Origin of the sequence: Saccharopolyspora mangrovi (genome assembly GCF_035320975.1) — a bacterium.
Classification (GTDB): domain Bacteria; phylum Actinomycetota; class Actinomycetes; order Mycobacteriales; family Pseudonocardiaceae; genus Saccharopolyspora; species Saccharopolyspora mangrovi.
Genome location: NZ_JAWLNX010000027.1, coordinates 1 through 57,671 on the forward strand (window position 1 = coordinate 1; position 57,671 = coordinate 57,671).

A 57,671-nucleotide genomic window follows, 5' to 3' on the forward strand; every position below is an offset into this window, starting at 1 on the left:
CCCCCGCGCGCCGAGTGCGTTAGCCCAAGGGGCTAACCACCACACAGTGGTGGCTCCGCCAAGACCACACCCGACAACCGCCCAGCGAGCACCAAGGCCCGTCAAAAGCCCATCCCGCCGGACGCGTGATCAGTGTAGCCACCCGGGACCGTCGGCCGAGCCGGTTGACGGAAACGCGGTCGTGCCCGGCCAACCCCTGGACGAGCGGTCAGGCTGCGATGCCGCGCCTTCGGTCTTCCGACTTCCGGGGGCAGCTGGTTGGTTTTCCCGGCGTTTCGACGGCCGGATTGTCTCGGCGTTTGGACCCACCGCGTCAAGGGCACCCCGAAATGCGCACACAATTATTCTCCGCAAGCTCCGAAGAATTGCGCACCCATCCCGGGGACCCCACCCTTGACCCGGCGACCCCAAACGGAGTGATGGCCTCTATCGAAACGACGGCGAAAACCAACCAGCTTCACGCGAGCAAGATCGATCAGTAATTAGCGCAGCTCAGGGCCTTCTTTCTAGTTTCGACAATAAATGCCATATCACCCGAAAGCACTATTGGAAGAATCACCTTCGGACTGCACTTATCACCCCATTTTGGATAGAATGGCAGTGCATCACCCGGGAACCGCCAATCCCGGATTGCATTCACCACAACCGTCAATAGAGGTTTTCCATGTCGTATTCTGTGACGATTTCCGAATCCGTGTCTTCTGTGGCCGCGTTGCTGCGCTCTGGGGACCTGCGCGCCGCCCGTGAGCAGTGGGACGTGACGCTGGCCAGCGCCGACGAGGTCGAAACCGCCGCCCTCCTGGAGTGCGGGCGCATCCTCACCTGCTACCCACGTACCGCCACCGCACACCTGCGCGCCGCCTGGCAGCGTGCCACCGACCCGCGCATCCGCGCCGTCATCGAAGCCTGCGTGCCCCGCCCCGACTACCAGGCCGCCCACTCACCCGGAAGCGAATCCGAGCAGGGCTCCCCGCGCTGGGATCGCCACGCCATCGAGCGCGCCCGCGCCACCCGACGCACCGCCGAGCCGGTCAGCACCGACAACGACGCGAAGCGCCGCCGCGACCGTCGCCAGCAGCAACAGGCCGCCCAATCCCTCACCGCGCACCTCGCTTACGCCACCGCCAACCCCGCCACCGACCACGAGCCGCACCGCACCGGCGCCCGGCCCGACGGCTACGCCGTCGACTACGAGCAGCTCGCCGTGAACCCCGTAATGCGTGACCGGGAACGCCGCGACCCGCGCCGAACCGCTGTCAGCGGTAATGGGCGTCCGTGCGTGGCGCTGGGGTGCCACGTCGAACCCAGTCGCGCCGACCGCCAGCAGCGCGACGGGTTGTGCCAGGAGTGCCGCGAGGCCGGACGGCCCGGCATCGAGGCACCCGAGGACGCCAACCCTGCGCAGATGATCGAGGCACTGTGTGCCTACATCTGGCAGAACTACCCGGCCGCGCTGGACCACCTCCGCCGCGAATGGACCCGCTGCAGCAGCGACGCAGACCGGGCCACGGTCGCCGCGTGGGTGAAGGCCAACGTCCCCGAGCTCCCGGCCGAGCCGGTCAGCGTTCCGGAGTTCGCGGCGTGTGCGACCTGTGCCGCCGCGCGCGGGCCGCGTGATCTGCGCCAGCAGCCCGCCGACGATGGGCAGTGCGCCAGCTGCCGCACCCTCGACGACACCGCGCCCGAAAAGATGATCACCCCGGCCGCCGTGGAATCCGCACCCGAGCCGGAGCTCATCGCCGCGTAGCATCCGCACCCACCCGATTCACGACCCCCCGGTTCCCACGTGACCGGGGGTCTTTTCATGCCTACGCTCCCCTGAGTTGTGTCTGCGACGCCCGCGCCTCCACCGCACCAGCCGTTCTCGCACGCCCGTTGCCGCCGGTTCGCGCCGTCACCGCCGGTCGCCTTCCAGCCGGCATCTCACCTCACGACGCCGCCGGCGCCGGTTAGCCGGCCACCTCGCCTGGCACACAGCACCTCTTGCATTCTGAATGCTCCCCGGATCTGTATCGATTGAGTCTGCGACGGGCGACCGCCCCGGCCTGCTTAGCGTGAGTGCATCGACCGGGGCAGGAGACCGCTGATGAAGGGGGCGCCTTGATCGGTGTTCGCAAAATCAGCCCTGGCGGCCATGAGTACCTGACCGGGTCGGTGGCATGCGGTGATCGCGAGCTTGAACCGGGCGAGGCGCTGTCGGATTACTACACCGCGCACGGCTACCCGCCGGGGCAGTGGTTCGGGCGCGGGGCGGCCGCGCTGGGTATGGACGGTGAGGTCACCGCTGCGCAGATGAACGCCCTCTATGGCGAGGGCAGACACCCGGACGCCGACCGCATCGAAGCGGAGAAGATCACCGCCGGTGCCTCGCCGGAGGCGGCGCTGGCCGCGACGAAACTCGGTTACCGGTTCCGCCAGCACGGCGGTGTCGACGGTCTGCGCAGCAAGGTCGTCGATGCCTACAAGGCGTACAACCTGGAGCACGACCGGCCGATCGGTGCGCCGATCGATGAGGCCACCCGCGCGGCGATCCGCCGGGAGGTGCAGGCCCAGGCGTACGCCGAACACCACGGCGGCACACCGCCCAGCGACGCCGAGTTGAAGAAGTGGTTGGCCGAGCAGAAGCGGGACCTGAAGTCGGCCACCAGCGGTTACGAGCTCGTCTTCGCCCCGCCGAAGTCGGTTTCGGTGGCGTGGGCGCTGTCCGATGAGGCCACCCGCGAGCAGATCGTTGGGCTGCACCGCCAGGCGGTGCGGGACACGTTGCAGTACTTCGAGGACAACGTTGCCTTCACTCGCAAAGGCGCCGGCGGCTACGCCCAGCACGACGTCAAAGGCATCACAGCGGCCATCTTCGAGCACTGGGACTCGCGCTCGGGCGATCCGCACCTGCACACCCACGTGCCGATCAGCGCCAAGGTGCAGGGTCCCGATGACCGCTGGACGAGCTTGGACGGCCGCAGTGTGCTCGCCGCCGCGGTGACCACGTCGGAGTACTACAACAGCAGGCTGCGGGACCTCTTCCGAGAGCAGGGAGCTCGCTGGAGCGAGAAGCCCAGCGGCGGCTTCGATCTCAAGCGCCCGGTCTGGGAACTCGACGGCGTGCCCGCCGAACTGCTGACCGGCTTCTCTCAACGCGCCTCAACAGTTGAGCAGGAGCGCGCCCGCGCGATCGTGGAATTCCGCCGGACCCACGGCCGCGAGCCCGGCCCGAAGGAAGTGCTGGAGATCGGCCGCCGGGCGCAGTACGGCACACGCGAGGCCAAGCAGGCCCCGCGCTCGTTGTCCGAGCACCTGCGGCGCTGGCGCTCTCAAGCCGTCGAGATGATCGACGAGTCGGTGCTGGGCGGCCTGGGCCAACGGCTCTTCGGCGGCACACCGGAACACCTCGTCGACGTCGATGTCGACGAACTCGCCGCCCGCACGCTGGCGACCGTCTCCGACCACTACAGCCACTTCAACGCCTGGAACCTCGAAGCAGAAGCGCACCGCCAGTCCGCGCACCTACGGGTGCCCGACGGCACCCGCGATCAGCTCGTGAGCCAGGTCGTCGAGGCAGTCATTCGCAACGCCGACACGGTCGAGCTTCAGGCCCCCTCCGTGGTCGAGGAGACCTCGGAGCTGCGCCGCGCCAGCGGCGAGAGCGTGTTCGTCGAGCACAACGCCCAGCGGTTCACCACCCACCGGACGCTGCGTGAAGAGTCCGCCCTGGCCACTTGGGGGCGTCGCCGTGATGGCGTGCGCATCAGCGACGCCACGGTCCGGCGAGCCGTCGGCGGCGCGAAACTCAACGCTGGTCAGAAGCGTGCGGTGGCCGGATTCGCGACGTCCGGGCGGCGGGTGCAGCTGCTCTATGCACCAGCCGGGGCGGGCAAGACCACCGCGATGCGGGTCTTCGCCGATGCCTGGCGCGCCGACGCCGGCGAGGTCTACGCGTTCGGCCCGAGCGCTCGCGCGGCCCAGGAGCTCGGTTCCTCGATCAACGCCCGCCCGCACACGCTGCACCAGGTCACCACGGCGATGCAGAAGGGCAACGCCGAGCGCGCGTTTCCCTTCACTCGCGGCGATGTGCTCATCATCGACGAAGCCGCGATGGCCGGCACTCACACGCTGCACGATGTCGTGCGCTACGCCCTCAACCGAGGCGCGGACGTGCGGATGGTCGGCGACGACAAGCAGCTGGCCGCCGTCGAAGCAGGCGGTGCGGTGCGCTGGTTCGCCCACCGCAACGGCGCGCTGCGGCTCGAAGAGGTCGTGCGATTCGCCGATCCGCAGCAGGCCGAGGCGTCACTGAAGCTGCACGCCGCCGACCCTTCGGGGCTCGACTACTACTTCGCCAAGGGCTGGGTGCACGAGGGAAGCCGGGAGACGATGCGCGACGCCGCGCACCATGCCTGGCGCACCGACCTCGATTCCGGTCGCCCGAGCCTGCTGATCGTGCCCGCCAACGACGACGTCGTCGCCCTCAACCTCCAGGCCCGCGAACTACGGCTGCACCGCGGCGACGTCGACAACGGCCGAGCTGTCCAGCTGCACGACGGCACCGCCGCTAGCAAAGGAGATTTGGTCGTCACCCGCCACAACGACCGACTGAAGACACTGTTCGGCGGCAAGGACTTCGTCAAGAACGGCGACACCTGGCAGGTACAGGGCGTCGGCCGGCACGGGGAGCTCAAGCTGCGTCACCAGGGCAGCAGCGGCACCGTGACGCTGCCGTCTCACTACGTCGCCGAGCACGTCGAGCTGGCCTACGCGGCGACGGTGAACCGCTCGCAGGGCATGTCGGTCAAGGGCGGCTCGTCGCACAGCGTCGTGCCGCAAGGACTGTCCCGCGAACAGCTCTACACCCAGATGACCCGCGCCGAGCACGACAACCAGGTCTACGTCGAAACCGTCCAGCACACCATCGACAGCCACCAGGAAACCCCGCTGGAACGCACCGGGCGGGGCGTCCTGGAAGCCGCACTCGAACGGTCCTCGGCCGAGACCTCGGCGACCGAGGAACTGCGCGCGTCCCTGGACAAGGCCGAGTCGCTGCGCACCCTGGTCGGCCACCACGACTACGTCGCGCACCTCGGCTCCGAAGAGCGCATCGAGGCGGTGCTGACCGAGCACGTGCCCCACCTGCTGGAACAGCCCGCCACCGGGGCGCTTCGCCAGACCGTGCGCAACGCCGACGACCTCGGCTGGCAGGCCGAGCACCTGGTACCCGCCGCCCTGGCCCAAGGCGCGCTGGCCGACGCCGACGATCCCGCTGCGGTGCTGCAATGGCGCATCGAGCAGCACCTGCTGCACGAACAACCACCACCGCGCACCGCCGCGCCCACGATGAACCAGATCAACCACTGGCGCGGAATCGTCGAACGCCACGACGCCACCGCCGACGTCGAAGAACCGGCCTGGACGCAGGTCTGGAGGTTGGCGGCACCAGCTCATGCTGAGGGCCTGGACGCCGATGCCGCGGTCACCATCGCCGCCACCCGGCTCGCCGATCGGCCCGCAGCCGACCCGATGGACGCCCACCGCTACACCGCCGGAGCGGTCTCCGACGCGCTGGCCGAGCAGCGCGAACGCGGTGCTGGCTGGTCGCCCGCGCTGCCGTGGATGGCCCGCCCCGACCACACCATCCTCAGCGACAAGTTGCGCGACTACCTCCAGCGCCTCAACGGCGCCATCCACGATCGCCACACCGAACTACGCACCCAGGTCACCGCAGAGCAGCCACACTGGACAGCCGGATTGGGGCCACGCCCCGAGGATCCCGCACTGGCCGAACGCTGGGACACCGTGGCCGGTCTGGCCGCCGCCTACCGCGACACCTACGGCATCACCAGCAACGACCCGGCTCACCCACTGGGTGAACAGCCCGACAGCCAGGGCCTGCGTGCCCGCGCCTGGCACGACCTCATCGACCAGTGGGACCCTCCCACCGACACCGCCAGCACCGACCAGGCCACGGGCACGAGCCACGACGAGCTGGAGCGGCTACGCGAGAGCATCGACGTCGACGATCTGCTGGAGACCTTCACCGACACCGTCAGCGAGCGGACCGAGGAACCGCTGTCGCTGCTGGCTGAGCGCCACCACAACACCAGCCGCGAACTGCTCAACCAGGTCGCGCACCAGGCCCTGGCCGAGCACGCCCCCCACACACTCGGTCAGCCCGCCGAGCCCCAGCTGCTGGACACGCTGCGCCGTGCCGAAAGGCTGGGCTGGCAGTCCGACCGGCTCGTCGCGCGCGCCGCTGACAGCAGCGGCCGCGAGCACAGCAACGACCCGGCCGCGGTGCTGCGATGGCGCATCGAGTCCCACATCGCCGACCACGAGCCACCCGCCCGCGTCGCCGAACCCAGCGCAGACCAGATCGCCCGGTGGCACATGATCACCACCGCAGTCATGCCGCACGAGGACATCACCGACGACTGGGCGCTGGTGTGGCGGCACGCCGCCGCCGGCGCCGCCGAGGGCCTGGACACCGACGCAGCCGTGGCCGACGCCGCACGACAGCTCGCCGAGTGGCCCACCGACCCGACAGAAGCTTACCGCTACGCCGCCCAGATCGTCGTCGACCACCTCACCCACCAACGCGACCAAGGCGCCGGCGAACAGCCCGTGCTGCCCTGGCTCACCGCCCCGCACCGCACGGTGCGAGACACCTCCCCCGAGCTCGCCGACCACCTCGACCAGATCACCACCGCCGTGGCAACACGGGTCGACGAGCTACGCGACCACGTCGCCCACGACCCCCCGGACTGGGCCGCGCGTCTCGGCCCGCGGCCGCAAGAGGCAACCGCCGCCGAGCACTGGGACGACGTCGCCGGTCTCGCCGCCGCCTACCGCGAGACCTACGGCATCCGCACGAACAACCCGGACGTGCCGCTGGGGCCCGAACCCGGCGGCCAAACCGCCAAGGCCGACGCCTGGCGGACGATCACCGACAAGTGGAGGCAGACCATGACCAGCCCAAACGAGAACTTCCAACGCGACGACACCACCGAACGAATCGAAGCCCTACGCGACCAGGTCCTGGAAACCCGCGAGGACTACCGCGACGAGGACGAGGCCCGCCGCGAGAGCGAGGGCTCCTACGAGCGCTACGGCTACGACGATGACGACGAGCTCGACCAGGGCAGCGGGTTCCACTCCGGCTCCGGTATGGGCTTCTGACCTCGAACCACCCTGGAAACCAGAGAACCCCGGAAACCCAGCGGTTTCCGGGGTTCTTCACTCGGCTGGGGGCGCGACCAGCTCCTCGAGACGCTGGTGGCTTCCGACCGAAACGGGTGACGCGCCACTGTCCGAAAATGTCGGCACCCGTCGATACGATCACCACATCTAGCGGTCAATATCCGGTCCTGCATCTATCGATTGTGCTTGAGGAGCTTGTTGTGGTCGTCGCCAACCCCGCCCGCCCGATGAGCGTCACCCCCGCTGTCGTACGGCAGCGTCTCCCCCGGACGCGGCCGGGCATGACCACGGACGTCTCGATCGGCGGTACGGACTTCACGGTGTTCGTCTCCGCCGATGCCGAGGGCCGACCTGTGGATGTCCACATCGCACACTCCAAGCACGGGAGCTTCGGACACGGGATGTTGGAGGCGTTTGGCGAGCTGCTCACCGAGGCGCTGCATTACGGGATGCCGCTCGAGGAAGTCGTGGCCCGATTCGTGAACACCCGGTTCGAGCCGCAGGGATGGACCGACGACAGCGACATCCAATTCGTGACCAGCCCGATCGACTACCTGGCAAGGTTCCTAGCCCTGGAGTTCCTGCCTCGCCACCGGTACGTGGCGCTTGGCGTGCTCACCACCGACGCGGCTCTTAACCACGAGATCGCAGGTCATCTGGGGTGAGGTCGTCCCGGATAGCTGGCGTAGTGCACGTATTCCGAAGCTGCCGTATTCACCGCAGAGATGTGGTCAAGGCAGCTCACGAATGGGAGCGAGGCAGGGTTGCTCAGTGCTCGGTGTTGTGGAAGACGTAGACGGTCACCAGCGAGCCAAAGCTCCTGGTGGGCATGGACGTCGTCGACACGTGTTCCAGTCGCCAGCCGATCTTCTCGATCTCCGACAGGATCGGGCCGAACTCGGCGCCGTTGCTGACCTTCATTTCCCTGTGAATCGGCGCTATCTCCGCCCACTCGGTCATCTGCACCTGCAGCAGGACGTCGCCGCGCTCCCGTGCGGCTTGCGCCAGCTCCACCGGCCCCAACTTCTCCTCCGCGACGCGTGGGTCCTTCTTGGCTCCGAACATGATCACTCCCGTGTTGGCGAGTTAGGTTTCAGCAGCGGGTTGTCGCTGCAGGTCAGGGCTTCATGGACTAGTCCAAGTCCACATCATTCCGTGCGGAAGAACTAGGGAACTTGTGCCCGCCAACCACCACCCCGGGGTTCGGTGCGCCTGGCAGTGATCCCCAGAGACTCAATGTTGCATTCATTGCAACCCGACGCCTGGCCCCGGAATCCGAAAACGCAGGTCATCTGGGGTGATGTCGTCCCGGATACGGACAATGGTCGGCCGGTGGCGCCAGCGCCCGTACTCAACCGCGGTATCTGCGACCACCTCGACCACGACGTCCGGATGCACCGGGAGATACACAACTGGCTCACCACCAGGGAGTCCGGCGACCACACCCGGCAGTCGTGCCGGCATAGGGGCCTCGTCATCGGGACGCAGCCGGGCGGCCAGCTCGGCGCGCAGTCGAGCCGAGACCGGCTGGGATACCCCGCTGGCCCGCCAACCTCCACGTGCAGACGGGTGGCCAAGCACGAGGGACGCGGCACCGACGACGCCGAGCACCACCACCTCGGTGGTCACCAGTTGGCGGATCTTGAGCCACCCGCTACGTGATCCCGGCATGTAGCGCGAGGCAACCGGTTTGGCCACTACTCCTTGTGCATAGCCGGTCATGACCAGAAGATCTCCGTTCATGATCACGAGCCGTTGGCATGTTCGTTCATCGAGGGAACCGCGCTGTGCCACACCAGCCTGCACCCGCACAACATCCTGGTCGGCGAGACCACCGTGCGTCTCGTCGGCTGGGCACGGTCCCGGCGGGCCGCGCCCTTCGTGGACGTGGCCATCCTGATCATCGAACTCATCGCGCCGGCCACACTCCCGAGCAAGCCGAACAGTGGGCGGCCGATCTGCGGATCTGGCAGGAAGCCAGGCCGGACGCGGTCACCGGGTGTGCGGTCATTCTGCTGGGCATCCGGCACTACCGGCACCACACCCATCCCGGCCCGCACCATGCGAGGCTGATCGACGCCGCCCGCGCCTGGGTCCGACACCGCATGAGCACTCCATAGCCCGGCCCTACGAGGCGGGTTTCGACACGAGCACCGCCCATCGCCATGTCCACCACGACCGAAGAGACACCATGACCGTGACCGCTTTCGACACATACGAAAAGTTCATTGGCTCCGGCGCACTGGGCTTGCCGTGGTACCGCATCGAGGAGCACCCGGCCGACAACATCGACGCCGACTCCTGGACGCTGGTGTTTTCCGAATGCGACTTCCGGGCCTCGGGCACCGCGATCTCTCAGCACGTGATCACCCACGCCGACCTGATGCGGGCCGTGCGCACACTCGCCGCCGCAGACGGCACCGGCCGCGACCACGACACCGTGGCGCACCAGTGCCGAACACTGGTGGTCCACGGCCCCGAATCCGTGCACTTCAAGCCCGAAATAGCCGACCAGGTGATCCAGGTCGCCGCGTTCGGGAAAGTTCGCTACCGCTAAGCCTCGCTACGGAACCGAGAGCACCGAGCCGGGACGGTAAGACCATGCCTGACGATTCCTGGGACGATCTCGTGGCCTAGGTCCGACACGCCGCCGACGGTCCGCCCGGACGGAATCCGGTGCTGACCTCGATGCGGTTCGACATGCTCGTCGCCGAGCACGGCTGCCTGGCGGTCGGCGCCGCCCTGAGCAACACCGCACAGATCACCCCAAGGGATCCCATGCACGGGCAGAGGCCCTAGCCTTCGGCTTCGCACCAGGGCCGTTGTCTCCGTGGACCCCGTCCGTGTGGTGGGTACGGTTGCGGTGTGGGGCATGGGATCGGTGGGTCCCGGCCAGGTTCGGAAGGGCGTACCTGGCGCGACAGCCGGAGCCCTCGGGAGACCTATGCTCCGCCTCCTTTGTGATGAGCTCCCGGGCCCCGGTTCACGCCGTTTCCGACACTGCGACCAGCCAGTCAGGCAACCGCGGATAGCGGCCAGCGTTGCGGAGCACCTCTTCCAACCCCGTCAGGTCGGTGTGCTCGCAGGAGGCGTTGGCGTGTCGTCGTCCGGGAACCCCTAGCCGGAAGACGTTTGGCACCGGTGCGTGCACGACGAGGGTTAGAGGAGGCGCGATGGGCCTGGTTCAGGAAACTCAACGGTCGCTGTATGCCACGGTGGGCGCGACAGCGTGGGTGGTGCAGGGGCTACGGGGTGCACCCGACTGGGTCGGGGATGCGTGGCGGGAACGCAACCAGGTGATACACCAGCTCAACAGCGCCGTCGACGAGCTCACCGAACGCGGGCAGGCCATCGTGAACGGAGCCCAGCAGGGGCTTGAGGCCGGGGCTCGCGAGCTCAACCAGGCCGCTTTCCGCATCCCGGGGGCTGCCGAGGCCGAGGGGGCACTCATCGGGGCGTTCACCAGCGAGGACGACCTGCCGATCTCAGACTACGACACACTTACGGCCGACGAGATCGTCCAGAAGCTGCCGGAGTTGTCCCAGTTCGAACTGCGACTGGTCCGCGGCTACGAAACGCGTCACCAGGCGCGTGCGACGGTCATCGGGCGCATCGACAAGCTGTGCGAGCAGCAGCCCTGGCCGGGCTACGACGAGAGGAATCTCGACGAGATCCTTCCGAAACGCCCGCGGATCAATGGTGGCCCCAGAAGAATTGTGAGCAGACACGTCACCACCAGCGACGGGGTGATCCGCCACGGGTCGTGCGGCAGCTTGAAGGCCAGGAACACGGCGAAACCGACGGCCGCGACGTCGATGATGATGAGCAACCAGGTCGGCATCGTGCTCCCTTGACGATCCTGTACGGGCGATCGCATGCCCACCCCACCGACGCCACTATCTCACTAGTTGCTGGAGCAGGAGTGCGTGGCGGGCAGCAGGTCTGACTCGCCTGACTGGTTGAGCAGCGTGCGCACACGATCGATGTCGTCCGGCGGGCGGTGCTTGGGCACGAGCCCGGCGTCGCGCCACCGTGCCAGCAGCCGCTCCCGCGCGCGTGGGGTGAGCCCGCCGCGGATTCCGTGTTGCTCGGATAGCGGCCGCACCAGCTCGGCGGACAGGCACTCAGTCCATACCGGGCATTTCGCGCAGAACTCGGTCGCGCGCCGTTGCCGCCAGCGGGTCTGGTCCACCGGTTCCTTGTAGTCCTCAGGGCCGAACCACAGATCGAGCATCGTGCCGTGGCAGGCGGCGTTGTCTTCCCAGTGTGCGCTCATCGCTGGTTCACCTCCTGTGTCGCGGGCCCGACTGCGGCTTCTTGGCGGGGCGCGGGGCACAGTGCGGGTAAGGCGGCCGCGTGGGAGCGCGGCGAGCACACACGCCATCCGCCGCTCTGCCGGGTGGATTTGGCTTCGTACATGGCCAGGTCGGCGGCGACCAGTGCGTCTGAGAGCGTGGCCTGGCGGTCGAGGGTGCTGATGCCGAGCGAGACCCCGACCTGGAGCAGGCCCGCATTGGTCGGGATCGGTGTGGTCAGCGCGGAGACCAGCATGTCGAGTTCGCCGGGGCGGAGTCCGCGGGTGACGAAGGCCAGCTCGTCCCCGCCGATCCGGCCGACGACGGCCAGGTGGCCGAGCTGGGTTTTCAGCCGGGTGGCCACGGCTCGCAGGACCTCGTCGCCGGCCTTGTGGCCGTGGGTGTCGTTGACGGCCTTGAATCCGTCGAGGTCGACCAGGCCGACCGTGCAGTCGCGGTGGCGCAGCGCCGCTTGGGCGGCCGGTTCGAAGGCCGCTCGGGTGAGCAGGCCGGTGACGGGGTCATGGTGGGCGCGGTGTAGCTGGCGCGTGCGGGCGTGCAGCCGGGTGGCGGTGAGCATCCACCCGGCTGCGGCGGTGGCGGCGGCCGCGCCGAGGGCGGTCGTCGAGCGGGACGAAAGCGGTGCAGCGGGGCGCCATTCGAGGAAGATCATGGTGGTGCTCCCTGTGCGTCGTTGTGCTGGTCACGTGCTGTTGTTCCTCACATCCGCGCGCGAAGCCGTCGGTAGAACCGCGCGCGGTTGGGCGTGGCCACCTCGTGGTGCAGGACGCCGGCCTGCTGGCCGGTATCGACGTTGACCGCACGTACGGTCCACAGCTGTTTTCCTCCGCCCTCGGGCACATAGGTGCGGTAGACCTCGATGCGCACCTGCTGGCCTGGCAGGGTCGGTGCGGTGTGCTCGTAGACGCCGCCGCAGCCGACCAGCGCGCGTTCGTCGGGCACGTGCGGAGCGATGACTTCCCAGGTCGCGTCCTCCAACATCGCGATCAGTGATCCGGTGGCCCACACCTGTTCTCCGCGGCTGGCGAGCAGGCTGCCGGGCAGGATCTCCGGGACGGTGTGCTCAACGCCGATGACGCGGTGTGCGGTGTGCAGGGGCGTCGTTTCGGCGGCGTGGATGGCGCGGCGAGCTGTGTAGGAGTGCGTGTCGTAGTCGGTCATGACGGGATCTCCACGAGTGCTGGTGCGAACGGATTGGCGGTGGCGCTGGGGTTTTCACGCAGTCCTGGTTGGCAGGGATTGCGCCAGGACACCTCGCACTCGGGGCAGAACCACCGCAGCAGCGGGTGCGGCAGCCAGCGGGTCGGTACCTGACATTCCGGGCAGCGTGGTCCTGGTGCTGGCCGAGGACTGGAGTGGCGCGGAGCGGTGGCGGTCATGACGGGACTTCCTTTCTGACGTGCACTTCTTCAGTGCTGGTGTGGCCGGATGTGGCTTGGGTGAAGCGGTCAGGGCGGGCGTTGGCCCCGGCGGGGCGGTGTCGTCCGTCCAGGCAGTGCGCGTGGGTCCACTCGGTGAGCCGGGCGGCGAAACCGGGCCGCCAGGTGTGATGCCAGTACTGGGCGTCGCGCACGTTGGCGGTGGCGCCGACGTTGGCCCGCCGCCAGCTGTAGGCGAGCGTGGCGACCTCCATCGCCAGACCGGGATGCTGGCGCCAGCACTCGGGAATCGGCGTGGCGGGACCACCGGCCAGTCCGACGTAGGTGGCGTTGTACCAGGCCACGAAGTTGTCCAGTGTCCAGTTCGGACTGTGGCCGTCCTTGCGGTGCTGGCGGTCCTCGGCCGCGGCCGGCGGGGTGAACACCACCCACGAGGCGGGCCGATCGTGGGTGTCGTCCTGCTCGTCCCCGTCGTCGCCGGTGTCGCCGTTTTCGGGAGCGTCGATGCGCTCGCGCAGCGAGTTGACCTTCTTGGCCAGCCCGCCGACGACCTCGGTGAGCGCGCCGAGCTGCTTGTCGAGCTCCTCGGTATCGGCCGGATCGTGCTCGCTGTGCCCGTCCGTTGCGGGTGCACGACGGCGGCGGTTCGGTGCGATGTCGTCCTCGCTCATAGCGGCTTCACCTCCTGGTAGGCGGGCGCGGTGGGCTGCGCGGAGGTGGTCAGGGCGTATCCATCCGGGGACACGGGGACCTCGCCGTTGCGCACCGCGTCGACGTCGGTCTTGAGCTGGCGCCAGTCGCGGCGGCGCTTGACGTCGACGGTGCGGGCCAAGATCGGCTTGAGGTGGCGGTGGAAGACCAGGACGCGTCCGCGGTCGACCGTGCGCACCGCGCCGGGTCGGTAGGTCGGCACGGACTCGGTGCCGACCGAGGTGCGGCCGATGCCGAACAGGCCGTCGGATTGCTGCTGGTAGCGGCGTCGGTCGTGGTGGTCGGCGATCGTGGAGATCCACTCCAGTGTCTTGGAGTCCTTGATCCCACCCCACAACGTCAAGGTCGTGGTGTTGTCCAGGAGCTGGCGACGCCCGTTTTCGCCGTAGAGCTCATCGAGGTGCGCCATTGACTGCACGGCCCAGTGGATGAGGACACCCCGACCGGCTGAGTCCGCCAGGATCTCGGGCAGTCGCGGAACCGGGGTGGCGTCGAAGAGCTCGTCGAGATCGTTGGTCGCGGGCGGGTCCAAGCGCCGGTTGGGGTAGCTCAACGCCATTTCCTGCTCGGTGGTGAGGATGTCCTCGACCAATGCGGTGAGCACCGGGCGTACCTGAGCGGACTGGTGTTCCGCAGCCACCAGGAACAAGCTGCCTTGCTGACCGATGAAGTTGCGGGCGTCGAACTCCTCCCCCGGCTTCGGGGAGCACAGCTCGCGCAGGTGCGGGTCGAGCCAGGGCTCGATGACCCGGCGGACGCTGAGCCACACCGCGTCGGAGGTCTCGGCGACCATGCCGATCTCGGAGCGCAGGTTGTCGGCCAGCTCCGGAAAGCCGTGCTGGCGCAGCAGCTCGACAGGCTCCTGATCTGGCGGTTTGGTGATCGCCCACTGGACGAGGTCGGCGACTCCGCGCCCGGCGTGCGCGGCTGCCATCAGATAGCACTGGATGACCATCTTCGCTCGCTCGCGGAACACCTTGTCGTTCCCGCCAACGTTCTCCAATCCCACGGCCGCGGCGTCGACAAGCGTCTCGGCGCGGCGGCGGGCGGTGTTGAAGTCCCGGCACCCGGTCACCGGCGAGGAGCGCACCTTGGCGGGCCAGTGCACGTCGCCGGTGGTGTCGAAGACCAGCACTGGTCCGGCTTCGGGGCGGCGGGTGCGGGCCAGCGCGGCGAACTCGACCAAGTCGGGTTTCGTGGTGCTGCACAGCAGCGCGCCCGGTGCGGCGAGCGCTTTGTGCACGAGGTCCCTACGCGACTTGCCGGATTGGGTGGGTGCGAAGGCGCCGGTGGGGTTTTCCAGTGGTGTGCACATGACCTGGTGGTTCGGGCCGCGGTGCAGTGGTGCGGCGACCTGTTCCAGCGGTGCGCGGCGCCGCTCGCGCGGGCTCAGGCTCGGCCGGGTCCACTCGGCGGTGCGCCGCGCCGCCTCCAAGGAGAGCTCGCGGCGGATGTCCTCCCGGCTGGCGTGACCGGGTTGCGACGGGCCGAACCGGCGCCAGGCCAGCCCGGCCACCGTGGCCAGGACAGCCACCGCGGTCGTGATGATCGCCAGCGTGACCGTCCAGTACAGGCCCGGCCGCCCGGCCAGCACCGGGGCCCACGGTGCTCCGAGGCCCGCGGCCGGATCGGAGGGGTTGCCGAGCACAGCGAACACCCCGGACACCCAGGTGTCGAAGCCGGGCATCTGCCAAGGGCCACCGGCGAGCACGGTGGCGGCTGCGGCGCCGGCCATGAGCCCGGCGGCCAGGGCCAGCAGTGCGCCGAGCACCGAGACCAGCACGCCCATCAGCGCGAGGTCGCGCTCGGCGGTGGGTGAAATGCGGTGGTTGCTGCTCATGCCTGCGGACTCCCGTGCGGTGGTGGCGGTGTGGTGAGTTCGGCGATTCGCCGGATGGACACGACCTGCGGGGCCCACGCGTCGAGGCGTTCGAGGATCACGCCGGTCGAGGAGTCGTAGGCGTTGACGATCACGCCGTGGCCGGCGTACATGCCCACGTGCCGCGGATCGGCCGGGGAGCCGAGCGAGCCGGGGATGAACACCAGGTCACCGGGCTGGATCTCGGCGAGTGATCCGACGGCGCGGCCGTCGTCTTTCTGGCCGTAGGTGCCCGCCGAGATCGGGACCCCGGCGCGGGCCCACGCGGCCTGCATCAGCCCGGAGCAGTCGAAGGCGTCCGGGCCCTTAGCACCCCACACGTACGGGGCGCCGAGCTTGCTCAGCGCGAACTCCACGGCCGCGCGCTGCTTCGGGCCACTCGGCAGCTGGAAGCCCGGCGGGAGCTTGGCCGGATCAAGCGGGATGTTCGATCCGCCCTGGTCCGGGCAGCCCAGCGCGGACTGGCTGGCCGATGCCTGCTGGGCCGTATCCCCGCCGCTCGGGGGCGGGACCGGGTTGTCCGGGCCGGTCCAGAACTTGTCCATCAGCTGGCTGGCGGGCTGTTCCTGCGGGGCGTAGCGGTCGGGGAACGCCGATGCCTGCACCTTCTGCTGGGCCACGCCCGGCGGCATGGTGTGCCAGCCCTCGAGCTCCACGAGGTGGTCGAGGAACTTCCCGGTGGCGTAGACGGGGTTGGTGACGTCCTCCGGCGAACCCCAGCCCATCGACGGGCGCTGCTGAAACAGCCCCAGCGAGTCGCGGTCGCCGTAGTGAACGTTGATCAGCCGGGACTCGACGATCGCGGTCGAAATCGCCAGCACCGCGGCCGGTTTGGGCAGGTGGCGCTGCTGGACCACCGAGGTGATGGTTTGGGCGTTGGTCATCTGCTCGCCGGACCACTGCTGGTCGCCGACCTGCTGCCCGCCCCCGCCGGGGCCGCCGTCGCCGTGGCAGCCGCCGAACGCGATACCCAGGCTTCCGGAGACCGCCAAGACCGCGATCCCGCCCATCGCCGCAGGCATGATCACGAGCGCCGTCAGCGCGACGGCGACCATCGACCACACGGTGCCCTTGCTCGACCCCGACATGGCCGCCTACCGGTCCCCACCGGCCCGAAGCTGGGCGTTGGTGTCGAAGGTGTGCTTCTCGGTGCGCGAGAGCACCGACTGGACCTTGTAGCCGGGGTTGTTCTCGATCTTCCACAGCGCTCGGCCGGTGCGCTCCATGCACCAGCCCGTGGTGACGTCGGATTCCTTGCCGGACAGGGCGAAGTCCTCGGCCAGCTCGTCGGCGACCCGCGTGGACTGGCCGAACAGGATCCGTGTGGAGCACAGCGCCAGGAGGTCCTTGGCGATCGCGACTTCCTGGGAGCCGGCGTTGCCCACGGACAGGAAGTCCGAGGGTTTGTGGCCCACGAGGATCTGGATCTTCTTCTCCGCGCGGGACAGGCGCAGGTCGGAGTCGACGGCCTGCACGGCCTTGGGGCCGAGGCGCATCTGCCGCCAGACCTCGTCGCGCACGACGATGCGGATCTCCCCGTCGTCCTGGAGGTCGGTGATCATCGACGACCAGGAGCCCAGGCAGGTCAGCGCTACGGCCACGGCCTGGTCCCCGCGGCTGCGCAGCAGGGACAGATCCATCGACTGGATCGGCGCGGCCCAGTCGAGCTCGAAGTTCGTCGGCGCGTCGAACAGCCCCGCCAGCGGGCCGCTGACCAGGTTGGCCAGCGCGTCGGTGATCGGGCGCAGCGTGTCGAGGAACTGCCGCCGGTCGGCGAAGCGGGTGTCCTCCCACAGCTCTGGCGCGGGGTCGGCGAGTTCGCGCTGGACGTCGGGGATGGTGACCGGCCGCAGGTGGGTGTAGCCGTCGGCGGCGCCGACCAGGCGCCGCAGCACCTGCGAGAGCACCGCCTCGTCGGTGACCGTCGGCGAGTAGCCCTGTGCTTCGGCGAGCGCGGTCAGCAGCTTGACCCACCGGCCGAGCACCCCGTCCAGCTCCTCGCGCTGCCGGTCGACCGACCAGGAATCCCACCGGCTGGCCAGCGGCCCCAGGTCCAGGGCGTTGAGCCGGGCGCTACTGCCGCGACCTAGGGCGATCGGGTTGATGTCCAGCGCCCGCAACAGGGGGCTGTACTCCCCTTTCACGTCTCCGGAGATCAGCGTGCGGACGCCGAAGAGCATCATGCGAAGCAGGAACGCGACGACGGTGGAGCTCTTGCCGCGTCCGGGCTCACCGAAGATCACCATGTTCGGGTTGGTCGCCAGCCCGCGCAGCACCCACTCGATGGGGTGGGCGTAGAATGCGCCGCCGGAGACGGTGTCGTAGCCGATGCGGGCTCCCACAGCGGGCACACCGTTGGACGCCAGCAGCGGAAACAGCCCGCCGATCTCGTGGGTGGCCGCCTCATACACCGCCAGCGGGGCCTCGACCGGAGCCCAGCCCTGACCCGGCCGGGCCAGGCCACGACGCGGGGCGATCGGCCGGTTGACTCGCTCCTTCTGCGCCGTAGGCCGGTTCGGTGTGCGCGGTTTGCTCGGTGGCGGAGCGCCGAAGTCGGCCAGCAGCTGCGCGGCGCTGCGCTCGTTCGTGCGGGTCTTCACAGCACACCTCCCCGTGCACGCGGCAGCCCGACGCCGACCGGCAAGCAGGCGGCGACGAACGCGGAATCCTGAGCGAGATCGAGCCGCAGAAGCCGGAACCGGCCGGCGGCGTCGTTTTCCAGGCGAGCGGCGTGGTCCTCGACGTTCCAGTGCGCGGGCACCGTCACCGCCGAGGCGGCGGCGTAGCGCACGATGGAATGGCCCGCGGCCACCGCCTTTTCCTGCGCACGGGCGCCGCTGGCCTCCCGCTCATCCGATGCGGAAGCCGAGAACCCCTTCGAGCTCTTGTAATCGCGCAGCACACCGGCCCGGAACCTGTAGTTCTGCACCGCCCGCGAGGCGCGACGGGCGTCCATGACCTCGTAATGAATTGCCAGGCACCGGCGTTCACCTGCGGTTTTGACCGCCAGCAGCGGCGAGAGGCTGCCGAACACCGTGCCCGCCTCGGGCATGAGCACGCTGTAGCTCACGGTGGAGTACGCGTCGTGGTCATAGCGCCGCCGAGGCGGCGAGGGCGCCTCGGTCGGCCCGGCTGCGGCCTTGGGCAGGCCCTGCTGGCCGTCGCCGGTGAGGTGCCCGGCCCGCAACACCGCCGAGCTGTCCGGGTTGAAGCCGGTGCGGATGGCCTCGGCCAGTCCACTGCCGGAGAGCCATTCGACGCTGTCGGCGCCGAGGGCCTTGAGCGGGTCCTCGAGCCCGTCGAGCACCCGGTAGAGCACCCGCGCCCGGCCCTCGGTCCCGCCGCCAGCGGCAGCCGCCGGCTTGCGCAGCGCGTCCTCGGTGCCGGAGATGGTCACGAAAATCTCGTGGCGCACCGAGACGGCGCCGATGGTGCGGTCCAGCTCGTCGGCGGCCTGACGGGCCAGCGGCGGCGCCTGGTCGACCTCGTGCTTCGAGCGCCACACGCTGTACTCGGTGCCGTCGTCGGGCACGGTGCGCACCAGCAGCGACATCCGGTCGATCACGTCGCGATGCCCGATGCTCAGCAGCAGGTTGCCCAGCCGGGAGGCCAGCCGTTCGCACTGCTCGTTGCTGAGCATCCCGACGCCGGTGTGGGTCAGGCGCGCGGTCGCGCCCCAGCGTCCGTCGCCGGTGTCGTGGATCAGCGCGATCCGGCCGCGGTCCTTGAACACCGGACCGTCAGGGAACGAGACCCGTTGCAGGACACCGGGCAGATCCGGCTCGTCGGGATCGACCGGCAGGCCCGAGGCGGCCTTGGACTGCCAGCGCGACCAGCCGAACAGCACGCCGAGCTGGTGCAGCACCAGGTGCGCGAGCCAGCGGAACGCCGGCCGCCCGCGCACGGGCACGACCACTAGGCAGGCGATGAACCCGCAGATCGTGGCCAGGATCAGGGCTTCAAAGAACCTGCCTGCGGAGACGGTCCACAGCACCGGAACTGCGAGCGCGATGCAGGTCAGTGCCTGCAACGGGGTCAGTCCCATGATCCAGCCCGCGTGTTCGCGTCGGGCCAGACCGCGATAGATCCGCACGTTGTTGGTACTCATACTGGGATCACCGCCGCTTCTGCTTCACTGGAGGCCGCGCCGCCGCCTCCGCCGCTGTTCTTGGGGCCGCCGCCCCCACCGCCGTGAGGACTTCCGCCCCCGCCGTCGTAGCCGCCGGGGTCATGTCCGTGGTCGGGAGGCTCGGGAGGAGGCGGTTCGGGGTAGCCACCACCTGCGCTGCCACCCCCGCTGCTGCCGTCGCCGTAGTCGCCGCCGACGCCTTGCGGGCCGATGCCGTCGGAGGAGGTCACACGGCCGCTATTGGCCGCAGCGGGCGAGGCCGCACCGCCGTCACCGCCGAGGACGTCGTCATCGCCGTCGCCACCGGGATCCGCTGCCGACGGCGAGGCGGAGCTCTGGCCCCCGCCGCCACCGGAACCGCCGCCACCGCTGGAACCGCCGGAGCTGTGGCCGACGCCGTGGTTGTCCATCTCGCCGTCGGCGTAGTCGGACATCGCCGAGTCGAAGCGGTCGGCGTTGGCCGACTCCTGCGCATCGCTGCCGCCGCCCCCGCCGCCGAAGCCGCCGCCGGCAAGGGCGTTCGCGGCCTGAATCGCCGGGTTGCCAGAGCCGTAGGAAGACACCCCGACACCGGCGAGGGCGTCGCGGAACGTCGAACCGGCATCGGAGTTCGGATCGACGAACGCGAACAGCCGGAACAGCACAAACGGGATCAGCAGGGAGATGATCAGGACCCCGACTCCGGCCAGAAGCCCGGACAGGCCCTTCGACCCGCCGGAGATGGCCACGCCCAGCACCAGCGTCATCGCCAGCACCGGCTTCATGGCGATGCAGGCCAAGATCCAGCGGATGGCCTTCCAGAACCACGCCTTGGTGACGTTGGCCAGCAGCCCCGCGGCGGTGATCGGGATCGTGGCCACGAGCACGTAGATCGCGACCTCGCGGAACAGCATCTCCAGCACGTAGCCGATGCCCGCCGGGATGACCCCGATGAACGCGCAGATCCCGAGCACGACCGCCTTGACGCCGTCCTGGGCGGCGTCGGCGAACGTCGTGTGCTGGAGCGCGTCCTGGAAGTTGGTCGACTGAAGGCCGTATTGGAGGATGCCGTGGGTGAGTCCGTCGGCCGCGGTGAGGAACCCCGCCACCATGCCGACGGTGATCGCCAGGGCGATCCCGTACTGGACCGGGCCGCCGACCAGCCGCATGAACCCGCGCCCGCCGCGGAGCGAGGTCATGGTCATCTGCCAGAAGAACAGCCCGAGCGCCAGCACGCCGGAGATCCACAGCATCATGGGCCAGAGCACGGAGATCGGGCCCTCGCGTGTGTCCACTGTGAACACCGAGAACTGGTCGGCGAGCCGGAACGCCTCCCGAAGGATCCACAGGCTGGCGTCCCACAACGCCTGCATCGCCGTCTCAAACGCCGAGCTGACCAGCTCTTTGAGCTTGCCGCCGATCGCGCTACCGATGTCGTCGAAGGGCCACATCTCAGCCACCCCTCTTCAGATCCCGGTAACCGGCATGGACCGCGTCCGCGCTGCCCGGCCATGCGCTCGGGGCGGGTGCGGGGAGCGGGCCGGGCGAGATCCGCCAGTCGCCACCGACGTGGCGCAGGGCTTGGCAGTCGCCGACACCGGCGGTGAGGGTCTGGCCCTGGTAGTCGACCGAGAACTGGCCGAGCACGCAGGCCACGACGTAGCGGCCGCCATCGGTCACGCCTTTGATCTGGCCGTGCGTGACCTGGTAGTTCACCGCCAGATCCGGGATCGACCCGGTCGGGTTGATCCCCGCGCTGCTGCGCATCGACCGCAGCAGTGAGTACAGCCCGGTGGTTTCCGGCTGCGGGGCCCCGGGCAGCGCCAGCCCGCGGAACCCGCGGGCATAGGTGGCCGGATCCCCGCCACGCATCGCGGCCTCATCCAGGGCGGTGAGTTGTCCCAGCGCACCCTCCGGAGTGGCGGGGAACCCGCTGGAGATCCAGCGCCCGGTGGTCTGGGTTGCCGTCGGAACGGTGATGGGTTCACCGGCCCGCTCAGTGGTCATCGGCTGCGGCTGCGCCGATTGCGCTGGCAGTGCCGCCATCGGGGCACTCGCCAAGGCGTGCTCGGCCGCCAGGTCCCAGCCGCCCGAATCCGGAACCGGCTTCGACGGGGGTGAGGCGGGAGCCGGTGGCGGCCGGTCGGTGACGTAGTGCGAAACCACCAGCGCGCCAGCCAGCGCGACGACGGCTAGGACCACCACGACGAGGGCCGCCAGGCTCAGACCGGCTCGGCGCCTGCGCTGCTGCTGGTTGGTGACGGGAGGGGCCATGACTCAGGCCCCCGCCGCGAAGTGGCTGATCAGCTGATAGCCGACCCCGTACAAGATGCCGCCGCCGAGGGCGCACAGCATCATGATCACGCCGATCTTGCCCGCGCGGTGGTGGTCGACCCACCGGCCACCGGCCCACACCAGCAGGCCGATGAAGAAGCCGACCATCAACGCCACGCCGGCGCCCCACTTGACGTTGCCGACGGCTTCGATGACCTTTTCGGAGCCGGGCGGGGCCACTGGTCCTGGGTTGGGGATCTGGGCCAGGACGGGCAGGGCCGTGTCTGCGAGCTGCTGGATCACCATGATGTGGCTCCCTTCGAGCGGCGGGACAGGCCAGGCAGCCGCCCGGCCGACGACGCCGTCTGGGGCAGCAGCTCCCAGCGGCGCAGCAATGGGGTGATGGCGGCGCGCAGCCGCGTCGGGGTGACCTCGGCGCGGATCCCGGAGGTGGCGATGTCCGGGTCGTGCGGCAGGAACAGCGCGTCGTCGAGCAGGGCCGACACGCGGCGTCCGGCGCTGCCGCGCACACCGGTGGGCCAGCGCTTCGCGCTGACAACCACCAGCTGGGTCGGCGGGGTCGTGGCACCGGAGCCGTTCCAGGCATCCAGGCGAGCCAGGACCTGTTCGGCGTGCAGCAGTGAGGGGCGGGTGGCCCGGCAGACCAGCACCGGCTTCGGCATCGGAGTCCCGGCACGCAGCCAGGCCCCGGCCCCGGCCAGTGGATGCGCGGCCACGCGCCAGGCGTCGTGACCGAGGTCGACTACGGTGGCCTGCACCGACTGGGCCTTCGGTTTGAAGAAGCGTGGGGGCGGCACCATGCCCGGGGTGATCACCGGGAGCTCGGTCTCAACCCGTGCGAGCAGCGCTTGGGCCCGCCAAGAGAACCGGATGCGCACCGAGGGATGCGGGCCGTCCAGGGCCGGGCCTTCCGAGCGGGCCGCGGCGGCCAGGCCGGAGCGCGCGGGATCGGCGGTATCGACCAGGAGCACGCGTTGCTCGGCGAGCTGCAACGCGTCGGCGAGCACGGCGGCGACCAGGGACGCTCCGGCGCCGGGTGAGGCGGCCAGCACCGGAATGAGCTCGCCGAATCCGGCCCAGTCCGCGTGGGTGTCGCTGATCGGCGAAAGGCCCTGTCGCTGCACGGCGGCCGCCGCCTGACCGGTCTGTGCGGCCGTGCGCAGGTCCGTCTGGTCGCCAGCGTCGTTGCCGGAGGATGTCGTCGTGGCAGCCGCAGCCCACTGCCCGGCTTCGACCGCGCCGACGATGTCTGCCGTGGGCAGCTCCGGCCACGCCGGGCTCGCGGCTCGGGCGAGGCAGCGGTCGCGGTTCTCGAGGCCGCCGGGTTCGGCGGGTGCCGGACTGGGCTGGTCAGCGAGGCCGTGGGGCTGCGTTTGCTCGGTATCGGCCGGGGAGGGAGCGCACGGCCACTGGGTGGCGGTGGCCGTGCGCTCCGGCTCCGGCAGCGACGGCGGTGTGGTGCCCGCCGCCGGTGGTTCCGAAGGCTCGCCCTGCTCGGTGCGGGCGAGTGAGGCGGTCGCGGCGTTGCGGAAACCGTTGTGCCCTAGCGAGTTCTGCCCTGAAGCAACCATGATTTCGTCTCCTTTCCCGGCCGGTGTGCGCAGGGCCGGGCGGTGATGAAGGCGCGTTGGTCCACGGCCTCGGGGTGCGTGCACCGGTCCGAGGCGCGATGTGGCGCGCGATCAGCGGCAGGGCAGGCCGGGCGATTCGAGGACGCGTTGTCCCTCACTCAGCACCCAAAGGGCTGCTGAGCTGCAAAAATCACGACAGTGATCGCTCCGGCGGGTGCGCCGGAAAAGGGATGCGTCACGGTGTGGCGGAATCACCAAAACCGCTTCCACCGCGGTCTGCCCGTATGGGACTTGCGTGGGTAGCGCTCGTTGAAGAGGGCGGTTCCAGCGCCGCCAGGAGCGCTACGTCAGGCGCAGATGCCCGAGTGGTTATTCATGCGGTACCTCCCGCGAAAGAGCTGGATCGGCTCCCACGCTGTTCGGCCGGCCCGCGGCCGGCGCACTCCCCTATTGGCGAAGGGCGGCCCCCACAGCCGTCCTTCACGCGACGGGCTCGTGTCCCGTCACTGCTCCGTCCGGGGCGATCAACTCTCCCCTGAGTGGCCGATGCCCCGGCGGATCCTGTCAGGTATTCTGGACAAGGTACTTCGAACGTAAGGTGACCCGGATTAGCTGTCAACTTTTCCGGACAGTTGACTTTGAAGTCCGCGATACAAGACACCATGTGGGTGAGAAGGTGGACACAGTGGCCGAGGCAGAGCGAGGCGAGGACTTCGCGGTCAAGCTCAGCCGGCTGTTTGAGAGCGTGAAACGCGAAGACGGCTCGAATTACAAGAAGCCGGAGGTCGCTGAGGCTGTCGGCGTGTCCCGCGCGTACCTCTATGACCTGATCAACGGCAAGAACAGGCCGAGCCACGACGTGGTCGTGGCGCTCGCAGAGTTTTTCCAGGTGCCGATCGAATACTTCTCCAACACCGAGCGAGGGCGCGAACTCAACCGCCAGTACGAGCTCCTGGCCCGCCTCGGTGAGCAGAACGTCCGGCAGCTGGCCACCCGCGCCAGCGAGCTCTCGCCGGACAAGCTGCGCAGCGTGATGGAGTTCATCGACTTCCAGGCGGGGCGGGACGACAACCCGTCCGAGTGAAGTGCACATCACCACCAGCTGGTTCTGCTCTGCATAAAGGCTTTCGCGCCCGCGAGGCGAGGTGCGCAAAAGAGCGACAGAACGTAAACGTGAAGGTGGACCAGACCTGCCGGGGGTGGGATGTGCACGTAGATCAGGGGACGGTGACGACCGAGGGGGCCAAGCTCTACTACGAAACGTGTGGAGAAGGCCCCCCGGTCTTGCTCGTCCAAGGTGGACTCAGCGAGGCCGGTGCGACCCAGCAGCTGGCGACGGAGTTGGCGCAGCAGCACCAGGTCATCAGCTACGACCGGCGCGGCTTGTCCCGCAGCACGGTTTCCCGCGACCCGCAGTCGCTGACGATGGCCACCCATGCCGACGACGCGGCCGCGTTGCTGGCCGCGCTGACCTCCGAACCTGCTCGCGTGGTCGGCCCCAGCATCGGCGCCGTGATTGGCCTGCACCTCACCGCCCGCCATCCCGACCAGGTGGCGCTCCTGGTCGCCCACGAGCCGCCGATGGCCTCGCTGGTGCGCGATCCCGACCAGGAAGCCGGGCTCGATGAGGTCGCCGAGCTCGCGCGCGAGGACGTCGGCGCCGCGATTCGCCGCTTCGTCGCTCTCGGCGGCCACCGCGAAGGAACACAGGAACCGGGAGCCGGTCCGGCCCCGCCGGTCGGGAACGGCGAGGCGAACTTGCGGCGCTTTTTCACCTACGACTTTCCCGCCGTGCGCACCGCCGCGCTCGATCTCGACCAGCTCGCGGGGCCAGCTCGGCCGCCGGTGATCGTGACCGGCGGCGAGGAATCGCGCGGCCAGTGGGAATACCGCTGCGCCCAGCAGCTCGCCGCCGAGCTCGACTGCAAGCTCGTCGAGATGCCGGGAGGCCACAACGGACTGGTCAGCCACCCGTGGGCGACAGCGGATGTGCTTCGCCGCCTGTTCACGGAGTCGATCGGATGAAGAACGACTCCCGAGGCTGGCGCAACGACCTGCAACTACGCCGAGGCGTGAAGAGCCTCTTGCGGGAACTCGAGCTCGACGCACCGCTGGATGTGCGCGAGCTGTGCAACCGCTTGGGGCAACGCCGCGGCCGCCCGATCAAGCTCCGCGCCTACCCGCTGCCCGCGCCGGGCGTGTTCGGGCTCTGGATCGGCACGGCGGACGCCGACTACATCCTGTACCAGCGCGACACCACGGTCGCGCACCAAGAACACATTATCCTGCACGAAATCGGCCACATCATCAGCGGCCACGGCAGCGATGAGGCCGACGACGACATCTGGCAGCAGATTTTTCCGAACATTCCCCCGGAAATCGTGCTGCGCGCGCTGCGCCGGGATGGCTATGGACCGGCGTTCGAGCGCGAGGCCGAGATGGTGGCCACGGTCATCAAGGAGTGGGCGACCCTGCTGGAGCGCTTGCAGTTCTCTCCCGATCGGAAAACCGATGCCGCCCGCCGACTGCGGGGGGCCTTCGACGACCACCAGGGATGGCTGTGATGGCGGTACCCAACCTGTTGATGTGGGCCGCGGCGACCGTCGCGGCGATCTGGAAACTCTCCCAGCTGGTCCGGGCACCACACGACAAGGGGCTCCGGGTCGTGACCATGTGCACCGTCCTGGTGTTCATCGCGCTCTCTGCGCAGCTGGCCGTCAGCATTCCGGCGGTTGCCGAGTTCTTCCCGAGCCAGTCACCGAAGCTGATCCAGAACGTCATCCTCACCTTCTTCTTTGCGCTGCTGCTGGTGTTGTTGCAGGCCAGCGTCGCCCCCTCAGCGGTCGGTTCGCGCGGGTGGCTTGAAGTCGTGTTCGCCCTGGTCGCCAGCGGTGGCCTGGTGGCGGCTTTCGCTGCGGCGGCCCCGGCCGACCGGGGCGCGAGCTACGAGCACGCCGGAGACTCACCGGCGGTGCTGGCCTTCTACCTGATCGGCAACCTCTACATGAGCTACGCGACCGCACGCGGCGCGTACCTCGCCTGGACCACGGCCGACCACACCCGCTCGCGCGCCCGCCTGAGCCTGCGTGTGGCGGCCGCCGGCCTGGCCGTAAACTGCCTCGGAACCCACACGCCCCGAGTCCTGTCCACCGCGGGACGGCTGGTCTCCGGCAAAGACCCCATCCCCGGCACCGCAACGTGGACAACCCCGATCTTGGCCATCGGGATCGTGGCGTTCTTCCTGGGAATCGGCTATCCCGGAGTCCGCACGGGCCTGGTCAAAGCCCGCATGTGGATCGAAGTGCGCCGCCACTACCGCCAACTGCGTCCGCTGTGGGCAGCGCTGTGCGCGCAGTTCGACAACATCGCACTGTTCGGGCAGGTCTCTCCACTGCGCGAAGCGCTCCAGCTCCGCCAGATGCGGCTGCGGTACTACCGGCGCGTCATCGAATGCCGGGACGGGCTGGTGTGTCTGAGCCCGTTCGTCGCCGAACCTGTTGACTCAAGCAGGACTCCCGAACAACAGGCCGAGATCGTGCGCGACGCGCTCACGCGCGCCGCCGCCGGTGAGGAAGTGTCGGTGGCCTCAGTGCTCGCGGCACCGGAAGCAGCAGGCATGGACGCCGATACCCAGCAGCTGCTGGCCCTGTCCCGCGCGTTCGGCCGCCTGGACAGCACCGATGCGCGACCAGTGTCCGGGACGACCAGCTCCACTAGCTGAAACCCCGCCGGGATCAGCGCCCGGTCAGGCAGCCGATCACGCACGTCCCACTCCAGCAACTCTGCCGGACTCCCGGCCGAACTCCTGCTTGGCACTTCTGCTGGCTCCGCGGGCCCGCCGATCAACGGGCGCAGGGGAAGCACCGTTTGACTGCGACGGAAATCGCACCATCCCGACTACCCTTCCATATATACCCGAGATTTGGGCGGGACTTCGGTGGGCTTTCCAAACACACTCAGAGCACGGAACAGGGGGCGACGGAGATGGACTGGGGCGACCGCTTCAACTGGGACGAACGAGCTGACCCGACCGGATGGACGGAAACCATTGTCGCTGCCGTTCTCCCCGACCGTAGGCCTGACGCCGAGCTAGAGATTCCCCCGCTTCCCGTTCCCGAGCTGGGACCGGTGGCAGACGGCTCATCAGCATTCAGCATGGGACGCATCGATCGTTCTGGCCGGATCGCCGCACGCAGCGTTCTCGACCGACTCAGTTGGTCACCCCACGATCGGCTCTCACTCACCACAGTCGCCGGAATCGTTGTGATCCGCCGGGACCCAGCAGACGGCACCGTCACGCTGCCAGGGCGCGGCTGCCTCGGGATTCCATCCAGAGTCAGGGGACGTTGTGGCATTGAGCCCGGCCGCAGCGTCCTGCTCACGGCCATGCCCAGCCACGATCTCGTCCTCCTATACCCAGAGGCCATGGTCGAACAGATGCTTCTCCTCTTCCACACCCAGGTCATCGCTCAGGACTGACATGCGCGCTGAAACCGACGAGGGAGACACTGAGGGAATCCGCGAGGAACTTGAGGCACTCCGCGTCCTCCTGGCGCGACTCAACCTAGCCCCCACCGATCTCACCACCACAGATCCGCCGACGCCGACATTCGAGCAGTACGTACCCCAGGTAGCGGCCTCGGTCAGCGTCGGCACCAGACGGACATATGGTCCCTACTGGCGACAACTCGTCGAACACTGGCCGCAACGTCGACTCACCGAGCCCACCAGTACCGAGATCCGGCTCCTCGCCGAACACGTCAAGGCACAGGCCCTCACCCGGCGCAACAGCCGCGGTGGCCGCAGCGCCGCCGAGCACTTCATCGCAGCGCTACGCCGCCTCTACGACCAAGCCGAAGCAGACGGCTTGCTCTCGGGAACCGCCAACCCAGCCAGTCGCGTACCGAAACCAACCAGGTTGCCTAGTACCCGGCGTGCCCTCTCCCATCGCCACCTCACCGAGATCAACCACATCGCCGCCACCACCGGCAACGACCCCGCTCTCGATTCACTCCTCCTGCGCTTCCACACCGAAACCGCATGCCGCCGCGCCGGCGCACTCACCCTCCGACCAGGCGACCTCGACGGCGAGCTCTGCGTCGTCCAACTGACCGAAAAGGGTGGCACACGACGAACACAACCCGTCTCCCCCAGCCTCATGCACCACCTACAGGCTCACATTCACCACCGCCACAACACGGACCCGAACAAGGCCGTATTCCGCTACCGCGACGGTCGACCCATCACCCGCCGCCGCTACGACCACCTCTGGAACCGCATCGGAGACCACCTACCCTGGGTGATCGCGCAGCAGATCAGCACGCACTGGATCCGCCACACGACACTCACCTGGGTCGAACGCCACTTCGGCTACGCCGTCGCCCGCGCCTACGCCGGCCACCAACCCCGCGGACACGAACCCACCGCCACGGCCACCTACATCCGCGCCGAGATCGAAGAAGTCGCCACCGCCCTCGCCGCGCTCACCGGCGAGGCACACCCCCTTGCACCGGAGAGCCAAGGCCCGTCCGTGGTGCCCCGGAACTAGCCACAAAATTCAATCTCAACTGAGACCATCAGCCAAACAGAACCCGGTAAGACATCGCGGAGATGGTCTTCACGGACATAGACGTTGCGGGGTGCCTTCTCCGGCTGTGGAGTGGCGGTGGTGAAACCATGACGACAGCGGTACCCCGCACGTCCGTGGACCCAGTGCGCATCCATCCGACGACCGCACTCACTACAGACACCAACCTAGCCAACACGTACTCGCGTGTGTCACCGGTCTTGGTAGGTCGCGCGGCCCGGACCCGCTGCACGGCGGTAAACGTCGCCTCATCGACCAACGGTGCATGTGCCAACCGTTCGGATATTTCCCAGTCGTTCACCAGGTTCGACCGCACCGGCCCCGAGCCTCGGCCGCTTGCTCGTCCCCCGGCGCCGTGTCCCTGGGTGGTCTGCCGGTTCCAGACCTTCGGTGAACGGGTCGGCGGGGTCGCCCGTCGGCGGCGTGCCGCAGGATCGAGTGTTGCCGTCGGCCAGTGCCGGTCAGCAGTCATTGCAGCCGTTCCCGCACCGCTTGGCGTTGTTGAGCTCCGCGGTCGTCGATGCTGTCGATTTCGGCGGCCAGCAGCTCGCGGTGCTGGGGCCGAAGACCCGCTCGATGAACAACCGGGTGACAACGTCGAGAATCGCGTCTTCGCGGAGATAGACCGCTCGATGGCGAGCGGCAAATCCTCTGCCGTGAGTCGAGCCCTCGCCAACGCGGGCCAGGTTTTGCGCGGCGACCGTGAGTACCAGCGCGAGCTGAAGGCATGCATAGTCACCACGTGGCGCGGGGCAGCGGTTGCGGACGGAGGAACTGGGCGAGGCCGGGCTCGCGGCCACCCGTTTTGCCACGGGACGACGCACCTGGCCGATGAGAAGAAGTCGACAGAGAGGGGCGGACCGGAGGCCGTCCTGGTCCTGAGTGGCGGCGCCGACGACCGGCTCGGTTGGCTCCGCCTGGGCGAAAACCATGGAGATGCTCTGGCTACAGGCCACCGCGGCGGGGACATCCGCATCCGTGATGACCCAAGCATTGCACCTGACCGACGTGCGCGCAGTTGAGCGAGGAACTCTGGCTGCTCGGGCCCACCCACTTGCTGATGTGTTTAGGTGGCCCTGCTGATCGGCGAATGCTCGCAGGGCGACTTCAGGAGTCTTCTCTGCGGTCTCTGGAGCCGTCCTCGCCATCATCGCGCACGAGTTCGTGGAGCACGTCGGCCGCAGCCCTGGCCGCGTCCGTGAACGGCTCGAGGACGATGTCGACTCCGGCAGCGCGCAGTTGTTCGGAGTCGTGCCGGGTGTGCGCGGTCAGCGCGATCTTGCCGCCGTAGTCGTGCTGCCGCAGCCCATGCAGCAGCGCCGCGTTCGTCTCCAACAACGGGATGGTGCTGATCACGAAACGCGCGCGTGACAACGAGAGCAATTCGAGCAAGTACGCGTCCTCAGCGCTTCCGTGCACCGCCGTGACCCCCTCGGCAGAGGTGCTCGCAACACGGTGCGGGTCGAAGTCCACGGCCAGCACGCGGTGCCCGGCACGGCCGAGCAGACCAGCGACGTGCCCGCCGAATCGACCGAGACCGTAGACGACGCCGTCGAACTCGGTCTCGGAATTGGTGGGATCAGCACGGGTACTACCCCGTTCGAAGACGAGGAGCACCCGTTCGAGGCGGTCGTAAATCCGGTGTGAGTACTGGATCAGATAACTCGACCCGCCGATCGTAACGAGCCCGACGACGGTGATGATGCTGACCGTGGTGTTGTCTATGTGCCCGAGCTCCAGGCCGAGCGCGGCGACGATCAGCGAGAACTCCGAGATCTGGGAGACCGCAAGTCCGGTGAGGAATGCGACCCGCACCGGGTAGCGCATCATCGTCATGATGGCCATGACGATGAGCGAGTGCGCGAGCAGGACGAACGCGGACAAGGCGGCGGCTTCGCCGAGTTGCCGCCCCACGTCGTCGAACTCCAGGTTGGCTCCCAGGTTCAGAAAGAAGAACAGCAGCAGGAAATCGCGCAGGCTCACCAGGCGGGCACCCAGCGCGTCGCGGTAGGGGGTGCCCGCCAGGGAAATGCCGGCGAGGAAGGCCCCCACCTCGGAGTTGAAGCCGAGTTGTTCGCTGGCGGCGGCGATCGACACGGCGTAGGCCACGCCGAAGAGCACGAGCAGTTCCTGGGAACGGGCAATCTGGTGCAGCAACACCGGCAGGACGTAATACATCAGCACCGCGATACCTGCGAGAAGCGCGGTTCCCTTGCCGAACACAAGTGCGACGTCGAGCGCCATGCCGGCGCCTGTCCTCTGACCGAATGCGGACAGCGCGATCATCACCAGGATCACGACGATGTCCTGGACAATGAGGAAGCCGACTGCGATGCGCCCGTGCAGGTGTTCCAGGTCTCCCCTGTCGGAGAGAAGCTTCACGACGATGATCGTGGAGGAGAAGGTTAGCGCGATGGCGACGTAGAGCGCTGGCACGAGGTCCATGCCCAGGGCACTCGCGATCAGATAACCAAGCAGTGCCGTGAAGACGACTTGGCCGAGGCCGGTGACGAGCGCGACGGACCCTGTCGTGCGGATCAGGTGCGGATCGAGCCGAAGGCCAACGAGGAACAACAGGATCGCGATGCCCAGGGTGGCCAGCAGTTCGATCGTGCCCTCCCCGGTCACCCAGCCGGTGCCGGTTGGACCGACGAGGATGCCGACGCCAATGAAGGCGACGATCAACGGTTGATGGAGGCGGATGGCGAGCACTCCCGCGGCTGCGCCGATGGCCAGCACCACCGCGATAAGCGGGAACGCGTGCATATCCACCGTCACCCCCGAAGCCGCGTGCCGCGAGCGCACCCCTCCCACGGCACGCCGAACAACGCCGCCGAGCCAAGAGCCGGACGCACATCGACCGCGTGACCGTTCCCGCCCACCACCAGGCTAGCGCCGCAAGGGTGAACGAGCCGTGTGCCGCCAGCCTGCTGCGGCGTGAAAGCGCGCCCGTCTGAATGCAACTGAGCGCTGCTAGTCCATCTCGGTATTGGCGTCCCCGTTCCGAGGGAGTGCGGGAGCTGTACCTCGTCACCGCTCGTGGGGTCGCAGGGCCGGCCCACCGCCCTCGTTGCCGCGCACTTGCGGCAACTCGACCCGGCCCCTGGTCGCTGCGCTCGACGGATGCGAACGGCCCTGCGGGGTGCCCAGGGACAGGCGCTGACGTGCTGCTGCGAGCCGTCGTCGATCCGTCTCACTTATACGACTGTTGCGCGGACTCCGAACCGTCCGCGGAGGAGGAACGTGCGAGCTACACGACGAGCCGCCTTGCCCTCCCGCGTCCTCGTCAGGTCCGAAGAGATACGCAGCATCGGCACACTTGTGCGTGTCATTGGGGCTGACTAGACCGCAAATCGGAACAGCGTTCTGCGTGACAAAGGGGGGACCGTGAGCCGACTTTGCCGCCACTCCGCACCCCTCGAGAAGGTAAGTCACCATCCTCATTGCGTCGGTTCGGTCGTAGCCGGAGACGAAGATGCACAGGTTGCCGATGGCCCGCATCGGAGTGCACCACCACACCGGAAGGTCTGTGTCGCTCGATGGCGCTGCGTAACGCAACCACGGCCAGGGATGACTTCGAGCCGTTGTTCGGTTCCTGGGAAACCTCTTCTCGGAATACCCCCAGGGGTTTGTTACGTTGGAGTGAGCGAAGGGAGTTGGTCGTGGTGGAGATGAAACCCGAGATGGTGGGAGACGCCTTGACCCGTCTGCGCCGGGCGCGGGGTCAGTTGAACGGCGTGATCGAGGCCATGGAAGAGGGGCGCGACTGCGCTGAGGTGCTGACCCAGCTCGCGGCTGTTTCGCGTGCTCTGGACCGTGCTGGGTTCAAGATCGTGGCCAGCGGCATGAGGTATTGCCGACAGGCTCGCGAGGACGGTGATGAACCGCCGATGACTGAGCAGGAGCTGGAGCGCCTGTTCCTTTCGCGGTTCCGCGCCGAGCTAGCAGCGTGGACCGGCCAGTCCGGTGACGCGTTGGAAGGAGTGCCCACCTCTGCCGCGGGCCCCCGTCCAGGGCCGCAGGACCAGTGGGTGCACCGGGACTTTTCGGCCGGGGTGTCACCGCGCCCAGAAGGAGTCGAGTACGAGTCCCACCCGTTGCTGGTCGTGCTGTGCACTCACCAGGAGAGCCCATATGCCGAACTACAAGCCGGGCAGGCTGTTCAGAACGTCTGGTTGACGGCGACCGCCCGCGGCCTGGCCGCCTCGATGATCTCGGAGGTCATCGAGGTGCCGGACACCCGCGACGAACTACGCCACCTGCTGGGCGGGACGCTGCATCCCCAGGCATTGTTGCAGATCGGCTACGGGGGCCCCACCGTTCCCGCTCCGCGCCGAGCCATCGACGATCTGATCCTCGAGTAGGACACAACCACCTGAATCTGCCAACGCATTCGCATCGCGGGCGACAAGACGAATTGCGGGAACCAGTCCCACCGATCAGACGCAGACCAGATCGCGCCCAAGGTTCTCTCGTGCCGACTGACCACAAGCGAGATTGAAATACTCAATCCCGTCGTCGCGGAGCGATGGCGGGATCAGGTCGTGGACGCACGCGGCCGCTGCGTGCCTTTCGGCCGCAGTGTCGACACCAGCGGGTGGGGCGGCGTAGTCACCACATCCTGTAACCCCAGGTGATCACGCAGAGGACCGTTTTCGCTGGTCTCCTGCCTGGCACTCGGTCGGCACTTCGACAACGCCATGCTCCTCGTCGCGGTCCCGGTCGGCGCGTCGGTCAGCTACACCGGAAAGGCCAGCTGTGTTCCGCTGGGTGGCAGCGCTGCGGGCGCCGCTACGAGCTGGAGCTGTTCGAGTATCCAGTCCGGGCCGAGGTAGACGATCACCAACCCGTTCGCGCAAAGATGATCGGCCACATCCTTGTCGTCGCCACTGACCTCCGGCAGCCGGGATCGCAGCCCGTCGAGTAGGTGTTCCTCCCTGACATAGACACTCTTGAGACCCGGTGCCTCGGCGCGGGCGCTGGTGCGACCGTGCCGGCAACGATAACCGGGGCGGTTGTGCGCCCAGTGCGAATCCAACCTCGATCACACGCCCCACACACCACCGACCCCGCCAACAGATACGTCCAGATCCCACCGTCCTGAGGTTTCCTCGCCGCCCGGATGCCCTGCACCGAACGAAACGTCACCTCCTCCACCAACGCCGCATGGGCCGGCGCGTGCGACACCACCCACTCCCCCGAGTCCATACGGCGCCCCGTACCACCGGCACGACGCGCCGCCCCAGGACCTTGGACCGTGCCGGTGCGGTTCCACACCTGCCTGCCCGTCTAACGCGGATTCTCCAGAATCCCCGCTACCGTCGGCGTTCTCCACGCCCGGTCCGAACGATGCCGATTCCGCTCCGGATCCGCACCCGACGGACACGGCACCCTACGATCATTGAGCTCCCGCGCGATCCCAGCAATGCTCCGACCCGCCACACGCAGCGCAAAGATCCACCGCACCCACGGACCCGTCACCGGATCCGGCTCCAACTGATGCAACCGACGCCCCCACCGCGCATGCTCCGCAATCGGATGCGGACCCACATCCACAAGCCGATACCCATACGGCTGACGACCACCACGGAAATGCCCCTGCGACCCCGTCTGAGCTGGCATCGCGGCCTTCACCAGATACTGAGCCCGCGCCACTCACGCTGAGGCCTGCGCACCCAGCAACACGTTGCGCAACGCGGCCACTGCCAGCGAGCTTGATCGCTTCGAGTTTGATCTGGTCTTACTCGGTGCTGCTGCCGAACGTCCAGACCGCCGGACACGTTTGCCGCCTCGCCGCGAACCTGTACCGGATCAGTACCTGACCATCGCCAAGCCGCGCGCAGCCCTCACTCGCTCGAGCGCGGTGAGCGAAGCGGCGCGGGCGCAGGTCAAGACGCAGTGACCTCGCGGGCGATGCTGTCCCGCCGCGACCCGCTGAACAGCTGCGCGGGACCATCGCCACCGTCGCCGGCGGTGTCGGCCCGTGGCTGAACGTTCCACTCGTCGACCGGCCGGCGGCTGGTGACCGGGTCCGGGTATCCGTCCTTGCACCCGAACGCAGTGAGCCGATTCAGGCTTTCGTCTCTGGTTGCTGCCCCCTCGACTTCCCTGCGGAAACCTTGCTCCGCAGGCCACCCCCCATCGTATACTGACCGTACGTACGGTCCATAACCGTAAATGGGGAGGCTTGCCTGTGCCCGACCTCGGTGCCGTCGGCCTCGGCCCTGCCTCGCAACGCCACCGGGAAAAACTCAAACGTGAGCTACGTTCCAGCTTCCATGCCTGATAGAGGGCGAGTGGAGGAGTCTCCATGGGGCTCGTCGAGTGTCCGTCGGGAGCAAGATTTCCGTTCCGTACCAGCGCCCAGTTTGGACGATCCCGTCCGGGTGGGTTAGTCCGGCTGAACATGAGCGAAGGAGCATCTTATGAAGCTCGGCTATCATCTCGGTTACTGGTCCTCCGGGCCGCCCCGCAACGCCGCTGCGCTCGTTCGAGAGGTCGAGGATCTGGGATACGAATCGATTTTCAGCGCAGAGAGCTACGGTTCCGACTGTTTCACTCCGCTCGCTTGGTGGGGCGTAGGAACAAGTCGAGTTCGTTTGGGAACCAATGTGACCCAACTCTCCGCACGCACTCCCGCGGCCACTGCGATGGCCGCGATGACCCTTGACCACCTCAGTGGCGGTCGATTCGTTCTGGGGCTCGGCGTTTCTGGCCCGCAGGTCGTCGAGGGATAGTACGGTGCACCGTACGCAAAACCGCTGGCCCGCACCCGTGAGTATGTTGATATCGTTCGGCGGGTCGTCGCACGGGATGCGCCTGTGGAGTCTGACGGGCCGCATTATCCGCTACCCGTCCGCGGCGGCACCGGGCTGGGCAAGCCGCTACGGTCCACTCTGCATCCCCGCCGTCGGGATCTGCCGATCTACCTAGGCGCGGAGGGCCCTAAGAACGTCGCGCTGGCCGCCGAGATCGCCGACGGCTGGCTGCCCTTATTCTTTCCCCTAAGTCCGATGAGTTCTATCGCTCCGCGCTTGCCGAGGGCTTCGCCCGGCCCGGGGCCCGCCGTACCGCTGCTGACTTTGAGGTCGCTGCGTCAGTCCCCATGATTGTCGACGACGACGTCGAGCGCGCTGCCGACCGTGTCCGTCCGCTGCTCGCCCTCTATGTCGGGGGTATGGGCGCGAAGGGCACGAACTTCCATCTCGATGTGTTCGCACGCATGGGTTGGGAAGCAGTCTGCGCCACTGTGCAGGATCTCTACCTCTCTGGGCGCAAGGCTGAGGCCGCCGCCGCGATACCGCAGGAGATGATTGACGACGTTGCTCTCGTGGGCCCTGCCGAGCGGGTGCGGGAGCAGGTCCACCAGTGGGAGAAGACGACGGTAACCACTCTGCTGGTCCAGTCCACTCCCTTCGCGGGCGACGATCTCGCGGCCTGCGGGCAATCGCGGAAGCCCTTCTGTAGTCGAATTCGATCATCACAAATGATCGACTCCGAGAACGCATGCCACGCATCGAGCTCATCAAGGTGGAGCCATCAGTTCGGACAGCAGTGGGACCGCCATATCCCATGGTGCGCCGCTCGCGGCACCGCCCGTGCGAACTGCGCGCCACCGAGACAGACGCCCCCAAACCGGTGCGGTGTGACGTTTCCGCCCGAGGGGAGAGAATTTTCGGGGCCCGGTGGATAAGTCGGTGTGGCGTAGCGGGCGTGGCCGCAGGCCGCGCCCTGTGCACGCGCTCGGTCAACAGCGAAGGGGCACTGTCGGCGGTGACGGCGCCCGCTGAGCGTTGTAATTCCGAAGCTCCTGGCAAGGCGTCTCAGCAAAAGGGAAGACCGTTCCCAGGCGGAGACCTTGGCGTCCGCATCAGATTGCGAGATGGTGGCGGCCCGGGCGCTGGAGTTGAGCTGGCCGATGAGGGCGCGAGATGCGTTGTCGAGTCCGTCGAGGATGTCTTGGCGCGCGATGATTTCGCCGTTGACGATCCAGGTGGCGAGGCGTTGTTCGGCGTTCTCGAACTAATTCGAGTCCCTGGAGCCTCGGCACAAAGTCGAGATCCACAACCTGACAGGCGGGTTCGCGACCTGTCGCAAGTTCGGCCCGATGGCCCGCAACTATGCTGCGGCCCGGCTGATGACCGAGGTGGGCCGCGGGTCAACGAGACTCGCCACCTCATCTCCCATGTGATGCGCGCCTTGGTCGAGTGGAACCACCTGGAGCCAGCGCTTGTCGACGATGTGCTTGGTAGCAAGCGCTCAACATCACCCGCAGGGCCGTGCTGAGCGCCGGTTTCCCCGAGGCTGTTCCCGCCACCGCGATCGACGCTAGTGCGGTCCGAGCCAGCAGGCCGACTCGCATGCCGTTACCGCCTCCATTAGCGATGGCTTGTGCAGCAAGGTAAATCCGACATCGACCGCCGCCGCACGAACGTCGGCATCGGACATACAGGGACGCTACGACCGGGAACCAGTGGCGGGCAGGTACTCCCTCGAAATGCTGAAGGCGGGGTCAGGACAGGTCGACCTCGTGGCAGCCCGCAATGGTCTGTGCCCCCTCGACGCGGTCGGCAAGCCACTGGACACCGCGCTGGGACCCGAGGATGTTCGCGGAGATGTGCTCTGTGGCGGGGATGGTCTCGTACTGGACCGATGCTCCCTGAGTGCACCAGTCGTGGTAGAGCATCTCCGCTTGGGCGATCGGGACAATGTTGTCCGCCGTGCCGTGGTAGAGATAGGCGGGCGCGCCGGGTTTCTTCGTGCCGAGCTGGGAAGCTCGGTAGGCATTCTGCCACGCCGGGTCGGAGAGGACGTCAGGGTTGGTGACCTGACCAACGGTGGTGGTGCCGAACCCGGCGAACAACTCGACGACGCACGACTGCTTGACCTGGTCGAGGATCTGCTTGCCCTCGGGCGTCAGCTTGCTGTCCAGGTCAAGCTCGGGTTTGCCGTGGTTCAGACCGACCAGGGATGCCAGCGCGAAGCCGGCACCAGCAGTCGGGTTGCCGTTGAGGTGGTTGACCTCCAGCAGCATGTCGGTCGGTGTGCCACCGGCCAGCACTGCCTTGAGGTGCTGCTCGGGTGCGTAGGTTGGCTGGAGTTCGGCCGCCCAGGCCGCGGCCTGACCCCCCTGCGAGTAGCCGGAGATACCCACGGGCGAGTCCGGAGACACGCCTGAGCCCTTGATGTGCTCGGCGGCGCGAAGCGCGTCCAGCCCGTTGCGCCCCTCGGACTGCCCGACCAGGTACGACGGGTCTCCGGGGGTGCCCTGTCCCTCGTAGTCGGTTACGACGACGGAGATGCCGCGGGCCAGCAACTGCTGGTACTCAGGCATCGCGTACTCGGGGCTACCCGGGTTGGCTTGCAGCGGGTTGGCCTGCTTTGACGGCGCGCACCTGTCGTCGAGACCCCGGGTGCCGGGAGTGTGGACGACCAGCGGGTTGTCGTTGCCCGGCTTCTGCAGCAACGGAGTCAGCAGCATCCCGGTCACCGGCACCAGCTTGTCGTGGATGTCGGTCGAGAGGTACATGATCTGCTGAACGCGGGCGTCCGGATACGACGAAAGCGGAACGTCCCGCGTCCTGATCACATCACCGGGCTTGCCGTCGGGCAGCGGCGAAGGCGGGACGTAGAAAACGTCGTCGCTCAGTGGCGGCGCCGGCAACGCCGGAACGGGCGGGGTTGGAAGCCCCGCCGAAGCCACACCACCGCCCACAACCAGCGCCAGCACTACTGTCACCAGGGGAGCAGTGCTCCTGACCACCTTCGGTCTACGACGTGGGTGCATCACTTTATCCCCGTTTCAATCGTTGCCTCGCAAAGAGGGAGCGACCGCTGTTGCGATTCGAGTTGGGCCCGGCAAACGTTATGTTTCGGCTCATGAGGCGACCTGGAGTGATTCAGGACGGGGTGGCAATGGCTCACTCGCCACCCAGATCGCGCGCGGCCTGCTTGATGGCTTCACGAATGCGGAAGTAAGTGCCACAGCGACAGACGTTCTCGATCTCCTCGATGTCCGCGTCGCTGGGGTTAGGATTGCGTGTGAGCAGGTCGACCGCGGCCATGATCTGCCCGGGTTGGCAGTAACCGCACTCGGCAACGTCCTGGTCCAGCCACGCCTGCTGCACGGGGTGCAGTTCGTCGCCGTCTGCGAGGCCCTCGATGGTGGTGACGTTCTTGTCCGCGCACTCCGAGACCGGGGTAACGCAGGGGTTGAAGGCCTTGCCGTCGAGGTGGCTGGTGCAGGCCTTGCAGACGTTGATGCCGCAGCCGAACTTGGGCCCGGTAATGCCGAGCTTGTCCCGCAGCACCCAGAGCATCGCCAGGTCGGCGGGCGCGTCGACCGTTGTCTGTTTGCCGTTGACGGTGAATGTGTAAGTGGGCACAGGAGACTCCGGTCAGTTGGGCGGGAAGGGGTTGAAGTCGACGTCGAAGTTGATCGGGAAGTGGCGCGGCCACGTGCCGGTCGCCCGCGCGTAGGCGCAGGCAATGGCACCGACGGCGGCCGGCACCGGCAGCTCGCCGACGCCGCCGGGTTCCTCCCGGCTGGGCGGCATCACGAACACCTTCACCTCGCGCGGGCTGTCCTTCTGCCTGGCGAAGTGCGACTGCGAGTAGCTCCCCTCCAGCGGAAGCCCGTCCTTGATGTGCAGCCCGGCGCGCAGGGTGGTGGAGATGCCGTCGGTCAAGCCGCTGATCATCTGCGCCTCGATCCCGAGCGGGTTGATCGGACGACCGACGTCGGCAGCGATCGTGGCCCGATACACCCGGGGCCGCCGCGGGTCGGTGGCGTCCATCTCGACTAGGAAGGCGCACGACGAGCGGTGTTCGACGTGCAGCGCGATCCCCTGCGCGTGCCCAGACGGCATCTTTCGGCCCCAGCCGCCCTCGGTGGCGACCTTGTCCAGCACCGCACGGGCGTCGTCGTGCTTGAGGTACTCGCGGCGGAACATGTGGGCGTCCTTGCCGAGCTTGGCAGCGATCTGATCCACCACCAGTTCCTCGGCACCCCGCACCATCGCCGAGTACACCGACCGCCACGACGCGGTGTTGAGATGGATGTCTTCTGGCTCGTGCAGCACCTCGGTGACGGCGCCGAAGTTGTAGGGGCACTCGACCATCAGGTTGAAGAAGCTCTGCGCGTAGGTGTAGTTGCCCGCGCCGCCGGAGAGCTTCGCGGTGATCAGCTCGCCGATCCCGTGACTGAAGTCGGTCTTGGTCTCAGTGATCCGGTGCTCGTAGGACGCCACCTGGCCGCCCGCGACGGTGGCCCGCACCCGGTGGAAGCTCGGCCCGCGCATCCGTCCGTGCCGCATGTCGTCGGTACGGGTCCACATCAACTTCACCGGCCGCCCGAACGCCTTGGAGGCCCGTGCCGCTTCCATGGCGCCGTCATGGAACAGCCGTCGCCCGAACGCGCCACCTGACTGCACCACATGCACCTTCACCGCGTCCTGCGGCAGTCCGAGGTCCTCGGCGATGACCTGCTGGGCGAAGATCGGCGTCTGCAGCCCGGACCAGATCTCCGCGCGGTCAGCCCGCACGTCGGCGACGGCCGTATTGCTCTCCAGGGGCGCGTGGCTAACCGGCGCGAACCGGAACTCCGCGTCGATCGTGTCGACCAGACCATCCGGCACCGCCAGCGGGACCGTCGCCGCTTCGAGCTTGGCGAAGATGTCGTCGTTGGACAGGCCGTCGACCGTGCCCGGGTTCCAGTCGACCCGCAGCGCCTTCTTCGCGTCCCACGCCTGCCCGAACGTATCGGCCAAGATGGCCACCCCGGACTCGATCACCGCGATGTCGATCACGCCGGGCATCGCCCGCACCTCGGCATCGTTGCGCAACCGTTTCGGTGTCCCCTGGATCGTCGGCGCCCGGTGCACCAGGCACGGCTTGGCACCCGGAATCACGTCGAGGTCGAGGGTGTAGTGGAACTGCCCGGTCACCATCTTGCGCGCGTCGATCCGGCCTGCCGGTTTGCCGATCACGCTGAACTCCGCCGCCGATTTCGTCTTGACGCCGGTCAGGCTCAGTCCCGGATCGGCAGCGGCAGCCGCGAGCGATCCGTACGTCGCCGTGCGCCCGTCCGGAGCCGCTACCAGGCCGTCTCTGGTAGTCAGCTGCCCTACCGAGATGTCCCACTGGCGCGCCGCCGCCGCGACCATCCGCGCCCGCGCCTCGGCCGCAGCCTGCCGGATGGGTCCGTACACCGTCCGCATCGCGGTCGACCCGCCAGTAAGCTGGTTGAACAGCAGCGCCGGGTCGGCGTCGCGCAGCGGGACGTGCACCTTCGACAGCGGCAGGTTCAGCTCCTCGGCCACCAGCATCGCGCAGGCCGTGGTGATGCCCTGACCGACTTCCATGCGGTGCAGCCACAACGATGCCTCGCCCTGCTCGCTGACCTCGAGCAACACCATGTTCTTCGTCGGCTCACAGGCGTTCTTGTAGAAGTCTCCGACGTCATACAGCTCGGATGGTCGGGGCGGGCTCGGAACCGCCTCGGCGGCTTCGCCACCCAGACCCCACCGCGCGGCCACCGTCACCGTAGGCGCCGCGACGAGGTACGTCAGGAACCGCCTGCGCCCCATCCGCGCCTTGCTGCGGGCATCCTCCGTCATTGGAGCCTCCCTGCGTATTGACCGCACAGACGGTCAGTCTTGTGATCAATGTAGGTAGATGTTCTTCGTCTCGCAAGCAGTAGGCGGGGTCAGGACACCTGTGCGTCAGCCACCGACACTCCGGCGATGGGCTGTGACCACTGTCGCGAACATGGCCCCAGCCATCGCGCACCGTCCTCCTCAGCCGCGGCTTCCTGAGCCGACGAGGACGGGTCGGGACACCGAAGGGATCTCGCCACGCTCAGAGTCCCGGTTGGCGAACAGCATGTACGGGCCGGGCGGAAGTACCGCGTTGTCCGGCACGGCCAGCGTCAGCGTGTTACCGGATCGCTCGACGACTGCCAGCTCGACGGTGCGCTGGTCGGGATCGACCAGATGCGTCATCGACGGGCTGCGCACCATGCGGACGCTGCTGACGTCGGTCGGGCTGTCCACAACGACCTTCATCGTGCCGCCGTTGACCACGTCGGCCGGAGCCGCCGTGATCTCCGGCCGCTCACCCCAGTGCAGATAGGGCGGGGAGAAGATCTGGAAGCTCGGGTCGGTCGTGTTCCGGCTCGTGCCCACCGCGTCGTGCAACATGTTGTTCTGCGGCCCGAACATCAACGGGAAAGGGGCATGCCCGCCGAGCATCACCCTGCCATCCGGCAGCAGGGTCGCAGTCGTGTGGTAAGTCCGGCCCTGGGTCTGGGCCGCGGTCGTGGTCCACTTGCCGGTCTCCGGGTCGAAGATCTCGGTATCACGGATCGGGAAGCCGAGGCCAGGACTGACATCCTCGTCGACATTGGCTCCGTTAGCGACGAACACCTTACCGTCGGGCAGCACCACCGCGTTGGCGTACCAGCGCGGGTGGTGCATCGGCTCGACCGACTTGCTGGAGAACTTGTCATCGTTCGCGGTGTCGATGGTGTTGAGCGTGGCGCTGTTGGAGCCCAGGTAGGTCCCCGGAGTCATGCCAAGGACACCGCCGCCGGACAGGACATTGGCCGAGTTGTACTTGCCGTCCTGGTCGGGCTTGAGCGTCAGCATGACCGAGAACCCAGAACCGCGGAACCCTGCGGGAGCACCATTGATCACGGGGACGCCTAGATTTTTCCAGGACTGCTTGGCCGGGTCGTAGACGCTGGTCATGTTCCACGTGGCCTCGTCGTAGGCCTCGCCCATCGGGTTGAAGGCCTGCCCCGCCGCGTCGTAATACACCTTGCCGTTGGGCAACAGGTGAATCCGCGGGTACAGCGGCAGCGATTTGTCCGCGGTCGAGGGGTTTTTCGTCCACGTACCGGTGGCCGGGTCGTAGGTCTCGGTCTGGCGGACGTTGGTCATCCAGTCGGCGACCGGGCTGTCCGGGTAGATGGGCTTGACCAGCTTGCGCACGCCGCTGACGGTGAGTGCCTTGCCGCTGGGCAAGGTGACCGTCGACGGGTACCACCGGCCGTAGCTCATGTCGGCGGCAGGCTCGAACGTGTTGGTCTTCGGGTCGAAGATGCGGGTGTTCTTGATCCCCGCCGGCTCGAGCACGCCGTAGCCGGTGCCCGGAATGCTGGGTTCGGCGTAGTAGGCGGTACCCCCGTTGATCAACAGTCGTCCGTCGGGCAGGAAGACGTGGGCCGCGCAGAACAGGTTTCCGTCGTTGGCTTTGTTTTCGTTGTCGTGCGGGATGAGCGGCAGGTACTCGGCGTTCTCGTCGTATCCGCCCGGGTTGGCGCTGGTGTCCTCGGGCCTCGGCACGGACCAGGACGGTTCTGGGCCGGACAGATCCATCACCCGAGCCTGATCGCCCATCGCCTTCTGGCCTAACTCCAGAACCACGTTGAGTCCGACGTGGTTCATGCCCTCGATGCCGTCCCAGTACAGGATCTTGCCGTTGGGCAGGACCGCGAGGCTCACCGCAGTCGGCTTGCAACGCTCCTCTGAGGTGTCGTGGGCCTCGGCGCACTCATGGCCCGACGGGTCGGCGAACACCACGCCAAAGGCGCCGATGTCTTCCGGATATGACGTCTCCGCGGACGCCGGCACGATGAATGGCAAGGTGCCCGCCGTAACGAGAGTGACCGCGGCAACGGCAAAAGAACGTCGCATGAGAGGCCTCGCTTCGACTTGTGCGGGAACGAGCAAAACGGGCCGACCGTACGGTCGGCCATTTCAACATAGGCCCGAGCGTGTGTTGCCCTGCCCTAAAAACAGGCCGCATGCCCTCGTACTCGTCGCGGGTATTCACCTAGGACGACAACTGCCGGACCTTGGGCAACCGGCCACGGAGTGCAGCCAGAGCATCTGTGAACTCGGCTCCCGCCACGACGACCTGAGCAGTGGACGTCGAGGACGCGGACGAGTTCGTTCGGCGACAGGCGGAAGTCGACGACCGCGTTGGCAGCGCTGATCAGCGAGGCCGCGAGCACGACACGGACCAACCCCGGCGAACTCGGCCTTGGACTACCCGGTCGAGATCGGCGCGCACTGCCATCAGCTGTCGAAAATCACGACGGGTTTGATCACAGACTGCTCTGCCGCAGCGGCGATGGCATCGTTGATCTCGTTGAACTTGAATGTCCGGACCAGCTTCTCGATCGGGAACCGACCGGCACGGTATTCCTGGAGCAGCCGCGGAATAAAGACATCGGGGATCGAGTCACCCTCAAGGACCCCACGAAGCGACCGGCCGAAAAGCAAGGCAGCCTGGTCGACCGTGATCTCGTTGACCATGCCCTGCAGACCCAGTGTGATGCAGGTACCGGGGGGTACGAGCACGGACAGCGCCTGGCTGATGACGGTACCTGCACCGACGCAGTCGACCGAATGGTCCACGCCGCCTCCCGTGGCATCCCGGACCGCTTCCACGGGGTCGGTGGCGGCGGCATCCACGATGGTTGTCGCACCGAGTTCACTGGCGAGGGCAAGTCGATCGGGGTTGCGGTCCACGGCCACAATGTGCTCCGCACCGGCGATCGCACCGGCCATGACCGCCGCCAGTCCGACGGATCCGACGCCGAAGACCGCGAGTGAGTCACCCGGTCGGACATCGAGCGCGTTGAGCACGGCACCGGCTCCGGTCTGCAGGCCACAACCGAGTGGGCCCAACAGCTCTAGGGGAAGATCTTTGTCCACCGTCACGCAGTTGCGTTCGTAGGTCACCGCGTAGTCGGCGAACGAGGACTGGCCGAAGAAGTGTGTGTGCACGGCGGTCGAACCAGCCCGCAGCGCCGTGGTGCCATCGAGGCGGGCGCCGCCGAAGTTCAGACCGACGTTGCTCGCGCAGTATTGCGGGCGGTTCCGCAGGCAATTGCGACAACCCCCGCAGGACGCGTAGGAGAGGACGACGTGGTCACCAACGGCGACCGTGCGGACTTCGGCCCCGACCGCCTCGACCACTCCCGCGCCTTCGTGTCCGAGCACGAAGGGCAACTGCTCTGCACCGGCGGTGGCACAGAACCCGAGGTCGGTGTGACAGACACCGGTTCCGGCCATCCGCACGAGCACCTCCTCTGCGCGCGGGGCCTCCAATTCTGCGGTTTCGACAATGAGCGGCTCGCCGGCCTCTCGCAGTAGGGCTGCTCTGATCTCCACTTGAACTCCTCCGCTGGTCCGCTAAGTCAGGTCTTCCGGGCCATCAACTAGCCGGGCTGAGCACCAGCCCGTATGCCTTGCCTTCGAGGCCACCGGACCGATCAATCGACACGAACTTCGCCTCGGTGTAGTGGTCCAGCGCCGTCGGCCCGACTTCGCGGCCAAGGCCGCTCTGCTTGGACCCGCCGAAGGGATAGAATTGCGAGATCACGTGCCAGTCGTTGATGTAGACCATGCCGGCCTCCAGTCGCTCGGCGACCTCTACCGCCCGGCTCTCGTCTCGGCTCCACACTCCGGCGGACAGGCCGTAGTCGGAGTCATTGGCGATAGCGACGGCCTCATCGACGGTCTCGTAACGCAAGACCGACAGCACTGGCCCGAAGATCTCCTCCCGGGCGATTCGCATGTCGTTGGTGACGTTGGTGAAGATGGTCGGTTCGACCCAGTGGCCCGCGGCGAACGCCGCGCCAGTCGGCACACCGCCGCCGACGGCCACGGTCGCTCCAGCTGCTCGACCGGCCTCAATGAATTCCAGCACCCGCTGCTGCTGTGCGCGCGAGACTAGTGGCCCGAGATCGGTGGCAGGGTCGGTGGGTTCGCCGAGCCGCAGCGTGCGGACGCGGACGATCAGGCGGGCGACGAACTCGTCGTGCAACGAGGCAGGGAGAAGTAGCCTGGTGCCTGCCTCGCACGCCTGCCCGCTGTAGGCCATGCAGGCGAACAACGCGCCATCGACCGCGGTGTCGAGGTCGGCATCGTCGAGAACGATATTTGGCCCCTTTCCTCCCAGTTCGAGTGTCACCCGCTTCACGGAGTCGGCGGCCGAGCGCATGATGTCCTTTCCTACCGTCGTGGACCCGGTGAAGCCGATTTTGCGGACGTCCGGGTGAGCAACGAGGCGGGCGCCTACGTCTTCGCCATCGCCAGTAACGAGGTTGAGGACACCTGCCGGCAGCCCCGCTGCCTCGAACTCGCGCACGAGCTCGACAAGCGTGAGCGGCGCCTTCTCATCCGGCTTGAGCACAACGCTGTTGCCTGCTGCGAGTGCAGGTGCGACTTTCCAGATCGCGAGCAACAGAGGGATGTTCCATGGCACGATCGCTGCGCACACTCCCAGCGGCTCCCGCCTGATCAGCCCGGACGCAGGAACCGGGCCGATCTCCGGTCCGGTTTTGGCGAAGTCGTAAAGTTCGGCCTGGTCGGCGAGGTACTGCAGATGCGCGATCGGCAGACCGATGTGGAAGGCACCCGCAAGGCGCACCGGGGCTCCGATTTCCCGGCTCTGCAGCAGCGTCAGCTCGTCCATGCGTTCAGCGATCCGCTCAGCGACCCGACGGAGGACGGCCGCGCGCTCGGTGACCGGAGTGCGCCGCCACTCACCCAAGTTGAACGCAGCCTTCGCCGCCGCCACTGCTCGATCAGCATCAACGACGGTTCCACGATCCACAGTGGCCACCAGATCACCGGAGGCGGGGTCAATGATCCGGTAGGGTTCATGGTTCTCCTCACCTCCGGTCCACTTGCCGTCGATGTACATCTGCCGGTGCGGAACTGAACTCACAACTGCTCCTTAACGATCGGCGGTGAGGTGCTATGCGGAGTCCCCGAAATTCGTGGTGTCGCTACTGCCTCTGCGTTCGTCGAACCGAAGGCCGCGAGAGCCCGCATGGCCAGTACTGCAGCCAAGCGCCGACTGCTTTTGGCGTTCTCCGCACATGTCCGCGTCGCCGACACCAGGTGGACGAAGTCGTGATCGCTGGCTGTTGTCGAGGGCCCGCCCAACAGGGCCACCAGGCTCCATCGTGATCGACTCCTACGTCCCCTGCGGAGCAAGGAGCTCCGCTAGGAAGAACCTGGCACATGACCGTACGGTTGGTCAATAGGGCGATATCGGGTCGTTCCTCAGTTACGTCCTTCGGAATCCTTGAACGGTCACGTGCATAGCTGAATCGGCTTACATCTCACCCGAGAACCCGCCCCCTGGCACCGGTTCACGCAGGGAACGAGACCGATTGGTGGCATGGCCACCGAGGACGCATGCGTACCGCCGAACAATTCACGCTCAGCCAGCATCACAGCCTGCGCCAGGACGTCTGTTGGGCAGGCGGCAACGCGCGCCCGTCGCGAAGGCAGGAAAGGACCCCACCACTGGAAGCGCATTCCACCGATGATCTCCGAGCAGCGGAGGCGGCAAGCTAAAAAGGCCGGTGAAGAGATGAACCACCGTCACGGCCAAGTGCAACCCTGCTCGCCCACCGGACGCGGCCGACTGCGCCATAGCCGGAAGACCGACGTACCGCCGCAGCGAGCTGAACGACAGCGTCAGTCGTCAGGAAGGGACGCAAGCGCCGATGAGACGCCGTGGTCGCACGCCGAACGATGTCTCTCCGACTACGAGGTCGCCAAACCGATTCGACGTAACGCTCCCGCTGCCGACACCAGCACCGGGATGTTTCCGAAGCGCTCTCCCTCGCGGCGGGGTCAGGACGCTTCGGGCAATGTGCCCTTGTCGGCTACTTCGGCCAGGCAGGCGCGCACGGTGCGAGCGACCCGGCCTGCCGGATCCGACAACCCGGTGACGCGTGCCCGCCGCACCAGCAGGCCACCGAGCACGAGAGCCACCAGCTGGGCACCCACCTGTTCCGCTGTCACTGGGCCGTCCGGCTCGAACCAGGTCCACGCCCATTGCGCGGAGCCGAAGATGAGCAGGCTCTGCACGGTGACATCGCAGTCGCGGAATTCACCCGCCTCGATCCCGTCGTTGAGGACCCCGCGGACGAGTTCCAGGTACTCGGTGCGCATCTTGCGCCCCTCGGCCATGACGTCGCGATCGGCGAGCCGGACGAACTCCCGCTGGAAGGCCACCGTCGCGTCCCTGTCGATGACCTGGTAGAGCACGAAAGCGGACACCAGTCCGGCCAGCCGCTCGGTCGGCGTGGGCAGTCGCTCACACATCAGCTTCGCCTCGGCCAGGCGCCGCCGCATGTAGCCTTCGTGCAGGGCGGCGAGCAACCGGTCCTTGGTGCCGAAGTGGTGCACGATCGTGCCCTTGGACAACCCCAGCTCACCGGCTATGTCGGAGAAGTTGGTGGCATCGTAGCCGCGCTCAGCCACGTAGCGGGTGAACGTGGAGAGGATCTCGGCCGCCTTTCCCGGCGGCCGACCACTACGCTCGGTAACCACTGGTCCACCCTTCCCCTAGTGTCTTGACCTCACCACCATATCTGACCGCTCGTACGGGCTGCTCTGCGACCGTGACACGCCTGACGTCAGGTGGTGAACCGGGTCCGCAACTGCCGCTTGAGCAGCTTCCCGGTCGCATTGCGCGGAAGTTCGGCGACACTCGTGACCGAAGTGGGGCACTTGTAGTGCGCCAGCCGTTCCCGGGCGAAGGTGATGATATCGGCCTGGACGACCTCCGCCCCGTCGGCGGGCACGACCACAGCCTTGACCGTCTCACCCCACTTGTCATCCGGCACGCCGATGACAGCGACTTCGGCAATCCCCGGGTGTTCGAGAAGGACGCGCTCGACCTCAGCGGGGTAGATGTTCTCGCCTCCCGAGATCACCATGTCCTTGACTCGGTCCTCGATGTAGAGGAAGCCGTCCGTGTCCCGCCTGCCAACGTCACCGGTGCGCAACCACCCGCCCGGGGTGATCGTGTCGCGGGTGGCCTCCGGCATGTGCCAGTACCCGGCCATCGCCTGCTCCGACCGCACCCAGAACTCGCCCACTTCACCTGGTGCGGCGTCCTCGCCGGTGACGGGGTCGACGACGCGCACCTCGGCGCCCGGCAGCGGCCGACCGGCCGAGGCACGCAGGTACTTCCGCGTGTCGTCCCGGTGCTCGTCGGGCCCGAGCACGCAGAAGACGCCCGACAATTCCGTCATCCCGTACACCGAGTAGAGCGGCGTATCGAGAGTCGACAAGACGTGCTCCATCAGTGGCGCGGGCATCGGCGAACCGCCGTAGCCGAGCACTTCCAGCGACCGCAGCGCCACTCGTGCACGGTCCGGATCCGATAGCAGCATCTGGATCACCGTGGGGACGAAGAAGGCATGAGTGGCCGCGCGTCTTTCGATGAGGTCGAGCAGCACCGCGGGAACGACGTCGCGAACGATGATCGTTCGTGCGCCCGCGCTCAAGCTTCCGAGCGCCCAGCTGGTACCTCCTACGTGGAACAGCGGCATGGCCACCACGTTGATGGAGCTTTCGTCCATGTCGTATGCCGACACGAGTCCCTTGGTATGGGCACTCATGCTGCGTTGCGTCAGCATCGCCCCCTTGGGCCAACCCGTTGTCCCGGAGGTGTAGAGCTGGAGGAAGCAGTCGTCCGGTTCCGCCGGGTAGGGATCCGTCACCGGCTCAGCTGCGGCGATCCACTTCTCGTATTGATCGTCCTCGCCGCCGAGCACGATCACCTCGTTGAGCTGAGGCAGCCGGTGTTTCAGCCCTCGCAGCGCTGGTGCGAACTCCTCCCCCACCACCGCCAGCCGTGCTGTCGAGTCGCCCAGCACGTGCACGAGCTCCTCTTCCGACAGCCTGAAGTTCACGACAGCGTTCACCGCGCCGATCAGTGAGGCCGCGAGGGTCAATTCGACGCAGGCCGGGTGGTTCTTGTCCAGGACCGCGTATCGGTCGCCCGGCTTGATGCCGGCGGCGCGCAATGCGCCCGCGGCCTGCCGGACTCGATAGTCGAGCTGAGCCAAGGTCCAGCTCTGCTCACCGAAGGCGAGCGCTTCGCGATCCGGCGCGGTTTCAACCCAGTGCTGGACCGAGGCGTACACGGGGGAAAAGCCAGAACTCACGGGATCCTCCTCATTGAGGCTTTCATGCACCGTACGTGCGGTCAGTTTATGGCTGAGTGGTGTCCACCACAAGATGCTCGGTTGGTCAGCGTTCGACGACGAACACGGGAAGGGGCTCGCCGTCCTCCGGCGACGACACGGTGAGCCGCACCCGGTCACCGGCGGCCATGTCGGGGGCGCCGACGAGCCGCACGTGCAGCCACGGTCCTTCGTCGAGTTCGACCAGCCCGAGCGGCTGCGGTTCTGGTCCGCCGTGGTCGACAACCAGGCTCACCACCGTGCCCGCACCGGAGGACGTCGCCCATTCCAGATCCGCACCCCGGCATCCGGGACAAGCGGTGGCGTCCGGGCGGCTCTCGTGACCGCAGCTAGGACAATGTTTGATCAGGAGGTTTCCTTCGGCGAGCCCGTCGAACCATTCCGCCGACGCCTCGTCACGACGTGCACGCAGCTCTGGCATCAAGCACCTCCAAGTACAAGGGTGGCGTGGTGATCGAGGATTCCCCCGTTGCCACTGACGATGGCCGTCCGGTGACGAGGCACTTGACGCGGTCCGGCTTGCCCACGTATTTGCGTCACCGCCTCGATCAGCGGCGTCATACCCCAGAGGTAGAACGACGACAGCTGGCCACCGCCAGTGTTGGTCGGCAATGATCCGCCAGGCGCGAGAGCTCCGCTCGCGGCGAGTTCGCCGGCTTCCCCCTTGCCGCAGAACCCGTAGTCCTCGAGCGTGACCAGGACGGTGTAGGTGTAGCAGTCGTAGATCTCGCGCAGGTCGATCTCGGTCGGGGTCAGCCCCGCCATCTTCAACCCCGCGGGGCCCGAGGAGGCCGCGCCGGTGACCAACCCGAAGTCCGACCCGCGCTCGAGGACGTAACCCGGGTGTGCCTGTCCCCACCCGAGGACCTGGACCGGCGGTTGCGCGAGGTCAGCGGCACGTTCCGGGGTGGTGATCACGACGGCGGCGCCGCCGTTGGAAACCAGGCAGCAGTCGAACAGGTGCAGCGGTTCCACGATCCACCGCGAGCGGTGGTAGTCGTCCAGGGTGAGCGGGGTGCGCATTTGGGCTACGGGGTTGTCCACGGCCCAGGCTCGCTGGGACACAGCGACCGAACCCAGGTGGTCCTGGGGAAGCCCGTAGTGCTGCATGTAGCGGCTGGCCGCGAGGGCGTAGCGATGGTTGACGCTGGTGAATCCCGCCGCTGTCTCGGCGCTGCGGAAGCCGCTGGCCTGCAGGGAGGATGCGCGATACGCGGCGCCGGATGAGCCGCCGGGCTGCCGCGGTGCGTCGGCGAAGACGCACACCACCACCTCCGCCGTGCCGGAGAGCACCGCCGTGGCAGCTTGGGCGACCATGATGCCGGCCGACGCGCCGAAGGCGTTGATTTCGCTGAGCATCCGCAGATCACGCAGTCGGAGGCGCCGGGCCAGGGTGAGATCGAGACCGCTGGCCTTGCCCGCGTTGATCAGGAGCCCGTCGACGTCGGCGAGGGTGAGGCCCGCGTCGGCTACAGCGAGCCGGACAGCTTCCCCGGCGAACGACCGGGCGCTGCGGCCGTAGACCTTCCCGACCTCGGTCAGTCCCGCGCCCACGATGGCGGCAGTGCGTTGCATCTTCAGTCTCCCCTGTCCGGCCCGTCAGCCACGAGCGGCCGAGCTGCGGGCACGCTCGGCGAACTCCAGTGCCTCTGTCCAGCTCGCCCGCCGGGCGATCAGGCCGCGGTACTTCATCACGACGGCTTGGCCGTTGAGCGTCAGCACGCCGGTCAGCCGCTCACCTCGGCGAAAGAGCGCGACGAAGCGGTCTTCGTCCACGGCGCCGGACACGATTCGAACCTCGTCGGCCTCGGGCACTCCGACGAACTGGATGCGATGGGTGTACCAATCCGACCAGAAGTAGGGCACGGTCGAGTAGGGCTTCGCGGCGCCCGGCTCCAGCGCGTTGCGGGCCGCGACTGCACCTTGCTCAGCCGCGCTGGTCCAGTGCTCGATGCGCATGAGCTGTTCGAACAAGGGGTTGTGCCAACGAGCGACATCCCCCGCCGCGAACACGCCGCTGGCGCCGACGGCGGCCAACGTGGCATCACACCGGATCCCGTTGTCGAGTTCGAGACCGCAGCCGCGCAACCATCCGGTGGCCGGATCGGCACCAATGCCGGCGACGACCAGATCTGCCTCGAGCGTGGTGCCGTCGCTCAGGTGGACTCGCCGGACCCGGCCGTGTTCGGCTTCGAGACGCTCGACCGCGACGCCGCACCGCAGGTCGGTGCCGGCTCGGTGGTGCAAACCGGCTACGGCCTCGCCCATCTCCGCACCGATCGCTCGGGCGAGCGGGGTGGGTGCGGCCTCGACGATCGTGATCGGCAGCCCGCGTTTCCGCGCGCCGGACGCGACCTCGGAGCCGATGAACCCGGACCCGACGACCACGGTGCGGGCGCCGGCGTCCAGTGCCGCCCGGACCGCGATGGCGTCGTCGAGGGTGCGCAGCGTGTGCACCCCGGTGATGCCGTCCGTGCCAGGCAGCGTCCGCGCGGTCGCTCCGGTGGCGATGACCAGGCCGTCGTAGGGGATCTCCTGGTCACCAACATGCACGGTCCGCTGGGTCGTATCCACAGCGCGAGCCGGAGAACCGAGATGGAGGTTCACCCCGAGCTCGTCGCGTAGGTGGTGTTCTTCCCGGAAGTTCACGTTCGGCGGTTCCGCGGCGTCCAAGTACGCCTTCGACAGCGGCGGGCGGTCGTAGGGCAGGTGCGGCTCGTCGCCGATGAGCGTGATGGCGCCGGTGTGGCCTGCCTTCCTTGCCACCTCGGCGGCTCGCAGGCCTGCCAAGGACGCGCCGACGACCACCAAACCGCCGGTCATTCCTCCACCAGCCGCAGTGCTTCGGTCGGGCACCCCTCCACGGCGGCCCGCGCCTCGTCGAGCTGGTCCGTACCCACCGTCTCGGTCAGCAGGACCAGATCGCCGTTCTCGTCCACTTCGAACACATCCGGAGCCATGGACTCGCAGATGCCCAGGCCCGTGCACTTGGCCCGATCGACGGTGACCTTCATACCTAATCCCTCCTCACGGGCTTGTCAGGCGGCGGCCGGCCCGAGTGCCACGGGCAGCTCGCGGTATCCGTTGATGAAGTTGGAGCGGAAACGCGCCGGCGGGCCGGCCACGCGCATTTGCGGGAAGCGCGCGAACAGCTCGGACAGGAGAACCCGCACCTCCAACCGGGCAAGGCTGTTGCCCAGGCAGAAGTGTGTGCCGCTGCCGAATGCCACGTGGTTGGCCGGGTTGCGGTGGATGTCGAAGCGGTCCGGCTCGTCGAACACCGCTTCGTCTCGGTTGCCGGAGACGTAGAACATCACGACCTTGTCGCCGGCTGCGATGTGCTGTCCGCCCAGTTCGGCGTCGGTCACGGCCGTGCGCCGGAACTGCATCACCGGGGGGTGGAAGCGCAGGATTTCCTCGATCGCGACCTTCAGCAGGTCCGGGTTCGCTCGTAGCTGCGCCCACTGGTCCGGGTGCTGGTCGAGGGTGATGACGGCGCCGGTGAGCAGGTTCCGCGTCGTCTCGTTCCCCGCGATCATGAGCAGCTGGAAGAAGCGCTGCAGCTCGTCGGTCGACAGGCGCTCACCGTCGACTTCGGCGTTGACGATGAGGCTCCACACGTCGTCGCCCGGGTCGCGCCGCCGGATCTCCGTCTGCTCTTCGGCGAAGGCGAACATCTCCTGGAACGCCGACAGGAATGCCGCGCGGCCGCCGTAGGCCGGGTCGTCGAGGCCCACCATCCGGTTGGTCCAGCTGTAGAGCAGGTGGCGCTCGGAACGGGGAACCCCCAGCAGGTCCGCGAGCACCATGAGCGGCATCTCGGCGGAGACTTTCGCCACCAAGTCGATCTCGGTGTCGGGTTCGAGCCCGTCAACGATCTCGTGTGCGTAGCGCTCAACCGATTCGAGCATGCCGTTCACCATCTTCGGGGTGAACACCCTGCTCACGATCTTGCGCAGCTTCGAATGATCCGGTGGGTCGAGGTTCAGCATCATCTGCTGCAGGGCCGCGAGGTCGCGGGGACGCTGGTCGCGGAGGAACGTCGCCCCCGCGTGCGAGGAGTGCACCTCGGGGTGGCGCGAGACCTCGTTGATGTCGGCGTGCCGCGTGACGGCCCAGAACCCGGGCCCGCCGTCGAACCCCTTGTAAGGCGGCTCATCCACCCACGCGACGGGTGCCTCGTCACGCAGTCGCGCGAAGACCTCGTAGGGCACTCCGTCCGCATAGGTGTCCGGGTGCCCGAGGTCGACCCCCGCCCGCGGGATCACCAGGCCTGAAGACTCCGACGTAGCCACATCCGACTCCTCGTTCGATTGACTGACCGTACGTACGGTACTACACCTCCATCGCACTGTGCCACACCAACTGATCTGCGACTGTTTCTTGCCTGGAGCTCCCGGGGTGTCATAATGGCCGTACGCACGGTCAGTCTACGACGACGGGCGCGGTAAGCCGGCCCATGAAGGACAGGCGCGCATGGACAGCACTATGCAGGTCACCGAGCTGGGAGTCTCGGACCTCTTCGAACACGGCCGGACGGTGCACCCGGAGGCACGAGTCGTCCACTACGACGGCACAGCCACCTCGAGCTGCACGTTTGCCGAACTAGCCGATCAGGCGGCCCGCCTCGCCGGCGCGCTGGACGACCTCGGGGTGTTCAGGGACGACGTGGTGGCGACCCTGTGCTGGAACGTCCCCGCGCACCTCGCCGCTTACTTCGCGGTGCCCTCGATGGGTGCGGTGCTGCACACGTTGAACCTGCGTTTGTCCGACGATCAGCTGGTCTACATCATCAATCACGCCGCTGACCGGGTCGTGCTGGTCAACGGCGATCTCGTTCCGCAGCTGGCGCGGTTGCTTCCCTGCTGCCCGAGCGTCCAGGACGTGATCGTGGTCGGCGAGCCGGAAGGCGATCTGCCCGGGTCGGTGACCGTGCACGATTACGATGAGCTGCTTTCCTCGGCCGAGCCGGTCACGCAGTGGCCGACCATTCCAGAACGCAGCGCAGCCGTTCTATGCTACACCACGGGCACGACGGGAGACCCCAAGGGCGTCGCCTACAGCCACCGGTCCATCCACCTGCACACGCTGGGCATCTCGACCGGTAACGCGTTCGCGTTCAATGACTCCGACCGGGTGCTGCCGATCGTTCCGATGTTCCACGCCAACGCGTGGGGGTGGCCCTACGCCGCGTGGCTGAACGGCTCCGACCTGGTGCTGCCGGACCGGTATCTGCAACCCCCGCACCTCGCGCAGTTGATCAGCGAAGAGCGGGTCACCGCAGCCGCGGCCGTTCCGACGTTGTGGAGCGCGCTGGATGACTACGGCGCCAAGCACGGTGTCGACTTCACGAGCCTGCGGCTCGCCGTCTCCGGAGGATCGGCGCTGTCGGCCGCGCTCACCGAGAGCTTGGCCGCGCGTCACGGGGTGCGGCTTACGCAGGGCTGGGGCATGACCGAGACCTCCCCTCTACTGACGTTCTCTCGTCCACCTGCGGGCAGCGGCTCCGAGCATGAGGTCACCTACCGGACCCGAACCGGGCGCATCGTGCCCGGGGTGCGCGCGCGGATTGTCGACGACGAGGGCACTGAACTGCCCTGGGACGGCGCCACAGCGGGAGAGGTCGAACTGCGCGGAGCCACCATCACCGGTGCCTATTTCCGCACGGATCCCGAAGCGGGTGTGGACAAGTTTCGCGACGGTTGGTTGCGCACCGGTGATCTGGGTGTCATTCACCCCGCCGGATGGGTCGAGCTGAAGGACCGTCTCAAGGACGGCATCAAGAGCGGTGGCGAATGGATCTCCAGCATCGAGCTGGAGAATGCCGTTGCCACGCATCCCGCGGTGTCGGAGGCCGTGGTCGTGGGCGTTCCTGATGCTCGTTGGGAGGAACGGCCGCTGGTCTGCGTCAAGCTGCGCGACGGTGCCACGGTCACCTCCGAGGAATTGCGCACTCATCTCGAGGGCCGGGTCGCGAAGTGGTGGCTGCCGGAGCGGTGGGCATTCGTCACCGACATCCCCAAGACCAGCGTCGGCAAGCTCGACAAGAAGCGCGTCCGGGCCGATTACGATGCCGGCCTCGTGCAGGTGGTCCAACCGAGCCGGGCGACAGGACGGCAGTGAGTTCCAGCGGAGGGGCGGTCGGCGACCGCCCCTCCCGTCCTGTCAACCCCGCGTGTAGATCGACTTGTACGAGACGTACGCCGCCAGCCCTTCGGGCCCGAGTTCGCGCCCCAACCCGCTGGCCTTGACGCCGCCGAAGGGCGAACCGAGGTCGAGGTTGTAGAGGTTAACGCCCACCGAGCCGGACTCGATCTGCCGCGCAATCTCGAGTCCGCGTTCGGGATCTTGGGTCCAGATCGTGCCGCCCAGCCCGTACTCGGATTCGTTGGCGATGCGCACCGCCTCCTCGACCGTGTCGTAGGGCAGCACCACCAGAACCGGGCCGAACACCTCTTCGCGAGCCAGCGTCGCTGACGGCTCCAGATCGGCGAAGACCGTCGGCTCGACGAACCAACCGCGGTCGAGGTGTTCGGGGCGGCCACCGCCGGTGATGACTCGCCCGCCCTCGGAACGGCCAACAGCGATGTAGTCCTCGACCCTCTCACGTTGCCGCGCCGAGACCACTGGGCCCACCCGGGTGGCTGGATCACGAGGATCGCCGACCGACATGGAGGACGCCAGATCCCCCACCGCCTCAGCAACTTCGGCGTAGCGCGACCGCGGGGCGAGGATGCGGGTGCTGAGATAGCAGGTCTGGCCGTTGTTGAGCAGGCTCGCCCAGGACAAGCCCCGCGCCACCTGTGGCAGATCGGCATCGTCGAGAACGATGGCGGCGCTCTTGCCGCCCAGTTCGAGCGTGACCGGCCGAAGCAGGCGCCCGCATACCTCACCGATCGCCCGCCCGGCCGCGGTGGATCCGGTGAAGGCGACCTTGTCCACGCCCGGGTGGGCCACCAGGTAGGAACCGACCTCCCGGCCCCCGGTCACGATGTTGATCACGCCAGGCGGCAAGCCGGCCTCCTCAGCCGCATCAGCGAGCTGGAAAGCGTCGAGGACGGTCTCCGGCGCCGGCTTGATCACCACAGTGCAACCGGCAGCGAGAGCGGGCGCGACTTTGAACATCGTCAGCGACTGCGGGAAGTTCCACGGGACGATGGCCGCGACGACACCGACCGGATCACGCCGGACCACGGTCACCCCTGGTCCCCCCACCGCCTGCCGCCGTTCCTCCAGGGGCGTCTTGCGTGCGAGTTCGGCGTAGTAGCGCAGGGTCGCGGCCGGACCAAGCCCTTCCGCCGCTCGCGCGATGTCGGTGGGCATGCCGTTCTCACCGGTCACCAGGTCCGCGGTTGCATCGGCTCTTGCCTCCAGGGCATCCGCGAAGGCCAGCATCGCGTCGGCGCGCTCGTCAGGGCCGTAGGAGGCCCAGATCGATCGAGTCAGCGCCGCGCGCGCGGCGGCAACCGCGGCGTCCACATCTGCCGGTGCGCCTGCGGGCGCCGTACCGAAAGGTTCCTCGGTGGCTGGGGAGATCACCGTGGTGATCTCCTGCGACTGCGAGGCGACCCACCGACCGCCGATGAACAAGGCTTCACGTTCGTGCACG

At 67.7% G+C, this 57,671-nt stretch carries 45 protein-coding genes and 4 pseudogenes; 16 read left to right on the forward strand and 33 right to left on the reverse strand.

The window, feature by feature from the left end:
- Positions 1-694: 694 nt before the first annotated feature.
- The 3 genes from R4I43_RS28225 (at position 695) to R4I43_RS28235 (ending at position 7,853) form a co-directional block, all read left to right on the forward strand.
- Positions 695-1,747 (forward strand): hypothetical protein, encoded by a 1,053-nt coding sequence (locus tag R4I43_RS28225; protein ID WP_324268739.1) that lies wholly within the window; start codon positions 695-697, stop codon positions 1,745-1,747.
- Between the two features lie 353 nt (positions 1,748-2,100).
- Positions 2,101-7,167: a MobF family relaxase gene (gene mobF, locus R4I43_RS28230; RefSeq protein ID WP_324268740.1), complete on the forward strand. Its 5,067-nt coding sequence runs from the start codon at positions 2,101-2,103 to the stop codon at positions 7,165-7,167.
- Between the two features lie 137 nt (positions 7,168-7,304).
- Positions 7,305-7,853, forward strand: coding sequence for a TSCPD domain-containing protein (locus R4I43_RS28235; protein ID WP_324268741.1), 549 nt, complete (start codon positions 7,305-7,307; stop codon positions 7,851-7,853).
- A 103-nt stretch (positions 7,854-7,956) separates the two neighbouring features.
- Here R4I43_RS28235 and R4I43_RS28240 read toward each other — a convergent pair whose 3' ends face one another.
- The gene (locus R4I43_RS28240; protein WP_324268742.1) at positions 7,957-8,253 is read right to left on the reverse strand and encodes a hypothetical protein; all 297 of its coding nucleotides are present in this window, start codon (positions 8,251-8,253) and stop codon (positions 7,957-7,959) included.
- Positions 8,254-8,433: 180 nt separating this feature from the next.
- Entirely contained in the window at positions 8,434-8,937 is a 504-nt protein-coding gene (locus tag R4I43_RS28245; protein ID WP_324268743.1) for a hypothetical protein, read from the reverse strand.
- A gap of 448 nt (positions 8,938-9,385) precedes the next feature.
- Between R4I43_RS28245 and R4I43_RS28250 the strand changes: the two genes are divergently transcribed.
- Both R4I43_RS28250 and R4I43_RS28255 read left to right on the forward strand, forming a co-directional pair.
- Positions 9,386-9,745 carry a hypothetical protein gene (locus R4I43_RS28250; protein ID WP_324268744.1) on the forward strand — a complete coding sequence of 120 codons (360 nt, stop codon included), beginning with the start codon at positions 9,386-9,388 and terminating at the stop codon, positions 9,743-9,745.
- 616 nt (positions 9,746-10,361) lie between these two features.
- Positions 10,362-11,042 carry a hypothetical protein gene (locus R4I43_RS28255; protein ID WP_324268745.1) on the forward strand — a complete coding sequence of 227 codons (681 nt, stop codon included), beginning with the start codon at positions 10,362-10,364 and terminating at the stop codon, positions 11,040-11,042.
- A 50-nt stretch (positions 11,043-11,092) separates the two neighbouring features.
- On the opposite strand, the gene R4I43_RS28260 is transcribed toward R4I43_RS28255, so the two are convergent.
- From R4I43_RS28260 to R4I43_RS28315, 12 genes are all read right to left on the reverse strand, one after another.
- Complete coding sequence (locus R4I43_RS28260; protein WP_324268746.1) at positions 11,093-11,464, reverse strand: WhiB family transcriptional regulator; 372 nt, start codon at positions 11,462-11,464, stop codon at positions 11,093-11,095.
- Positions 11,461-12,156, reverse strand: a complete 696-nt coding sequence (locus R4I43_RS28265) for a GGDEF domain-containing protein (protein WP_324268747.1) — start codon at positions 12,154-12,156, stop codon at positions 11,461-11,463. Before R4I43_RS28265 ends, R4I43_RS28260 begins: the two co-directional genes overlap by 4 nt.
- 47 nt (positions 12,157-12,203) lie before the next feature.
- Positions 12,204-12,665, reverse strand: coding sequence for a thioesterase, FlK family (locus R4I43_RS28270; RefSeq protein WP_324268748.1), 462 nt, complete (start codon positions 12,663-12,665; stop codon positions 12,204-12,206).
- Between the two features lie 214 nt (positions 12,666-12,879).
- Positions 12,880-13,554 carry a hypothetical protein gene (locus R4I43_RS28275; RefSeq protein ID WP_324268749.1) on the reverse strand — a complete coding sequence of 225 codons (675 nt, stop codon included), beginning with the start codon at positions 13,552-13,554 and terminating at the stop codon, positions 12,880-12,882.
- Complete coding sequence (locus tag R4I43_RS28280) at positions 13,551-15,434, reverse strand: type IV secretory system conjugative DNA transfer family protein (RefSeq protein WP_324268750.1); 1,884 nt, start codon at positions 15,432-15,434, stop codon at positions 13,551-13,553. The genes R4I43_RS28275 and R4I43_RS28280 overlap by 4 nt, the downstream gene beginning before the upstream one ends.
- Positions 15,431-16,561 carry a C40 family peptidase gene (locus R4I43_RS28285; protein WP_324268751.1) on the reverse strand — a complete coding sequence of 377 codons (1,131 nt, stop codon included), beginning with the start codon at positions 16,559-16,561 and terminating at the stop codon, positions 15,431-15,433. The genes R4I43_RS28280 and R4I43_RS28285 overlap by 4 nt, the downstream gene beginning before the upstream one ends.
- Positions 16,562-16,567: 6 nt before the next feature.
- Positions 16,568-18,073 carry an ATP-binding protein gene (locus R4I43_RS28290; RefSeq protein WP_324268752.1) on the reverse strand — a complete coding sequence of 502 codons (1,506 nt, stop codon included), beginning with the start codon at positions 18,071-18,073 and terminating at the stop codon, positions 16,568-16,570.
- Positions 18,070-19,581, reverse strand: coding sequence for an SCO6880 family protein (locus R4I43_RS28295; RefSeq protein ID WP_324268753.1), 1,512 nt, complete (start codon positions 19,579-19,581; stop codon positions 18,070-18,072). Before R4I43_RS28295 ends, R4I43_RS28290 begins: the two co-directional genes overlap by 4 nt.
- A complete protein-coding gene (locus tag R4I43_RS28300) occupies positions 19,578-21,032 on the reverse strand; it encodes a hypothetical protein (protein WP_324268754.1) in 1,455 nt (484 codons plus the stop codon). The genes R4I43_RS28295 and R4I43_RS28300 overlap by 4 nt, the downstream gene beginning before the upstream one ends.
- A 1-nt stretch (position 21,033) precedes the next feature.
- Positions 21,034-21,855, reverse strand: a complete 822-nt coding sequence (locus tag R4I43_RS28305) for a hypothetical protein (protein WP_324268755.1) — start codon at positions 21,853-21,855, stop codon at positions 21,034-21,036.
- 3 nt (positions 21,856-21,858) lie between these two features.
- A complete protein-coding gene (locus tag R4I43_RS28310; RefSeq protein WP_210972632.1) occupies positions 21,859-22,161 on the reverse strand; it encodes a hypothetical protein in 303 nt (100 codons plus the stop codon).
- Entirely contained in the window at positions 22,155-23,447 is a 1,293-nt protein-coding gene (locus tag R4I43_RS28315; protein ID WP_324268756.1) for a hypothetical protein, read from the reverse strand. Before R4I43_RS28315 ends, R4I43_RS28310 begins: the two co-directional genes overlap by 7 nt.
- Positions 23,448-24,132: 685 nt before the next feature.
- Between R4I43_RS28315 and R4I43_RS28320 the strand changes: the two genes are divergently transcribed.
- The 6 genes from R4I43_RS28320 (at position 24,133) to R4I43_RS28345 (ending at position 28,995) form a co-directional block, all read left to right on the forward strand.
- On the forward strand, positions 24,133-24,531 hold the full coding sequence (locus R4I43_RS28320) for a helix-turn-helix domain-containing protein (protein ID WP_307870631.1): 399 nt from the start codon (positions 24,133-24,135) through the stop codon (positions 24,529-24,531).
- Positions 24,532-24,674: 143 nt separating this feature from the next.
- A complete protein-coding gene (locus R4I43_RS28325) occupies positions 24,675-25,472 on the forward strand; it encodes an alpha/beta fold hydrolase (protein WP_324268757.1) in 798 nt (265 codons plus the stop codon).
- Positions 25,469-26,011: a hypothetical protein gene (locus R4I43_RS28330; RefSeq protein WP_324268758.1), complete on the forward strand. Its 543-nt coding sequence runs from the start codon at positions 25,469-25,471 to the stop codon at positions 26,009-26,011. Before R4I43_RS28325 ends, R4I43_RS28330 begins: the two co-directional genes overlap by 4 nt.
- Positions 26,011-27,168, forward strand: a complete 1,158-nt coding sequence (locus R4I43_RS28335; RefSeq protein WP_324268759.1) for an MAB_1171c family putative transporter — start codon at positions 26,011-26,013, stop codon at positions 27,166-27,168. The genes R4I43_RS28330 and R4I43_RS28335 overlap by 1 nt, the downstream gene beginning before the upstream one ends.
- A gap of 263 nt (positions 27,169-27,431) precedes the next feature.
- Positions 27,432-27,926, forward strand: coding sequence for a hypothetical protein (locus R4I43_RS28340; protein WP_324268760.1), 495 nt, complete (start codon positions 27,432-27,434; stop codon positions 27,924-27,926).
- A gap of 1 nt (position 27,927) precedes the next feature.
- Complete coding sequence (locus R4I43_RS28345) at positions 27,928-28,995, forward strand: tyrosine-type recombinase/integrase (RefSeq protein ID WP_324268761.1); 1,068 nt, start codon at positions 27,928-27,930, stop codon at positions 28,993-28,995.
- On the opposite strand, the pseudogene R4I43_RS34430 reads toward R4I43_RS28345, so the two are convergent.
- From R4I43_RS34430 to R4I43_RS28355, 3 genes and pseudogenes are all read right to left on the reverse strand, one after another.
- Positions 28,992-29,183 (reverse strand): annotated as a pseudogene (locus tag R4I43_RS34430) (hypothetical protein); the annotation flags it as partial. The gene R4I43_RS28345 and the pseudogene R4I43_RS34430 sit on opposite strands and share 4 nt — an antisense overlap.
- A 312-nt stretch (positions 29,184-29,495) precedes the next feature.
- Entirely contained in the window at positions 29,496-29,966 is a 471-nt protein-coding gene (locus R4I43_RS28350) for a hypothetical protein (protein WP_324268762.1), read from the reverse strand.
- Positions 29,967-30,141: 175 nt separating this feature from the next.
- Positions 30,142-31,839, reverse strand: a complete 1,698-nt coding sequence (locus tag R4I43_RS28355) for a cation:proton antiporter (RefSeq protein ID WP_324268763.1) — start codon at positions 31,837-31,839, stop codon at positions 30,142-30,144.
- 860 nt (positions 31,840-32,699) lie between these two features.
- Here R4I43_RS28355 and R4I43_RS28360 point away from each other — a divergent pair.
- Positions 32,700-32,960 (forward strand): annotated as a pseudogene (locus R4I43_RS28360) (metal-sensitive transcriptional regulator); the annotation flags it as partial.
- Between the two features lie 210 nt (positions 32,961-33,170).
- A pseudogene (locus R4I43_RS28365) lies at positions 33,171-33,398 on the forward strand (nitroreductase family protein); the annotation flags it as partial.
- A gap of 374 nt (positions 33,399-33,772) precedes the next feature.
- On the opposite strand, the gene R4I43_RS28370 reads toward R4I43_RS28365, so the two are convergent.
- The gene (locus R4I43_RS28370) at positions 33,773-34,072 is read right to left on the reverse strand and encodes a hypothetical protein (RefSeq protein ID WP_324268764.1); all 300 of its coding nucleotides are present in this window, start codon (positions 34,070-34,072) and stop codon (positions 33,773-33,775) included.
- Between the two features lie 251 nt (positions 34,073-34,323).
- Positions 34,324-34,656 (reverse strand): recombinase family protein, encoded by a 333-nt coding sequence (locus R4I43_RS34435; protein WP_407691328.1) that lies wholly within the window; start codon positions 34,654-34,656, stop codon positions 34,324-34,326.
- Between the two features lie 64 nt (positions 34,657-34,720).
- Here R4I43_RS34435 and R4I43_RS28375 point away from each other — a divergent pair, with 64 nt between their 5' ends.
- Positions 34,721-34,936 carry a hypothetical protein gene (locus tag R4I43_RS28375; RefSeq protein WP_324268765.1) on the forward strand — a complete coding sequence of 72 codons (216 nt, stop codon included), beginning with the start codon at positions 34,721-34,723 and terminating at the stop codon, positions 34,934-34,936.
- Between the two features lie 523 nt (positions 34,937-35,459).
- Positions 35,460-36,727: pseudogene (locus R4I43_RS28380) on the forward strand (LLM class F420-dependent oxidoreductase).
- A gap of 819 nt (positions 36,728-37,546) precedes the next feature.
- Here R4I43_RS28380 and R4I43_RS28385 read toward each other — a convergent pair.
- From R4I43_RS28385 to R4I43_RS28445, 13 genes are all read right to left on the reverse strand, one after another.
- A complete protein-coding gene (locus tag R4I43_RS28385; RefSeq protein WP_324268766.1) occupies positions 37,547-38,773 on the reverse strand; it encodes a lipase family protein in 1,227 nt (408 codons plus the stop codon).
- Positions 38,774-38,954: 181 nt separating this feature from the next.
- Positions 38,955-39,419 carry a (2Fe-2S)-binding protein gene (locus tag R4I43_RS28390; RefSeq protein WP_324268767.1) on the reverse strand — a complete coding sequence of 155 codons (465 nt, stop codon included), beginning with the start codon at positions 39,417-39,419 and terminating at the stop codon, positions 38,955-38,957.
- 12 nt (positions 39,420-39,431) lie between these two features.
- The gene (locus tag R4I43_RS28395) at positions 39,432-41,651 is read right to left on the reverse strand and encodes a xanthine dehydrogenase family protein molybdopterin-binding subunit (RefSeq protein WP_324268768.1); all 2,220 of its coding nucleotides are present in this window, start codon (positions 41,649-41,651) and stop codon (positions 39,432-39,434) included.
- Positions 41,652-41,831: 180 nt separating this feature from the next.
- Positions 41,832-43,679, reverse strand: a complete 1,848-nt coding sequence (locus R4I43_RS28400; RefSeq protein WP_324268769.1) for a galactose oxidase-like domain-containing protein — start codon at positions 43,677-43,679, stop codon at positions 41,832-41,834.
- Between the two features lie 435 nt (positions 43,680-44,114).
- A complete protein-coding gene (locus tag R4I43_RS28405; protein ID WP_324268770.1) occupies positions 44,115-45,215 on the reverse strand; it encodes an NAD(P)-dependent alcohol dehydrogenase in 1,101 nt (366 codons plus the stop codon).
- Positions 45,216-45,258: 43 nt separating this feature from the next.
- On the reverse strand, positions 45,259-46,776 hold the full coding sequence (locus R4I43_RS28410) for an aldehyde dehydrogenase family protein (RefSeq protein WP_324268771.1): 1,518 nt from the start codon (positions 46,774-46,776) through the stop codon (positions 45,259-45,261).
- A 920-nt stretch (positions 46,777-47,696) separates the two neighbouring features.
- A complete protein-coding gene (locus tag R4I43_RS28415; protein WP_324268772.1) occupies positions 47,697-48,398 on the reverse strand; it encodes a TetR/AcrR family transcriptional regulator in 702 nt (233 codons plus the stop codon).
- An 86-nt stretch (positions 48,399-48,484) separates the two neighbouring features.
- On the reverse strand, positions 48,485-50,002 hold the full coding sequence (locus R4I43_RS28420; RefSeq protein WP_324268773.1) for a long-chain-fatty-acid--CoA ligase: 1,518 nt from the start codon (positions 50,000-50,002) through the stop codon (positions 48,485-48,487).
- 106 nt (positions 50,003-50,108) lie between these two features.
- On the reverse strand, positions 50,109-50,483 hold the full coding sequence (locus tag R4I43_RS28425) for a Zn-ribbon domain-containing OB-fold protein (RefSeq protein WP_324268774.1): 375 nt from the start codon (positions 50,481-50,483) through the stop codon (positions 50,109-50,111).
- Positions 50,483-51,637 carry a thiolase family protein gene (locus tag R4I43_RS28430; protein ID WP_324268775.1) on the reverse strand — a complete coding sequence of 385 codons (1,155 nt, stop codon included), beginning with the start codon at positions 51,635-51,637 and terminating at the stop codon, positions 50,483-50,485. The genes R4I43_RS28425 and R4I43_RS28430 overlap by 1 nt, the downstream gene beginning before the upstream one ends.
- Positions 51,638-51,661: 24 nt before the next feature.
- Positions 51,662-52,885 carry an NAD(P)/FAD-dependent oxidoreductase gene (locus R4I43_RS28435; protein WP_324268776.1) on the reverse strand — a complete coding sequence of 408 codons (1,224 nt, stop codon included), beginning with the start codon at positions 52,883-52,885 and terminating at the stop codon, positions 51,662-51,664.
- Entirely contained in the window at positions 52,882-53,076 is a 195-nt protein-coding gene (locus R4I43_RS28440; protein ID WP_324268777.1) for a ferredoxin, read from the reverse strand. Before R4I43_RS28440 ends, R4I43_RS28435 begins: the two co-directional genes overlap by 4 nt.
- Positions 53,077-53,100: 24 nt before the next feature.
- Positions 53,101-54,357, reverse strand: a complete 1,257-nt coding sequence (locus R4I43_RS28445) for a cytochrome P450 (RefSeq protein ID WP_324268778.1) — start codon at positions 54,355-54,357, stop codon at positions 53,101-53,103.
- Between the two features lie 193 nt (positions 54,358-54,550).
- Between R4I43_RS28445 and R4I43_RS28450 the strand changes: the two genes are divergently transcribed.
- Positions 54,551-56,185 (forward strand): long-chain fatty acid--CoA ligase, encoded by a 1,635-nt coding sequence (locus tag R4I43_RS28450; protein ID WP_324268779.1) that lies wholly within the window; start codon positions 54,551-54,553, stop codon positions 56,183-56,185.
- Between the two features lie 42 nt (positions 56,186-56,227).
- Here R4I43_RS28450 and R4I43_RS28455 read toward each other — a convergent pair whose 3' ends face one another.
- Positions 56,228-57,670, reverse strand: a complete 1,443-nt coding sequence (locus R4I43_RS28455; RefSeq protein ID WP_407691329.1) for an aldehyde dehydrogenase — start codon at positions 57,668-57,670, stop codon at positions 56,228-56,230.
- Position 57,671: the final 1 nt, after the last annotated feature.

What these genes read in the sequence shown, in the direction of transcription:
- R4I43_RS28235 (WP_324268741.1), top strand. Translation starts at nt 7,305, where the DNA reads ATGTCGGCACCCGTCGATACGATCACCACATCTAGCGGTCAATATCCG.
- R4I43_RS28240 (WP_324268742.1), bottom strand. Translation starts at nt 8,253, where the DNA reads ATGTTCGGAGCCAAGAAGGACCCACGCGTCGCGGAGGAGAAGTTGGGG.
- R4I43_RS28255 (WP_324268745.1), top strand. Translation starts at nt 10,362, where the DNA reads ATGGGCCTGGTTCAGGAAACTCAACGGTCGCTGTATGCCACGGTGGGC.
- R4I43_RS28260 (WP_324268746.1), bottom strand. Translation starts at nt 11,464, where the DNA reads ATGAGCGCACACTGGGAAGACAACGCCGCCTGCCACGGCACGATGCTC.
- R4I43_RS28265 (WP_324268747.1), bottom strand. Translation starts at nt 12,156, where the DNA reads ATGATCTTCCTCGAATGGCGCCCCGCTGCACCGCTTTCGTCCCGCTCG.
- R4I43_RS28270 (WP_324268748.1), bottom strand. Translation starts at nt 12,665, where the DNA reads ATGACCGACTACGACACGCACTCCTACACAGCTCGCCGCGCCATCCAC.
- R4I43_RS28275 (WP_324268749.1), bottom strand. Translation starts at nt 13,554, where the DNA reads ATGAGCGAGGACGACATCGCACCGAACCGCCGCCGTCGTGCACCCGCA.
- R4I43_RS28280 (WP_324268750.1), bottom strand. Translation starts at nt 15,434, where the DNA reads ATGAGCAGCAACCACCGCATTTCACCCACCGCCGAGCGCGACCTCGCG.
- R4I43_RS28285 (WP_324268751.1), bottom strand. Translation starts at nt 16,561, where the DNA reads ATGTCGGGGTCGAGCAAGGGCACCGTGTGGTCGATGGTCGCCGTCGCG.
- R4I43_RS28295 (WP_324268753.1), bottom strand. Translation starts at nt 19,581, where the DNA reads ATGAGTACCAACAACGTGCGGATCTATCGCGGTCTGGCCCGACGCGAA.
- R4I43_RS28300 (WP_324268754.1), bottom strand. Translation starts at nt 21,032, where the DNA reads ATGTGGCCCTTCGACGACATCGGTAGCGCGATCGGCGGCAAGCTCAAA.
- R4I43_RS28305 (WP_324268755.1), bottom strand. Translation starts at nt 21,855, where the DNA reads ATGGCCCCTCCCGTCACCAACCAGCAGCAGCGCAGGCGCCGAGCCGGT.
- R4I43_RS28310 (WP_210972632.1), bottom strand. Translation starts at nt 22,161, where the DNA reads ATGGTGATCCAGCAGCTCGCAGACACGGCCCTGCCCGTCCTGGCCCAG.
- R4I43_RS28315 (WP_324268756.1), bottom strand. Translation starts at nt 23,447, where the DNA reads ATGGTTGCTTCAGGGCAGAACTCGCTAGGGCACAACGGTTTCCGCAAC.
- R4I43_RS28330 (WP_324268758.1), top strand. Translation starts at nt 25,469, where the DNA reads ATGAAGAACGACTCCCGAGGCTGGCGCAACGACCTGCAACTACGCCGA.
- R4I43_RS28335 (WP_324268759.1), top strand. Translation starts at nt 26,011, where the DNA reads ATGGCGGTACCCAACCTGTTGATGTGGGCCGCGGCGACCGTCGCGGCG.
- R4I43_RS28340 (WP_324268760.1), top strand. Translation starts at nt 27,432, where the DNA reads ATGGACTGGGGCGACCGCTTCAACTGGGACGAACGAGCTGACCCGACC.
- R4I43_RS28345 (WP_324268761.1), top strand. Translation starts at nt 27,928, where the DNA reads ATGCGCGCTGAAACCGACGAGGGAGACACTGAGGGAATCCGCGAGGAA.
- R4I43_RS28350 (WP_324268762.1), bottom strand. Translation starts at nt 29,966, where the DNA reads ATGGTTTTCGCCCAGGCGGAGCCAACCGAGCCGGTCGTCGGCGCCGCC.
- R4I43_RS34435 (WP_407691328.1), bottom strand. Translation starts at nt 34,656, where the DNA reads ATGCCAGCTCAGACGGGGTCGCAGGGGCATTTCCGTGGTGGTCGTCAG.
- R4I43_RS28395 (WP_324268768.1), bottom strand. Translation starts at nt 41,651, where the DNA reads ATGACGGAGGATGCCCGCAGCAAGGCGCGGATGGGGCGCAGGCGGTTC.
- R4I43_RS28425 (WP_324268774.1), bottom strand. Translation starts at nt 50,483, where the DNA reads ATGCCAGAGCTGCGTGCACGTCGTGACGAGGCGTCGGCGGAATGGTTC.
- R4I43_RS28430 (WP_324268775.1), bottom strand. Translation starts at nt 51,637, where the DNA reads ATGCAACGCACTGCCGCCATCGTGGGCGCGGGACTGACCGAGGTCGGG.
- R4I43_RS28435 (WP_324268776.1), bottom strand. Translation starts at nt 52,885, where the DNA reads ATGACCGGCGGTTTGGTGGTCGTCGGCGCGTCCTTGGCAGGCCTGCGA.
- R4I43_RS28440 (WP_324268777.1), bottom strand. Translation starts at nt 53,076, where the DNA reads ATGAAGGTCACCGTCGATCGGGCCAAGTGCACGGGCCTGGGCATCTGC.
- R4I43_RS28450 (WP_324268779.1), top strand. Translation starts at nt 54,551, where the DNA reads ATGCAGGTCACCGAGCTGGGAGTCTCGGACCTCTTCGAACACGGCCGG.